Annotated in this window: 47 protein-coding genes (1 of these 47 running past the window's edge); 10 read left to right on the forward strand and 37 right to left on the reverse strand. The window is 49.8% G+C overall.

Annotation, left to right across the window (positions count from 1 at the left end):
- The 4 genes from HAV38_RS19395 to HAV38_RS19410 form a co-directional block, all read right to left on the reverse strand.
- Positions 1–600 (reverse strand): Rossmann-fold NAD(P)-binding domain-containing protein (locus HAV38_RS19395; protein ID WP_483413863.1); only part of this gene is annotated, 600 nt, incomplete at its 3' end.
- Between the two features lie 11 nt (positions 601–611).
- Positions 612–1,883 carry an XrtB/PEP-CTERM-associated polysaccharide biosynthesis outer membrane protein EpsL gene (epsL, locus tag HAV38_RS19400; RefSeq protein WP_245182466.1) on the reverse strand — a complete coding sequence of 424 codons (1,272 nt, stop codon included), beginning with the start codon at positions 1,881–1,883 and terminating at the stop codon, positions 612–614.
- A 227-nt stretch (positions 1,884–2,110) separates the two neighbouring features.
- Positions 2,111–2,662: an acyl-homoserine-lactone synthase gene (locus tag HAV38_RS19405; RefSeq protein ID WP_168057061.1), complete on the reverse strand. Its 552-nt coding sequence runs from the start codon at positions 2,660–2,662 to the stop codon at positions 2,111–2,113.
- A 499-nt stretch (positions 2,663–3,161) separates the two neighbouring features.
- A complete protein-coding gene (locus HAV38_RS19410) occupies positions 3,162–3,653 on the reverse strand; it encodes a DUF4902 domain-containing protein (protein WP_168057062.1) in 492 nt (163 codons plus the stop codon).
- Between the two features lie 234 nt (positions 3,654–3,887).
- Between HAV38_RS19410 and HAV38_RS19415 the strand changes: the two genes are divergently transcribed.
- Both HAV38_RS19415 and HAV38_RS19420 read left to right on the forward strand, forming a co-directional pair.
- Positions 3,888–4,598, forward strand: coding sequence for an autoinducer binding domain-containing protein (locus tag HAV38_RS19415; RefSeq protein ID WP_168057063.1), 711 nt, complete (start codon positions 3,888–3,890; stop codon positions 4,596–4,598).
- A gap of 478 nt (positions 4,599–5,076) precedes the next feature.
- The gene (locus HAV38_RS19420; protein WP_168057064.1) at positions 5,077–5,745 is read left to right on the forward strand and encodes a histidine phosphatase family protein; all 669 of its coding nucleotides are present in this window, start codon (positions 5,077–5,079) and stop codon (positions 5,743–5,745) included.
- A gap of 56 nt (positions 5,746–5,801) precedes the next feature.
- Here the strand turns inward: HAV38_RS19420 and guaA are convergent, their stop codons facing one another.
- Both guaA and guaB read right to left on the reverse strand, forming a co-directional pair.
- Positions 5,802–7,379: a glutamine-hydrolyzing GMP synthase gene (gene guaA / locus HAV38_RS19425; RefSeq protein WP_168057065.1), complete on the reverse strand. Its 1,578-nt coding sequence runs from the start codon at positions 7,377–7,379 to the stop codon at positions 5,802–5,804.
- Positions 7,380–7,657: 278 nt separating this feature from the next.
- Positions 7,658–9,118: an IMP dehydrogenase gene (gene guaB / locus HAV38_RS19430; RefSeq protein WP_168057066.1), complete on the reverse strand. Its 1,461-nt coding sequence runs from the start codon at positions 9,116–9,118 to the stop codon at positions 7,658–7,660.
- A 178-nt stretch (positions 9,119–9,296) separates the two neighbouring features.
- On the opposite strand from guaB, the gene HAV38_RS19435 reads away from it, so the two are divergent.
- On the forward strand, positions 9,297–9,827 hold the full coding sequence (locus HAV38_RS19435) for a DUF4124 domain-containing protein (protein ID WP_245182469.1): 531 nt from the start codon (positions 9,297–9,299) through the stop codon (positions 9,825–9,827).
- Between the two features lie 204 nt (positions 9,828–10,031).
- Here the strand turns inward: HAV38_RS19435 and HAV38_RS19440 are convergent, their stop codons facing one another.
- Both HAV38_RS19440 and HAV38_RS19445 read right to left on the reverse strand, forming a co-directional pair.
- Complete coding sequence (locus HAV38_RS19440) at positions 10,032–10,436, reverse strand: RnfH family protein (protein ID WP_311734918.1); 405 nt, start codon at positions 10,434–10,436, stop codon at positions 10,032–10,034.
- Positions 10,433–10,873 (reverse strand): type II toxin-antitoxin system RatA family toxin, encoded by a 441-nt coding sequence (locus HAV38_RS19445; protein WP_168057067.1) that lies wholly within the window; start codon positions 10,871–10,873, stop codon positions 10,433–10,435. Before HAV38_RS19445 ends, HAV38_RS19440 begins: the two co-directional genes overlap by 4 nt.
- A 65-nt stretch (positions 10,874–10,938) precedes the next feature.
- Here HAV38_RS19445 and smpB point away from each other — a divergent pair, with 65 nt between their 5' ends.
- Positions 10,939–11,388 (forward strand): SsrA-binding protein SmpB, encoded by a 450-nt coding sequence (smpB, locus tag HAV38_RS19450; RefSeq protein ID WP_168057068.1) that lies wholly within the window; start codon positions 10,939–10,941, stop codon positions 11,386–11,388.
- Positions 11,389–11,533: 145 nt separating this feature from the next.
- On the opposite strand, the gene HAV38_RS19455 is transcribed toward smpB, so the two are convergent.
- From HAV38_RS19455 to ppsA, 3 genes are all read right to left on the reverse strand, one after another.
- On the reverse strand, positions 11,534–12,460 hold the full coding sequence (locus HAV38_RS19455) for an SPFH domain-containing protein (protein WP_168057069.1): 927 nt from the start codon (positions 12,458–12,460) through the stop codon (positions 11,534–11,536).
- A gap of 15 nt (positions 12,461–12,475) precedes the next feature.
- On the reverse strand, positions 12,476–12,943 hold the full coding sequence (locus HAV38_RS19460; RefSeq protein WP_168057070.1) for an NfeD family protein: 468 nt from the start codon (positions 12,941–12,943) through the stop codon (positions 12,476–12,478).
- Positions 12,944–13,082: 139 nt separating this feature from the next.
- Positions 13,083–15,491, reverse strand: coding sequence for a phosphoenolpyruvate synthase (ppsA, locus tag HAV38_RS19465; RefSeq protein WP_168057105.1), 2,409 nt, complete (start codon positions 15,489–15,491; stop codon positions 13,083–13,085).
- A gap of 435 nt (positions 15,492–15,926) precedes the next feature.
- Between ppsA and ppsR the strand changes: the two genes are divergently transcribed.
- A complete protein-coding gene (gene ppsR, locus HAV38_RS19470; protein WP_245182470.1) occupies positions 15,927–16,781 on the forward strand; it encodes a posphoenolpyruvate synthetase regulatory kinase/phosphorylase PpsR in 855 nt (284 codons plus the stop codon).
- Positions 16,782–16,899: 118 nt separating this feature from the next.
- Here the strand turns inward: ppsR and HAV38_RS19475 are convergent, their stop codons facing one another.
- The 16 genes from HAV38_RS19475 to rpsB all read right to left on the reverse strand — a co-directional run bounded on the left by HAV38_RS19475 (position 16,900) and on the right by rpsB (position 33,816).
- Entirely contained in the window at positions 16,900–17,685 is a 786-nt protein-coding gene (locus tag HAV38_RS19475) for a TrmH family RNA methyltransferase (RefSeq protein ID WP_168057071.1), read from the reverse strand.
- 87 nt (positions 17,686–17,772) lie between these two features.
- Entirely contained in the window at positions 17,773–18,408 is a 636-nt protein-coding gene (rnhB, locus tag HAV38_RS19480; RefSeq protein WP_168057072.1) for a ribonuclease HII, read from the reverse strand.
- Between the two features lie 95 nt (positions 18,409–18,503).
- Entirely contained in the window at positions 18,504–19,676 is a 1,173-nt protein-coding gene (lpxB, locus tag HAV38_RS19485) for a lipid-A-disaccharide synthase (protein ID WP_168057107.1), read from the reverse strand.
- Between the two features lies 1 nt (position 19,677).
- Entirely contained in the window at positions 19,678–20,466 is a 789-nt protein-coding gene (gene lpxA, locus HAV38_RS19490) for an acyl-ACP--UDP-N-acetylglucosamine O-acyltransferase (protein WP_168057073.1), read from the reverse strand.
- A 5-nt stretch (positions 20,467–20,471) separates the two neighbouring features.
- Positions 20,472–20,969, reverse strand: a complete 498-nt coding sequence (gene fabZ / locus HAV38_RS19495; protein ID WP_168057074.1) for a 3-hydroxyacyl-ACP dehydratase FabZ — start codon at positions 20,967–20,969, stop codon at positions 20,472–20,474.
- On the reverse strand, positions 20,956–22,017 hold the full coding sequence (lpxD, locus tag HAV38_RS19500; RefSeq protein ID WP_168057075.1) for a UDP-3-O-(3-hydroxymyristoyl)glucosamine N-acyltransferase: 1,062 nt from the start codon (positions 22,015–22,017) through the stop codon (positions 20,956–20,958). Before lpxD ends, fabZ begins: the two co-directional genes overlap by 14 nt.
- 20 nt (positions 22,018–22,037) lie before the next feature.
- Positions 22,038–22,559, reverse strand: a complete 522-nt coding sequence (locus HAV38_RS19505) for an OmpH/Skp family outer membrane protein (RefSeq protein WP_168057076.1) — start codon at positions 22,557–22,559, stop codon at positions 22,038–22,040.
- Positions 22,560–22,857: 298 nt separating this feature from the next.
- Positions 22,858–25,245: an outer membrane protein assembly factor BamA gene (bamA, locus tag HAV38_RS19510; protein WP_168057077.1), complete on the reverse strand. Its 2,388-nt coding sequence runs from the start codon at positions 25,243–25,245 to the stop codon at positions 22,858–22,860.
- 112 nt (positions 25,246–25,357) lie between these two features.
- Positions 25,358–26,725, reverse strand: a complete 1,368-nt coding sequence (gene rseP / locus HAV38_RS19515) for an RIP metalloprotease RseP (protein WP_168057078.1) — start codon at positions 26,723–26,725, stop codon at positions 25,358–25,360.
- The gene (ispC, locus tag HAV38_RS19520; RefSeq protein WP_168057079.1) at positions 26,725–27,894 is read right to left on the reverse strand and encodes a 1-deoxy-D-xylulose-5-phosphate reductoisomerase; all 1,170 of its coding nucleotides are present in this window, start codon (positions 27,892–27,894) and stop codon (positions 26,725–26,727) included. Before ispC ends, rseP begins: the two co-directional genes overlap by 1 nt.
- A gap of 8 nt (positions 27,895–27,902) precedes the next feature.
- Positions 27,903–28,736 (reverse strand): phosphatidate cytidylyltransferase, encoded by an 834-nt coding sequence (locus HAV38_RS19525; protein ID WP_168057080.1) that lies wholly within the window; start codon positions 28,734–28,736, stop codon positions 27,903–27,905.
- Complete coding sequence (gene uppS / locus HAV38_RS19530; protein ID WP_168057081.1) at positions 28,736–29,500, reverse strand: polyprenyl diphosphate synthase; 765 nt, start codon at positions 29,498–29,500, stop codon at positions 28,736–28,738. Before uppS ends, HAV38_RS19525 begins: the two co-directional genes overlap by 1 nt.
- A gap of 458 nt (positions 29,501–29,958) precedes the next feature.
- Positions 29,959–30,519 carry a ribosome recycling factor gene (frr, locus tag HAV38_RS19535; RefSeq protein ID WP_168057082.1) on the reverse strand — a complete coding sequence of 187 codons (561 nt, stop codon included), beginning with the start codon at positions 30,517–30,519 and terminating at the stop codon, positions 29,959–29,961.
- Positions 30,520–30,776: 257 nt separating this feature from the next.
- A complete protein-coding gene (gene pyrH / locus HAV38_RS19540) occupies positions 30,777–31,493 on the reverse strand; it encodes a UMP kinase (protein ID WP_168057083.1) in 717 nt (238 codons plus the stop codon).
- 473 nt (positions 31,494–31,966) lie between these two features.
- On the reverse strand, positions 31,967–32,848 hold the full coding sequence (gene tsf, locus HAV38_RS19545; RefSeq protein WP_168057084.1) for a translation elongation factor Ts: 882 nt from the start codon (positions 32,846–32,848) through the stop codon (positions 31,967–31,969).
- A 215-nt stretch (positions 32,849–33,063) separates the two neighbouring features.
- Positions 33,064–33,816 (reverse strand): 30S ribosomal protein S2, encoded by a 753-nt coding sequence (rpsB, locus tag HAV38_RS19550; RefSeq protein WP_168057085.1) that lies wholly within the window; start codon positions 33,814–33,816, stop codon positions 33,064–33,066.
- Positions 33,817–34,158: 342 nt separating this feature from the next.
- On the opposite strand from rpsB, the gene map reads away from it, so the two are divergent.
- The 3 genes from map to HAV38_RS19565 all read left to right on the forward strand — a co-directional run bounded on the left by map (position 34,159) and on the right by HAV38_RS19565 (position 38,716).
- Positions 34,159–34,992 carry a type I methionyl aminopeptidase gene (gene map / locus HAV38_RS19555; protein ID WP_260326496.1) on the forward strand — a complete coding sequence of 278 codons (834 nt, stop codon included), beginning with the start codon at positions 34,159–34,161 and terminating at the stop codon, positions 34,990–34,992.
- Between the two features lie 352 nt (positions 34,993–35,344).
- Positions 35,345–37,897: a [protein-PII] uridylyltransferase gene (locus tag HAV38_RS19560; protein WP_168057087.1), complete on the forward strand. Its 2,553-nt coding sequence runs from the start codon at positions 35,345–35,347 to the stop codon at positions 37,895–37,897.
- Between the two features lie 72 nt (positions 37,898–37,969).
- Complete coding sequence (locus HAV38_RS19565; RefSeq protein WP_168057088.1) at positions 37,970–38,716, forward strand: pseudouridine synthase; 747 nt, start codon at positions 37,970–37,972, stop codon at positions 38,714–38,716.
- A 236-nt stretch (positions 38,717–38,952) separates the two neighbouring features.
- On the opposite strand, the gene HAV38_RS19570 is transcribed toward HAV38_RS19565, so the two are convergent.
- Positions 38,953–39,435 (reverse strand): cyanophycin metabolism-associated DUF1854 family protein, encoded by a 483-nt coding sequence (locus tag HAV38_RS19570; protein WP_245182472.1) that lies wholly within the window; start codon positions 39,433–39,435, stop codon positions 38,953–38,955.
- 61 nt (positions 39,436–39,496) lie between these two features.
- The gene (locus HAV38_RS19575; protein ID WP_375791699.1) at positions 39,497–41,806 is read right to left on the reverse strand and encodes a cyanophycin metabolism-associated ABC transporter; all 2,310 of its coding nucleotides are present in this window, start codon (positions 41,804–41,806) and stop codon (positions 39,497–39,499) included.
- A gap of 379 nt (positions 41,807–42,185) precedes the next feature.
- On the opposite strand from HAV38_RS19575, the gene HAV38_RS19580 reads away from it, so the two are divergent.
- Both HAV38_RS19580 and cphA read left to right on the forward strand, forming a co-directional pair.
- Complete coding sequence (locus HAV38_RS19580; protein ID WP_168057090.1) at positions 42,186–44,384, forward strand: cyanophycin synthetase; 2,199 nt, start codon at positions 42,186–42,188, stop codon at positions 44,382–44,384.
- Positions 44,385–44,686: 302 nt separating this feature from the next.
- On the forward strand, positions 44,687–47,257 hold the full coding sequence (gene cphA / locus HAV38_RS19585; protein ID WP_168057091.1) for a cyanophycin synthetase: 2,571 nt from the start codon (positions 44,687–44,689) through the stop codon (positions 47,255–47,257).
- Positions 47,258–47,489: 232 nt separating this feature from the next.
- On the opposite strand, the gene def is transcribed toward cphA, so the two are convergent.
- The 8 genes from def to HAV38_RS19625 all read right to left on the reverse strand — a co-directional run.
- Complete coding sequence (gene def / locus HAV38_RS19590; RefSeq protein WP_168057092.1) at positions 47,490–48,026, reverse strand: peptide deformylase; 537 nt, start codon at positions 48,024–48,026, stop codon at positions 47,490–47,492.
- A gap of 48 nt (positions 48,027–48,074) precedes the next feature.
- Positions 48,075–48,950 carry a UTP--glucose-1-phosphate uridylyltransferase GalU gene (gene galU, locus HAV38_RS19595; protein WP_168057093.1) on the reverse strand — a complete coding sequence of 292 codons (876 nt, stop codon included), beginning with the start codon at positions 48,948–48,950 and terminating at the stop codon, positions 48,075–48,077.
- Positions 48,951–49,304: 354 nt separating this feature from the next.
- On the reverse strand, positions 49,305–51,470 hold the full coding sequence (gene ligA, locus HAV38_RS19600; RefSeq protein ID WP_168057094.1) for an NAD-dependent DNA ligase LigA: 2,166 nt from the start codon (positions 51,468–51,470) through the stop codon (positions 49,305–49,307).
- A gap of 510 nt (positions 51,471–51,980) precedes the next feature.
- A complete protein-coding gene (locus HAV38_RS19605; protein WP_168057095.1) occupies positions 51,981–53,558 on the reverse strand; it encodes an FGGY-family carbohydrate kinase in 1,578 nt (525 codons plus the stop codon).
- An 8-nt stretch (positions 53,559–53,566) separates the two neighbouring features.
- Positions 53,567–54,637 carry an alcohol dehydrogenase catalytic domain-containing protein gene (locus HAV38_RS19610; RefSeq protein WP_184013478.1) on the reverse strand — a complete coding sequence of 357 codons (1,071 nt, stop codon included), beginning with the start codon at positions 54,635–54,637 and terminating at the stop codon, positions 53,567–53,569.
- Between the two features lie 222 nt (positions 54,638–54,859).
- Positions 54,860–55,867 (reverse strand): ABC transporter permease, encoded by a 1,008-nt coding sequence (locus HAV38_RS19615; RefSeq protein WP_209216823.1) that lies wholly within the window; start codon positions 55,865–55,867, stop codon positions 54,860–54,862.
- Positions 55,854–57,344: a sugar ABC transporter ATP-binding protein gene (locus HAV38_RS19620; protein ID WP_168057096.1), complete on the reverse strand. Its 1,491-nt coding sequence runs from the start codon at positions 57,342–57,344 to the stop codon at positions 55,854–55,856. Before HAV38_RS19620 ends, HAV38_RS19615 begins: the two co-directional genes overlap by 14 nt.
- A gap of 79 nt (positions 57,345–57,423) precedes the next feature.
- On the reverse strand, positions 57,424–57,671 hold the 3' end of the coding sequence (locus HAV38_RS19625; RefSeq protein WP_168057111.1) for an ABC transporter substrate-binding protein. Its footprint extends 637 nt past the window's final position; the window shows 248 of its 885 coding nt (coding positions 638–885); the start codon falls outside the window, past its right edge — the gene reads right to left on this strand; the stop codon is at positions 57,424–57,426.

Consider the following 57,671-nt stretch of genomic DNA (forward strand, 5'->3'; position numbering starts at 1 on the left):
CTTGATTTTTTGCGCCCGCACATAAGCACCGACGTCAGCGATCATGCCCAAATAGGGACGAGGATGTGCCTGAATGCTATCGACGTGGTCGTCGAAAAAACCACGCATATCAAGACTCGCGTTAGCACGGGAGGTCAGTCGCCGCAGGATGTTCTGTCCAGGGTCGTTGGACCCGACGATTACTGCCGTGCGCACTTCACGGTCTTTGCCAATGTTGAATGCCAGCCGATAAGCGGTCAGACGACTCAATAAAAGCACAAATGGCGCGAGCGCAAACCAGGTCCATATGACACGATCCGAAAGTTCATAGCGCAAACCAGTACTCTGACCAATTAACGTTAACAGGACGACGACAATGGCCCATCCAATAAAAATATCAGCTACAAAAGCCAGATTTTTTCCACGATGTAGCGTCCGGTAGAGATCGATCTGTTCGTAAATAAAGGAAGAAATAAAGAAGGCAATGATCATCAGTGCCAAATAATTACCAGTGAACATTTCATTTTGGATAACGATGATCAGATACAGCAAACCCAGAATGATGGCAGGGTCAAGCAAGTGCTTGAAAAACGAAACGAGGGGGATATCATTCTCGGTCATTTTGTCCTCGCTTAAAATGTGTAGCGCGTGTTGAGCATGACGCCGTTGCTAACGTACCCACCGGAAGAATGGGCGAGAACTTGGGTACTGCGACGGCCTGATAGTTGCCATTCCCATTTTGGGGTCGGGTTATACGTAAACGTCAACGCTATATCGCGTAGGACGTCATTGTCATCAACAGATCCGATCGTTCCATTTGCAGAGGATTGACTAAAGTCTCTACTTTGGTATGAATAACGACCGACCACACGGATCTTTTTTGAGTACTGCCAGATTGCCGTCAAACGCATTCCGCGATTCAAAGAGTAGACCGTCGATAGCTCATCCACGGCACCGATCTCACGCCAGGCTTCGACGCCAAATGCCAGACTTTCAGTCGACTGCCAATCTGCAGAAACCCGTGAATTGAAACCATCAAAATTACGTTTCGAAAACGCATCCTGCTTTCTGCTAACCCAACCACCTAAAAAGTGAAGACGTGTTTTGGCGGTGAGCAACCAATCAATTTTTGCCTTGATTTCATCCTGCTTATAACTGTTAAACACTGACACGTCACCATCTAGGTCAGGGTTTGGAAAATCGGCGCTCGTATGACGCAATTGAACGCCAAGGGTACTGCCGCTGGCAGCAAGATAATCGAGCCCTAAATCCGTTTGGTGCCGTACGTTATTACCTGACTGTTGGGATGCAAGGTCGTACCATAATTTGGTGTAGTCCAGACCGGCATGGACGCGCCAACCTGGATAGAATTCCCACGCCCCGTTTGCATACCCGCTCTCCTGTGTCCGTATGTTCGCAGCCAGTAAATGGAAGTCAATGAACGGTGTCTGACCTTGCGAATAGGTCAGGCCGGCGTTACCCTCAACGTGATCGCCCACATGCCAATTCCAGTTAGCGGAAAAATTTTTATCCAGATGATTGAGTTGGACGAATCTTTTGTATAAGACGTTCGTCACATTAAAATCTGCTGTTAATTTCTGCAGGCCAATACTTTTATCCACTGCAAATCCAAACTGCCCACGGCGTGTGACATCTGATAAATTGGTACCTGCACCCATCTCTAGTGCAGCCTCGGAACTCGGCAATCTCAATACATTATTGTCGTAACCTATGGCATATCCAACATAAGGTTTAACGGATTCGGGCGGCAGCATTCTGGCATCAATCGTCCCTGGATCGCTAATGTCGGCCCACGCAGTAATGCAGGAATACATCGGTAGCACTAAAATGACTTTCCAACGCAACGATTTGAATCTGACGCAGCGTTTCAAGCCTTTACTCATTAGCCAACTTTCTTTTTGTGTAAGCGCTACCAGGAAACGGAGATCTGGTATTCCGAAGGCATTTTTTGGGATCCGTGCAGAGCCAGCCTGTTTTAAAGATCGTCCCCCGTACAATGTGCGGGTCCGTCGCAGCCCCCGTCTGTTTCACTATAAGCAAAAGCGGTAGCCACTACACTGTAAGAAATCGCACAAGATCTCGCCGGGGGTGCAATAATTACCGGGTATGCTTACACCTCAATCCAGCACGCAAAAATTGGGTGGCCATCGATTATCATTGGTGGCCCGCCTCTATGAGCATGAAAACCGGCGCGCCGCAACAACCGCTCAATCCCAATAGGCGACACGGTAATGAGTCGTTTTGCTCCAAGTGCTGCTGCACAAATAATCGACTCTTGAAGCAACTGGACGGCAATGGGAGAAGAAAACTGCTTGAGCGCCGAAGTAGTCTGGTTATTGAAATCCATTGCGGCAAAGCGAGATAACTCCCATACATCGGATGTATTAGGTGGCGGCAAACCGTTCATAAGCTGCGGAAATATTTCGCCCAAAAGATAGGGTGCGGTAGTAGGCAGTAAGCGAGCGCAGCCGTTTACATTACCTAGTTCATCGCGCGCTACAACGTAGACGGTATCAGGACGATCAAACTGGTCGAGCTCCGCTCCATTTTTGCTCTCCAGTTTCCATTCAAGCGTCTCAACAAAAACTTTATGCCGGTAGCTTGACATTTTGGAAAGTAACTCAGTTGACAATAAAGTAGTAGCACCCGAAATAACGTTCATTTTTCCACCCCATAAAGCGTTATATGTTGCTATTTAGCAATATTGCAGCAATTCAATTATGGGGGTAACTGTCAAGGATTACAGTCTTACGAAGTGGAAATTTTATGCACTAGCGGGGCGTCTGAAATATCTGGTTTTCGTTGTTGATAGCGATATCAGATTTTAGGAGGGTAATACCGGCTTTGCGGCGACGGAAGGTTAAGCGACGATTCAATGCTTGTCCGGCGACGCAGAAAATGGATACCAGCGCTGAACAGAAGCTTAAGGTAAATGGACCGAATTCAATAAGCGGACGCAGTAAATCTGGTCCCCGTCAAAGGGAAACAGCCAAGCCAAGATGAAACGTGGTCGGCTTAAAAAATCGGTACCTACGCCTGATGCATTGCACCACGCTCGGCAAATTTAGCGAACTTTCGCAGGACACTGTCGCGACGTGGCGACGCCTACTCAGGGGCGACGATGTTGAGCGTTTTTCAGGCGGGTTGATGCGGTTTCTGCTTTACTGACCGTAATCACCGGTGATATGTTTTTGCACCGTCGATTGCCAATCGAAATTATCGATAAAATTCTCTAATAGCGTGGTTGTTTTAATTGGCCCCATATCCACCCTATCGCTATTGTGCATCATGACATTTGAGCGTGGCTCACTGATGCGATGGAGATGGATACTTTTAAAAACAACCGCCAATTGCCAATCCCAGCCCAGTGTTATACCGGGGGATGTGGCAGTAACCCATTCCGTGTATCCCGTAATAGTTGTAGTCACCGCCCCACCTAAAATTGGGCTCGGCATATCTTGGTCCAGACCTGAAATAAGATGGACCAGCGTAATATTCTGTAGCTCTTCAAATAATAACCGAATGTAGCCATCCGATGAAATTGTGAAAATTTTGCCAGCAGGCGATAAGTCCCATTGCGAGGAGGCCGAGAACAATCGAATCATTTGAAATAGTTGTTTTATATTTTCAGTGGAAACATTTGACAAATTCATGGTAAATCAGTTCCCTCTGCATAAAAATGACAAGATTCGCGGGTGTTATCTTCTCTATGTCACCTTTACAATTAAAAACGTATCCTAAAAAATTTTTTGTCATTTGTGCACTTTCAATACAAATGCCGTCAATTAAAAAATTTCTTTTAAGCACCTATATATTTCAGTGTATATTTAGTTCCTGTAAGAAATTTTCTTGCAATAAATTTTTATATATAAAAATAGTGAGGATATATGGTTAGCTGGCAAGAAGACCAAATTCAGGCTTTACTCACGGTAGAAAGCGATGCATCATTTTTTTCTGCACTTTCTGGTATCGCTATCAAATTGGGATTCGACTATTGCGCGTACGGTATGCGCATGCCTTTACCTCTTTCTCAGCCGAAGTTAATCATGTTGAACAATTACTCAGATGCCTGGAAAAAGCGCTATCTTGAGCAAAATTACCTTGCAACCGATCCAACCGTGGCACACGGTATGCGATCCACGTTGCCATTGACATGGACTGATGAAATTGACAGCAAATCCCTCCCTTTTTGGGAAGATGCCCGCGCGCACGGTCTAGGTGTGGGTTGGGCGCAATCCTGCCATGATAAAAGAGGCATTGGCGGAATGCTGAGCTTATCGCGCTCTGACGATCAGCTCTCAATAAAAGAGCTTGAACACATCACGTCACAGATATCGTGGCTGGTGCAAACGGCGCACGAGGGCTTGTCTCGCTTGGTGGTACCAAGGCTCATGCCCGAGGCAACAGCTAATCTAACTACCCGAGAGATAGAAGTGCTGCGTTGGACTGCCGATGGAAAGACTTCGAGCGAAGTTGGTCAAATCATGAATATTTCAGAGCGCACAGTAAATTTTCATGTGACCAATACGCTATTAAAACTTGGGGCAGCCAATAAGACCGGAGCCGCTATCAAGGCTGCAATTTTAGGTCTCTTGTAAATTAAAATGAACAAATGATGCCTTCCTGAACGCCTTATTTTAATTAATCTGGCATTTCCGGTCAGGCGTAGATTAGCCATTCGCATAGCCAAACTATCGGCATTAGACAGCCACTCTAACGTTACTTTATGGCCACCCGCGGCTGAGAACAAACAAACCGCATATGCACGAGTCTTGCGCGATTTTACGGGGAAACACAGCGCGGCATCGACGTCGCCTCATTCTTCGCCCCGCGTCGGCTATAAAGGTATCTGCAGGCGAACTCTCCCTGCTGGACTTTGACAACCCCAAAGGGGTGGTACTTACGCACTTGCGCCCTACTGACGCGCCGGCGGTTCGACGTGTACCTGATAATAATTGACTCGCGTAATATCAATAAAGTTATCAGTTACAATTAACACAATAAATGTAAAAAATATCTGCAAGCTCGGTATGATGATCTCAAACCCAATTTATTCGATTAGAGAGACATCATCCAATGGCAGAGTTCTTCATGGTAAGACACGGTCAGGCCTCCTTCGGCACCGACAACTACGACCGCCTGTCGGCGACCGGTGCGCAGCAATCACGCTGGCTGGGCGATTATTTTGCCGAGCGGAAAATCAATTTTGACCAGATATTCACAGGCAACATGCAGCGACACGCAGAGACCGCCGATGCTATCTGCGAAGGGCTGGGCCACAATCCGGACCGCATCATTCACCCCGGACTGAACGAGTATGATTTCCTTGGCTTGTTCGACGCCTTGGGTCCCGGGCAAGCAATTACTAAAGGGATGGCCTGGACCGACAAAGCGACTTTTTACCGGGAACTAAAACGGGTTCTGCGGTTATGGATAACCGGAGAACTGCCGAACGCACCTGAAACCTGGGCGGCTTTTCGCGCACGCGTTACCGAGGCCTATAGCGCTATCGCGCAAAGCGGCGCCTGCCGCGTGCTGGTGGTCAGTTCTGGCGGCCCCATTGGCATGCTCACCGCACACACACTGGAAGCACCGGACGCTATGGCGATTGAGCTAAATATGCAAATAAAAAACACCAGCGTCACGCACTTTTATTTCAACCAACAGTCAGTCAGGTTGGCAAGCTTCAATCAAGTAACACACCTGGATCGTCCCGACCGCTTAGGCGCAATTACTTTTGGCTAACCAGAAGCCGCAAGCACGCCCAAGCGGCCGGTTATAACCGTTTACCGAGGTGCAAATCACTCCCATTCAATTGTCGCTGGTGGCTTGCCCGAGATGTCGTACACAACACGATTGATGCCGCGCACTTCATTAATGATACGGTTAGATACCCGCCCCAACAGTTCGTACGGAAGATGGGCCCAATGCGCGGTCATAAAGTCTTGAGTTTGCACGGCGCGCAACGCGACAACGTATTCGTAGGTGCGTCCGTCACCCATTACGCCAACCGACTTGACCGGCAAAAATACGGCAAATGCCTGGCTGGTTTTGTCGTACCAGGACTCGCCGCTTTCGTCTTTAGTGTTACGTAGTTCGTCGATAAAAATGGCATCGGCGCGACGTAACAAATCTGCGAATTCTTTTTTTACTTCACCCAAAATACGAACGCCCAAACCTGGACCCGGGAACGGATGACGATATACCATAGCATGGGGCAACCCTAATGCAACGCCTAGTTTGCGCACTTCATCCTTGAAGAGTTCGCGCAACGGTTCCAGCAATTTCAGATTTAATGTTTCTGGCAGGCCCCCAACGTTATGGTGGCTTTTGATAGTGGCGCCCTTCTTGCCTTTGCCAGCGCTTTCGATAACGTCTGGGTAGATCGTTCCTTGCGCCAGCCATTTGGCATTTTTTAATTTGCCTGACTCCACCTGAAAAACTTCCACGAATTCACGGCCAATGATTTTACGTTTTGCTTCCGGATCGGTCACGCCCGCCAGATGACCCATGAACTGGTCTGTCGCGTCCACCCGAATGACTTTGACGCCGAGATTTTCAGCAAACATTTCCATGACCATGTTGCCTTCGTCGAGGCGCAATAAGCCATGATCGACAAATACGCACGTCAACTGATCGCCAATGGCGCGATGGATTAGCGCTGCGGCAACGCTGCTGTCCACGCCGCCGGACAAGCCGAGAATAACCTCATCGCTGCCCACTTGCTTGCGGATAGACGCGACTGCTTCTGCGATGTAATCGGGCATGTTCCAGTCCGGTGTACAACCACAAATATCGACCACGAAACGCTTAAGGATAGCCTCGCCCTGGTCGGTATGCGTAACTTCGGGATGAAATTGGACGCCATAAAATCGGCGCTCTTCATCCGCCATACCAGCAATAGGACAATTGGTAGTCGATGCCATCAGCTTAAAACCTGGCGGCATCTGGTCGACTTTATCACCGTGACTCATCCACACCTTCAACATCCCGTGCCCGTCTGAAGTGACAAAATCACTGATGTCGCTTAACAGCGCAGTGTGACCGCGTGCGCGGACTTCGGCATAACCGAATTCACGCACTTTACCCATTTCGACTTTCCCGCCGAGTTGTTCGGCCATGGCTTGCATGCCGTAACAAATACCGAATACCGGCACACCCAATGCAAACACTGCTTGCGGCACCCGTGGCGTATCGCCTTCGGTCACGCTGTTCTGACCACCCGACAGAATCACACCTGCGGCGCCGTAATTGCGAATGAATTCATCTGAGACGTCGTATGGGTACACCTCGGAAAACACACCGGCGTCACGCACACGACGTGCAATCAGTTGGGTGACTTGGGAACCGAAATCGAGAATGAGTATTTTTGAGTGCATGGTGTGCGCCTGTGTAGCTTAAAAATTGTTTATAAATCCGAATCTTGAAATACTACGTCTGTATGGGCAATCACTAGCAAACGCTTTATTGCAATCCAAAGGAAGCGACTGCGGCTTACGGGTCAGTGACCAAATAACAAATCACGCGTCACTCGCTATGAATAGGGAATCAAAAAATCAGGCCGTTAAACCATAAGCGCCACGTGAGGTAAAACCACACGTGGCGCCAAGATCACAGCAAATTCACAGCAGGTTCAAGACCTTATCCGTTACGCCGATCACTCAGTCCGATAGTTCGGCGCTTCCTTGGTGATCTGCACATCATGGACGTGCGACTCGCGCATACCGGCTGACGTGATTTGCACGAATTCGGCTTTGCTTTGCAAATCCTCAATCGTTGCGCAACCACAGTAACCCATCGATGAACGCACGCCGCCGATCATCTGATACAGGATCGTCAGGACGCTGCCTTTGTAAGGAACACGTCCCTCAATGCCTTCAGGGACAAATTTGTCAGCCTTGCTGGCTGAGTCCTGAAAGTAGCGATCAGCAGAACCGTCCGACATCGCGCCCAGACTTCCCATGCCGCGATACGACTTGTAACTGCGGCCCTGAAATAAAATCACTTCGCCCGGTGCTTCTTCAGTACCGGCAAACATGCTACCCATCATGACGGTTGATGCGCCGGCTGCAAGTGCTTTGGCAATATCGCCAGAGAAACGGACGCCACCATCTGCAATCACTGGCACGCCCGAACCCTTGAGGGCTGCGGCAACGTTAGCAATAGCCGAAATCTGTGGCACGCCAACGCCAGCGACAATCCGCGTAGTGCAAATCGAACCCGGACCGATACCTACTTTGACGCCGTCTGCACCGTGCTCGACCAATGCAAGCGCGGCAGCCGCGGTGGCGATGTTGCCGCCAATCACGTCAACACTTGGGAAATTTTGCTTGACCCATCGGACGCGATCCAGAACACCTTTGGAGTGACCGTGTGCTGTATCGACAACGATCACGTCTACGCCAGCCTTAACCAGCATAGCAATCCGCTCTTCGTTATCGACGCCGACGCCGACAGCGGCACCGACGCGTAACTTACCGTGCTCGTCTTTGGATGCCAGCGGATGTGTAGTGGATTTTTGAATGTCTTTGACAGTAATCAGTCCGCGCAATTCGAATGCGTCATTGACAACCATCACGCGCTCTAGCCGATGTTTGTTCATCAGACGCTTGGCTTCGCTCAGATCGGCGCCGTCCTTGACATACACCAGTCGATCCCGGGGGGTCATCTTGGCACGCACTTCGGCGTCTAATTCTTCTTCGAAGCGTAAGTCGCGGTTGGTAATGACACCCACCAGACTTTTACCTTCGACTACCGGGAAGCCACTGATACCATGTTGCTCCGACAACGCAATGACGTCCCGAATCAGCATGGTCGGAGGGATAGTGATCGGGTCACGAACCACGCCGGATTCAAAGCGCTTGACCTTGGCGACTTCACGCGCCTGCTCTAGCGCCGTCAGATTTTTATGAATAATACCAATGCCGCCTTCTTGGGCCATGGCGATCGCAAGACGCGCCTCGGTCACCGTGTCCATTGCGGCGGACAGCAAAGGAATGTTCAACACGATATTACGCGTCAAACGTGTCTTAAGAGTTGTATCTTTTGGAAGTACGTCCGAATAAGCCGGAACCAACAGCACATCATCGAATGTGAGTGCATTTTGAACAAGACGCATAGCTTTTCCTATAGGCGCAAAACCGAATTATACAGAAATCTTGTCAACTCGTCGCTCGTCGCCCGTTTTAAATCATTATTTACGCCAAAACGGCACCGGCCAATTGACACAATGGTTAAAGCATGGCGAAATCACCTATCAACTTTTTCGACGACCCACGCATGCGCCCAAGGATAAAATGACCCCGATTTGCATTAAACCACCTTTTTTGAAGCCTGTTTTTATTGCCATCGTCACTCTCAGTATGTTGTGCATTGGTAGCGCCGCAATGGCACAATATATTTGGCTCGATGAAAAAGGTATCAAACAGTATTCTGACATGCCGCCGCCACTTTCAGTGCCAGTCAAACGCATTCTTAAAATGCCAGGAAATTTTTCTGTTCCCGCGACCGCTGCTAACGGCGACCCAAAGGACGATAAAGATGCGCAAAACGTCGCCAAAGCGCCTCCCACATTAATCGAGCAAAATGCGGCATTTAACAAGCGTAAGAACGAACAAGCCGAAAAAGACAAAAAAGCCACTGATGCCGCAAAATCGGCGACAAACAAAACCAAAGCCTGCGATAGCGCTCGCGCTTATCAGCGCACGCTGAATTCAGGACAGCGCATCGCACAAATCGACAAAAATGGGCAACGCGCTTTTTTTGACGATAACCAACGTCAGCAGGCATCGCGCGAGAATCAGCAGGTATTGGATGAATGCAAATAACGTTGAGCGCATAGCTGCGTAGACATAGCTGTCAAAACACCTTGGCCCTAATAGAAGTCCGCTTGCATCAAGTCGGCTGCCGACTATTGGTACGGTGCGACGCAAGAGTCCGACATCTTTGCGCTTTGTACTACGCGTCGCGGTGCTGATATCGCCCCTGCTATTGATGCGAAGCGTGGCGACAATAGCGCCATAGCCACGCAGTCAACGACTTTTTTTATCCGTGGCTGCGCTACCATCTTCCCCTGCAACTTTGCTGGCGCGCTTGCGTCGTGATTCCTTTGGATCGGCGATCAATCCACGATAAATTTCGATGCGGTCCCTATCGCGGACTAAGGTGTCAAGCGCTTTCAATTTACCGAAGATGCCCACGCGGCAGTGATTCAGGTCGATTTCATGCCATTCATCAAGGATGCCACTGCGTATAATTGCGTCGTGCAGTAACGTACCTTGCGGTACCGTCAGTGACCGAATCGGCTGACTGGTTGGCGTGCCATAGCATACCTGAACGTGAATGACCGCAGTCGTGTCGGGTAACGTATTTGCCGTTCCATCCTTGCTGTCAGCATTGTTCTGCGCGCTCATCGGATCTTCGATTTTAACGATCACGGGCCGTTGCCATAGACGACGTCGGCCCGCTTACAGAACGAGTCGACAAAACTATTGGCGATCATGCTGAACACCGGACCGATTAATTTGTCTAAAATTTTGTTAGAGAACTCGTAATGCAGATCGAATTCGATCTTGCACGCATCTGCTCTTAACGATTTAAACGTCCAGGTTCCATCCAGATGTTTAAAAGGTCCCTCGACTAGTCGCATCTGCATTTCCACCGGCGCAGTATTGATATTTTCGGTAGTAAACGACTGCTTGATGCCGTGGTAGTGTATGTTAAGGGTCGCGATCAGCTTATTGTTTACGCGTTCGCGCACGTCAACACCGCCGCACCATGGCAGGAATAGCGGGTAGTCTTCTACACGCTCGACTAGTGCGAACATTTGTTCTGCGCTATATCCCAATAATACCGTTTTATGTACGACTGCCATTAGCATCAACCATTTGATAGAATCACAACTTGAAATTTTAACCGACCAGCACCATTTTCAACTACATGAGTATTATTGACAACAAAAAAGCTTTCCATGATTATTTCATTGAAGAGCGTTTCGAAGCCGGCATGGTACTCCATGGCTGGGAAGTAAAAGCAATCCGTGCCGGGCGCGCTCAGCTAAAAGAAGCTTACGTGATTATTCGCGACGGCGAGATCTATCTATTCGGGGCACACATCAGCGCCTTACTTAGTGCCTCGACCCACGTGCACCCTGAAGCGGTACGTACACGTAAGTTACTTTTGCATGCCGAAGAAATCAAAAGACTGATTATCAAGGTAGAACGCTCTGGTTTCACGATGATACCGTTGAACTTGCATTATAAAGGAGGCCGTATCAAATGCGAAATTGGAATCGGCAAAGGTAAAAAACAGCACGATAAACGCGACACGGAAAGACAACGCGACGGCGAGCGAGAAGTGCAAAACGCTATGAAACAACATCGTCGTTAGACTTTACGTGAGAAATATCATCAAAGCATCCTCCTGTTAAAGCTAAAAAATTAACAAAATTAATTTAATAATTCATGGATGAAATAAAAACAGCGCCAGTAAAAATATTTGCTGGCGCTGTTTTATTTTGCTGATCGGTACAAGTTCAGGCCTTTTTAATTGCCCCCTGCGTTTTGACTACCTGCATCGCGGTCGCAATCAAACCGCTCATATCTCCCAGATTCGATGGAATGATCAGGGTGTTATTAGTTTTTGCCAACTGGCTAAATGCGGCGACGTATTGTTCGGCCACTTTCAAATTTGCCGCATCAGTACCACCAGGCTCCTGCAACGCTGCAGCCGTTTTTCGGATAGCCTCTGCACTCGCTTGCGCTATCGAAAGAATTGCTGCGGCCTGACCTTCCGCACGATTAATTGACGCCTGCTTTTCACCTTCAGACTTGGCGATGGATGCCTCCCGCTCGCCTGTTGCAATATTGATTTGCTCTTGCTTGCGTCCCTCTGAGGCAGCAATCAAGGCGCGCTTTTCGCGCTCTGCGGTAATTTGTGCCTGCATCGCGTGCAAAATTTCTTTAGGTGGCGTCAAATCCTTGATCTCGTAACGCAACACTTTTACGCCCCAATTTGCCGCCGATTCATCAATAGCATTAACGATCGTAGTATTAATGTGATCGCGCTCTTCAAAGGTTTTATCCAGTTCCATCTTGCCGATGACCGAACGCAAAGTTGTTTGTGCCAATTGGGTAATCGCGGCAAGATAGTTGGACGAACCATAAGACGCGCGCATCGGATCAGTAATCTGAAAATACAGCACGCCGTCGACTTGCAGTTGCGTGTTATCGCGGGTAATACACACCTGCGGCGGGACGTCGAGGGGAATTTCTTTCAGAATATGCTTGTATGCAACGCGATCTATAAACGGCAATACGATGCTAAGCCCCGGACCCAGCGTTGCATGGTATTTCCCCAGTCGCTCGACGACCCAAGCGTGCTGCTGCGGTACTACTTTGACCGTTTTCATTACAAAAACAATCGCGATAAAAAATATGACTAAGGTTACGCCTTCGAACATAGTGATTCCTTTTGGTTATCTACTTGAATGACTTGCCACAATTAAGCGACTACCACGTATTTCCTGAATGAAGAATTGCCCTGAATGCGCTACTTCTCCCGGCGCTAACTCAACATCCCACAAAGCACCACGGTATTTAACCCGTGCTGTATACAATTCGACATTGTCGGCGGCCCCGCCAGCGTTTTCTTCGGTCCAGCGATCCACATTGATCGGCTGGCCGATATCCAGATTAACGTTGCGATCTTTGGCTGAGTCGACCTTTTGGCGCTTACCAAACTGGCTGCGACGGACCACGATTGTACCCGCTACCGAGACGATGGCAGCGATCACAAATTGCCACTCCAAGCCCGCACCGAACCAGGCCGCAAGCGCACCTGCAGCCATACCGATGGCGATCATCAATAAATAAAAAGTGCCGGTAAATAATTCAGCCAGCACCAGGACGCCACCTGACAATAACCATGCTATCCAAGGCAACATACATTTCTCTCCCGCAATATTTATTTCAATAGTCTAACGCACCAATGAAAAATGCGAGCATTTAGCTCGCATCTTTAGAGGAATTACTTAATTAAGGCGGCAAAATCAAAGACCGCCTCAACGCAAAGCATTGGCGATATTATTGCGCTGCAGCTAGGGTCTTCCATGTGTCGATGACGGTGTCGGGATTGAGCGAAATTGACTCAATACCTTGTTTCATCAACCACTCAGCAAAATCCGGATGGTCGGAAGGACCTTGACCGCAAATGCCGACGTATTTGCCTTTGGCCAGACAAGTAGAAATTACCTTGCTTAACAAAGCCTTGATCGCAGGATCACGCTCGTCGAAATCGGCGGCAAGCAACTCCATGCCAGAATCACGATCCAGACCCAAAGTTAGTTGCGTCAAATCGTTGGAACCGATCGAGAATCCGTCGAAATGCTCAAGGAACTCTTCGGCCAAAATGGCATTTGAAGGGACTTCGCACATCATAATGACGCGCAAGCCGTTTTCACCACGTACGAGACCGTTTTTGCCGAGCAAGCCGATAACTTTTTCCGCCTGTCCGACTGTCCGTACAAACGGCACCATGATCTCAACGTTCGTCAGGCCCATGTCTTCGCGCACACGCTTCATTGCCTGGCATTCCATCTCAAAGGCTTCAGCAAAGTCTTTGGACAAATACCGTGCAGCACCACGGAAACCAAGCATCGGATTCTCTTCGTCCGGCTCATAGCGCGATCCGCCGATCAATTTCTTGTACTCGTTTGACTTAAAGTCAGACAAACGAACAATGACGGTCTTAGGCCAGAATGCGGCAGCAATCGTTGCAATACCTTCGGCCAATTTATCGACATAAAAAGCTTTGGGCGATGCGTGACCGCGCGCTACGGACTCAACGGCTTTTTTCAAATCGGCGTCGATATTTGGATATTCCAGAATCGCCCGTGGATGAACACCAATATTGTTATTAATGATGAATTCCAGACGCGCCAGGCCCACGCCGCCATTTGGAATTGACTGGAAGTCAAAAGCCAATTGCGGGTTACCTACGTTCATCATGATTTTCAACGGAAGTTTAGGCAGTTCGCCCCGTGCGACTTCGGTCACTTCTGTTTCCAGCAGACCGTCGTAAATCTTGCCTTCGTCGCCTTCTGCGCAAGATACCGTTACAAACGTACCGTCGATCAGAACATCGGTCGCATCACCGCAACCCACCACGGCCGGCACACCTAGTTCACGCGCGATAATCGCTGCGTGGCAGGTACGACCGCCACGATTGGTGACAATCGCCGCTGCGCGCTTCATGACCGGCTCCCAGTTAGGGTCGGTCATGTCGGCGACCAGAACGTCACCCGGTTGCACGCGCTCCATGTCTGCTGCGTCATGGATCACGCGCACTGGACCTGCACCAATTTTTTGCCCAATAGCACGACCGGTGGTCAGCACGTTGCTGCTGCCTTTGAGTCTGAAACGCTGTTGCGCGTCGGTTGGCTTTTCTTGTGACTTGACGGTTTCAGGACGCGCTTGCAAAATGTAAATTTTGCCATCACGACCATCTTTGCCCCACTCGATGTCCATTGGACGCTCGTAGTGCTTCTCAATAATCGTCGCGTACCTGGCTAGTTCTACGATTTCAGCATCGTTGAGTGAGTAGCGATTGCGCATTTCGATGGGGACGTCGACAGTACGGACCGAACGGCCCGCTTTGGCTTCGCCGGTGAATTCCATCTTGATCAGCTTCGAACCGATGTTGCGACGGATGATCGGCAATTTGCCCTGTTCCAGCATAGGCTTGTGGACGTAAAATTCGTCCGGATTAACCGCACCCTGCACCACTGTTTCGCCAAGGCCATAGCTGGACGTAATGAATACGACGTCCTTAAAGCCAGATTCGGTATCCAGTGTGAACATAACGCCAGCGGCACCAAGGTCCGAGCGCACCATGCGTTGCACGCCAGCCGACAAAGCGACTTCTGCGTGAGTGAAACCTTTATGAACCCGGTAAGAAATCGCGCGATCGTTATATAAGGACGCGAACACGTGTTTCATTGCCTCCAATATATTTTCAATCCCGACAACGTTGAGAAAGGTTTCTTGCTGGCCTGCAAACGATGCATCCGGCAAATCTTCAGCGGTGGCAGACGAACGTACAGCAAAAGACATTTCGCTGGACGAATCGGCAACCAGACGCTTATAAGACGCCTGTATATCCTGTTCGAGACGGGGCTGAAACGGTGTCGCGACGATCCATTCGCGAATCTCCGCACCAGCCAACCCCAAAGCCCGCACATCTTCAACATCCAGCGTTTCAAGACGATCAGCAATGCGTTGCGCTAGCGACAAACCGCCATTTGCGCTATAGGACAGAAAATCACGAAACGCCTGTGCGGTTGTAGCAAAACCGCCAGGAACCCTGACACCAGCCGAAGCCAGTTGGCTAATCATTTCACCCAACGATGAATTTTTTCCACCGACGGAATCAACATCCGTCATACGCAGATTCTCAAAGGGAACGACGTAATCGACTCCTTGGGTAGCACCCATCTGTATTGCACTTGACATAACAACCTCTAGTTTGATGATAAGAAATCTTCATGGTGCATTGCACAACACTGGTTTTTTGTTATTCTTAGACAGGTTGAACGTTAAATTTATGTGTTGGTCGCCATTTTATGTCAATTCGCAACTAAAGGGAGAACAACACTCGTAACAGAGTGTGCCAATTTAGTGCATTTGCTCCCATCTGGCTAGTAATGACAGGCGCTTTTATTATGTACTCTGTAAGGTACCTGATTCACAAATTTACTGGGAGGAAGTGATCGGTGTTCAGGGGGCTCAAAACTTCACGGTTCTCACTAGGGGGGCCCACTCGCTTCAGATCGTAAACTGGTTCTTATAGCTGACATTAGTTTTTTCGTGTTCTATCATGTAATGTTCTACTATTAGCGATCCTTAAATGCATTTAAACCCTTCAAAATTATGACCGACGCCCCAACGCTTCCGACGCTTCCAATGGCCGCGGCACATCGCACAGTATTTTTTGTTTCTGACGGCACCGGCATTACCGCAGAAACTTTTGGACATTCTGTCCTGACCCAGTTTGAACTACGTTTTAAGCAAATTCGGCTACCATTTATAGATACGCTGGAGAAAGCATACGATGCCACGCGCAGGGTAAATGAAGCATATGCAATAGATGGAAAATTACCAATTGTTTTTTCGACATTAGTTAAGGCTGATCTTTCTAAGGTCATCCAAGAGGCTAAAGGCCTGCACATGGATTTGATTCAGACTTTTGTGGAACCATTGGAAAAAGAGTTGGGGATAAAGTCGACGCATACGGTCGGACGCAGTCATAACACGGCGAATTCGGAAGAATATAAAAATCGAATTGAAGCCATTAATTATTCACTGGCCCATGATGATGGTCAGTCTAACAAGAATCTGGCGGATGCCGACGTTATTTTAGTGGGTGTATCGCGCTCGGGTAAAACCCCGACTAGCTTGTATCTGGCGATGCAATATGGCATTAAGGCGGCCAACTATCCGTTAATTCCCGAAGACTTCGTCCGTGAAAAATTGCCGTCCGGTTTGCTGGCCTACAAACACAAGATATTTGGTTTAACCATTTTGCCCGAGCGGCTTTCTGAAATTCGCAACGAACGGTTGCCAGGTAGTAAGTATGCGGCGCTGTCCAATTGCCGCTATGAAATCAACGAAGCAGAGGCGATGATGCGGCGTGAAGGTATACGATGGATGTCGTCCACGACTAAATCTATTGAGGAAATTGCTGCTACCATCTTGCAGGAAATAAAAACAGATAACGACGAATAAGTTACAGCTGAGGATAAGCGGAATCCGGTGCAGATTAATGAATTGATCATTCGTATTTTTCAAATACGAATGTTAAACGGCCCAAACCTTATCGCTCCAGCAAGCGCGACCAGCCCCGCTACGACTGGGTTTGGCGCATCTGCTCAAAGAAACAGACGGCTGCGGCTGCGGCCACGTTTAATGACTCCATCGCGCCTGCATGGGGTATCACGACTTGTTGGGTAGCCCGCGCCAATAAGTCTTCGGCAACGCCCTGCCCTTCATGTCCGAACAACCACGCCAGCGGCACCTTAAGGTCTGCCTGATATATGCTTTGCCGGGCGTAAGAACTGGTAGCAAGAACCGGTATCTGGGCATTGCCAACCAGCGCTAATAAATCCACATTCTCAAAGATTTGCAGTAAGAAATGCGCGCCCATCCCTGCTCGCAATACTTTGGGCGACCAGGCGTAGACAGTGCCGGACGAGCAATAAATTTGTTTGATGCCTGCTGCCGCTGCGCTCCGCAAAATGGAACCAAGATTGCCCGGATCCTGCAAATTATCGAGCAGTACCGCAGATTGTATCAGGGCACCTGGCGGCCCAAATTGCGGCGTATTAATCACAAATATCAGGCCTATCCCATGCTCTACCTGACTAAGCGTACTGAAATGCGCGTCGGAAAAAGCCACACACTCGACGCCTCCGGCCTCACAGCGGGCCACCAGCACAGCGACTTCGGCGTGCGATAACGCACTCTCGCTAACAATGCATAGCGTAGGAAAACCATGATGTTGCAGATAGGCCTCAGTCAAATGGACACCATCTAGCAGAGACTTGCCCGACTTCCTCCGGGTTTGGGAGCGGGTTGCCAGCAATTTTAGTTCTTTATAGAGCGCATTAGCAGGAGAAGTAATCAGTTTCATCGGGGCAAAGGGTAATGGTTGATCGCTTGGAAGCGCTGAGCACTAGGGGCGCTACGTCGGACACACTATCGCGCAGAATCAAAGGAACTAGCGCAGGACTACCGCTGGCGCAAGCGCCAATAATGCGCGTACGGGCGCATAGGACTTACGATGCACCGGCGATACGCCATGCAAACGCAATCGTTCCATGTGCAAAAGCGTCGGATAACCCTTGTGCTGATCAAAAGCGTATACCGGATACTGCTGATGCAAAACCACCAACGCGGCGTCGCGCGCGGTTTTGGCAAGTATTGATGCGGCTGAAATCGCCTGCACCTTATCGTCACCTTTGATGATCGCTTCCGCCCGTACAGCCATGATCGGACAGCGATTGCCATCAATCAGCGCGAGAGTCGGCAGCATCGCTAAACCGTCGACCGCACGCCGCATCGCTAACATGCTGGCCTGCAAAATATTCAGAGTGTCGATCTCGTCTTCCGAGCATTCGGCAATCGACCATGCCAACGCGCACTCTTTAATTTGCGTCGCCAATAACTCGCGCCGCTCAGCGGTAAGCTTCTTTGAGTCGCGCAAGCCAACAATTGGCCGCGCCGGGTCCAGTATGACTGCTGCGGCAAAAACCGGTCCGGCCAAAGGTCCGCGCCCGGCTTCATCGACCCCGCAAACGATCTCATCGGGATAAATATAGTCAAATACCAGCAAATCATCTTGGGTGGGTTTCAATGGGCGCCTAAAGCAGAAGTAAATATTGAATTTCAGGGTACCCTATGCGATATGCAATAAAGGGACGATACAGCAAGACTATTCAACGCATCAGATCAACGCCGCTGGTCGATGATTTTCAAGACCGCTTGCGCACTTTCATTAGCAGTGTCGCGCAACAACGCAAGATGCATGGCTGTAAAGCGGACACGCAATTTTTCTTGCAACGGCACGTCTTGCAACTGCTTCCATAGTTCATCAGCCATACGCTGGGGTGTCGCGGCATGCTGCAATAACTCAGGCACCAGAAACTCACGCGCCAGTATGTTAGGCAGACCGATCCAGGGCTGATAGCTCATGTGGCGTAAAATCTCCCATGTCGCACGCATCATTTTATATGCGATCACCATTGGTTTTTTGTATAGTGCCACTTCCAGCGATGCGGTCCCGGACGCTACCAAAACCGCGTCGGCGGCGGCTATCGCCACATGCGACTGGCCATCTAGCAACTGAATTTCAACGCCTTGCAAACCAGCTTCTTCTACCAGCGCAACAAATAGCGCCCGTTGCTTGGGGCCTGCCATCGGTGCGATAAAGCGCATTGTGTTGTCGCGCTTGGCCAACAATCTGGCAGCACCGACAAAACTCGCCGTGTTGTATCGAAGCTCCGATAATCGACTACCCGGCAAGATCGCGACCACCGTCGCGTTGTCCGGTAGTCCCAGTGTGGCACGCGCCGACAACACGTCAGGTACCATCGGAATCAACTGCGCCAGCGGGTGTCCGACGTACGTCGCCGGTATACCGGCTTTGCGATAAATTTCTTCTTCGAACGGAAATATTACCAGCATGTGCGAACCGGAGCGCGCGATCTTTTTGATGCGACCGCCACGCCATGCCCAGATTGAAGGGCCTATAAAATGAACAGTTGGAATGCCCGCGTGATTGAGTTGGGTTTCGAGACCAAAGTTAAAATCAGGCGCATCGACCCCGATAAAAATATTCGGCTTTTCGATCAGCAGGCGGTCTCTCAGCGCAATCTGAATTGCCTTGATTTCACGATAATGCGCGAGGACTTCAAACAGGCCATTGACCGACAGCTTATCCATTGGCCAGTGACTAACGAACCCATATTCAGCCATCATCGGGCCGCCAATACCATATAGCGTGGCATCCGGCAATTGCGGTCGCAAGCCGGATAGCATACGACTTGCCAGCAAGTCGCCAGAGGCCTCGCCGGCCACCATCGCGATTGAGATAGGGGATGCGCCAGGGGATTTGCCAGGCATGTTAGCGAATAATGCCACGTTGAGATGTGCTAATAAATTCGCGTAGCATGCGAATGTATTCTGCGGAGTCAGGAGACTTTAATTCTTCCGCGGCCAGCGCTGCCGTGGCGTCCCCCAAAGACAAGCCCGACCGATATATCAGTCGATAAGCACGCTTTATCGACATGACCTGATCATCGCTAAATCCGCGGCGACGCAACCCTTCGCTATTAATCCCGGCAGGTACTGCCCGGTTTCCGGCAGCCGTCACAAACGGTGGAACATCCTGACTCACGGCAGCGGTAAAGGCAGTCATTGCGTGCGGTCCGATACGGCAAAATTGATGTATCGTCGTAAATCCACCAAGCAAAACACAGTCCCCAACATGCACGTGTCCGGCAAGCGTGGCATTGTTCGCAATCACCGTTTGGCTACCTATCTGGCAATCGTGCGCAACATGGACGTAAGCCATAATCCAGTTATTATCGCCCAATCGCGTCACGCCCACGTCCTGGGATGTCCCTAGATTTAGGGTTACGAATTCGCGAATGGTATTACCATTTCCAATTTCTAACCGGGTTGGTTCACCAGCGTATTTTTTATCCTGAGGCGCAGCACCGATTGAGCCAAATTGAAAAAATGTATTATCACGACCAATACTGGTATGCCCGTCAATCACGACGTGCGGACCGACTTTGGTTCCCGCGCCGATAGTGACGTTGGGCCCGATGATAGAGTACGGACCGACTTCAACCGAACTATCAAGCTCGGCGCTCGAATCAATGACAGCCGTGGGATGAATTCTGCTCATTGAAATCACGCACTTAGGACAGCGGGGGCGGCCGTATGTTCGGGCGTCACAGCATGTCGCATTGTGCACATGAACTCTGCCTCGACCGCCAACTCACCTTCTACAGTGGCTTTGGCTTTGTATTTCCAGATACCGCGTACGACTCGTAAAATCTCGACTTCCAGTTTAATTTGGTCACCCGGCTCGATTGGTCGACGAAAACGCGCCTTATCAATTCCCAGAAAATACACCACGGTGTTTTCGTCCGGCTTGCGGCCTTCACTTAAGAACGACAGCAGTGCAGCAGTTTGCGCGAGCGCCTCAATCGTCAACACGCCGGGCATAACCGGCTTGTTCGGAAAATGACCGTTAAAGAACTCTTCGTTGATGGTCACATTCTTGAGTGCAACGATCGACTTGCCGCTCTCCCAGCTCAGCACCCTATCAACTAACAGTAACGGATACCGATGCGGCAAGTATTCTTTGATTTGACAAATGTTTAAACCGTTATTAGGACTGTTCATGAGTTTTTTCTGTAAGCTGTTTGATTGTTTTTTCCAAGGCACGGATTTTTTCACGGGTAGTACTTAAATTTCGCACCAGCGCTGCTGATTTTTCCCAGTCTCCATGCTTGGCAATGGGATAAAACCCCGTGTATTGGCCTGGCTCTAAAATAGAACGTAAAGCGAGCGTGCCAGCCGAAACATGAACGTGATCGACAATAGTAATATGACCATGAATCATGGCCGCCCCGCCGATCGAGCAATATTTGCCAATTTTTGCGCTACCGGCAATTCCAGCGCATGCCGCAATCGCCGTATGCGCACCAATATGGCAGTTATGGGCGATTTGGATTTGATTATCCAACTTGACACCCTCCTCAATCACTGTATCCGTCATTGCGCCACGATCAATTGTCGTGTTGGCGCCGATTTCAACGTCATCCCCAATCAGCACGCGTCCGATTTGGGGAATTTTTATCCATTTTCCGCCATCGTTTGCGAAGCCAAAGCCGTCAGCGCCTATCACCGCACCAGAATGAACGATAGCGCGCCGCCCTATTTCGCATTCTGCGTAAATTGTGACATTTGCATGCAGATGTGTCATTGCGCCAATCTTAACGGCTCGGCCGATGACACTGCCACTACCGATATACACGCCGTCGCCAATTATTGCTCCGGCCTCAATTACCGCATTGGCACCGACAAAAGCTGTCATCGCGACCTGCGCGGAACAATCAACAACTGCCGACGGATGAACTCCGGCAGGTACTACCGGCGCGTTCAGTGCGGCAAAAAATTGTGCGGTTCGTGCAAAATAAACGTAGGGATTGGACGCAATAATGCGCGCACCGCGATAACTTGCGCCGACAATTACGTCATCTTCAGCAGACAAAATAATAGCCGCTGCCTGACTTTGGGTCGCCTGGATTCGAAACTTGGGATTAGAAAGAAAGGTAACCTCTGTCACCGTAGCGTCGTTCAACGGCGCGATGCCGAATATCTCAATATCCGCATCGCCAATTAACTGCCCGCCCAAGCTATCGACCAGTTGTTTCAGCCGAATGCTCATCGTGGCCTCATTTGCATTGTTTACTTGTTGAGTGCTTTCAGCACTTTGTCGGTAATGTCGATCCGCTTATTTGCATATACTGCATCTTGAAAGACAATATCATAATTCTCGGCATCGGCAATTTGCTTGATGACCTTGTTAGTACGCTCCAGCACAATCGCTAGCTCTTCGTTACGGCGCTGGTTTAAATCTTCACGAAACTCACGCTGCTTGCGCTGGAAATCCTTGTCAAGATCGGCCAATTCACGTTGGCGCTTCAAACGCTCGGACTCCGGAATCACTGCGGAGTCCTTGTCGAGTTTGTCGGCTATCCCCTTAAGGCGCGCGGCCAAATCTTGCAGGTCTTTGTCGCGTTTCGAAAATTCCGCCTGAATTTTAGCGTCAGCAGCCTTAGCCGGTGCCGCTTCACGGAAAATACGCTCGTTGCTGACAAAGGCGATTTTGGAGCCTTCCTGCGCATGCACGGCGGTAACCGAACTCAAGCAAAGCGCCAGAACTGCAGCCACTCTAAGCGATGCGAATGATGGTGTAAGAGACTTCAAAGCCGTTCTCCGCTATTCAAATTAAACATTATGGCATTCCTGTAGATCTATGCCACGGTACAGTTTATCAGGACCGTTTGGGGGCTATCCCGGCTGAGGCATCTGGCGCTAAAAACGCATTACAAATACAACACCGCATGGCCCTCGAAACCCGATAGTGACTAAAATTACTCAGGGAGGTTTCGGTGCGCTACTTAACCCTTCCCCGGATCGCCCGGCTACTGCTACTTACACCGCGGAGCGGACACCGGCCTTAATCAATCTCACAATCTTCTCGTTACAGATCGCAAGCGGGTTATTAAAATCCAGTACCCAACTGGAACTGGAAATGCTGCACTTTATCGGCAACGCTTACACCGTTAACGGTTGCGGTTTTCGCATTCAGCGGCATACCCCAGCTCAACTTCAAAGGTCCAATCGGAGATACCCAACTAAGACCGATACCAGTCGAGTAACGCAAATCATTAAACGACATGGGCGTCTTATCGGCAAATACCTGCCCCCCATCCAGGAAAGTAAACCAGCGTAACGTGCGGTCATTGCCTGAACCGGGGAACGGAAATTGCAATTCCAAATTACCAAATACGCGCTTTGATCCGCCTAGCGAGTCGCCGTACTGATCGACCTTGGAACCCAGAGTCGAAGATTCATACCCACGAACAGTACCAATACCGCCAGCATAATAGTTTTTGAATACCGGATATTTTTGACCAAATAGTCCTGCGCCGTAATCCAGTTCACCATTCATTGCCAATGTTACAGCGTTACCAAACAGTGGCTGGAAATACTGATGCTGATAAGTCGCTCTGTAATAACGCAAAGTACCAACGGCCGATAATTCAAGATTCGCACGCTGGTATCGACCTGTAGTTGGCACAAGTGCGCTGTCGCGGCTATCGCGCTGCCACGCTACTGTGAGCGGGAAACTAGTCGTTGCTGCTGAACTGGCACCGGTGAGGTATCCGGTTGAAGGGTTAAATTTGCCGCTACCAAAATCAGCAACATATTGCTGATAAAGAATCGGGCTTAAACTATCCGCATACACTTTGGTGTTTTCAACACCGATGCCAAAGAAGATTGTATCCAGCTCAGAAAACGGAACACCGAATTTGATATCGGTCCCGATGGACCGGACTTTATAGTCGCCCTGGGTGTATACAGAAGGGCTCACCGTACGTAAATACAAATCATAAGTGCGACTGACGCCGTCATCGGTAAAGTACGGATTAGTCTGCGAGACGGCGATGGTACGATTGGTGTGGCTGGTATTTACTTCCAGACCAATTGTATTACCACTACCAAACGCGTTTTGCTGTTGAATCGAGCCAGTCAGGCTGACTTTGTCCGCTTGCGAGAAACCTGCGCCGACCATGATGTTACCAGTTGGCTTTTCGGTCACAGTCATATTAATGTCAACCTGATCGGTTGTGCCGGGAACTTCAGGCGTATCAATATTAACGTCCTTGAAATATCCGAGGCGGTCGACACGGTCACGTGACAGTTTGATATTTGAACCGTCGTACCATGAATCTTCAAACTGGCGGAACTCCCGACGCACCACCTCATCACGTGTTTTGGTGTTGCCCACCACGTTGATATGTCGTACATAGACGCGCTTACCAGGATCGACGGTGATCGTGAATGCGACTTCTTTTTTGCTGCGATCAAGAATTGGATTAGCATTGACGTTAGCAAATGCATAACCAAAATTACCTAAACGCTCAGAGATTTTTTTCGTGGTATCTGTTAACTTCTGACCTGAGAATACCTCGCCCTTTTTGAGCTGTATCAACGATTTCAACTCTTCTTCACGGCCGAACATCTCGCCGTCAAGCTTGACATCAGAGACTGTAAATTTATCGCCTTCGTTGATATTCAACGTAACGTAAATATCTTTTTTGTCCGGCGTAATTGAAACCTGACTTGAATCGATCTGCATCTCAAGATAGCCACGGTTCAAATAGTATGAGCGTAACGATTCAGTATCGGTAGCCAATTTTTCTTTGGAATATTGATCTGCCTTGGTGTACCAGGTAAACCAGCCGGGAGAGCGCAGATTAATCTGGTCTCGCAGTGTTTTATCGGAAAACACTTTGTTACCGACAAAATTAATTTGTTTGATGCGAGATATGTCGCCCTCATCCACCGCAAAATTGATATTTACCCGATTACGCTCGACCGGTGTGACCGTCGTCGTGACTTTCATCCCATATAGGCCGCGGGATAAGTATTGACGCTTTAACTCCTGCTCGGCGCGGTCTACTAGCGCCTTATCGTAAATCCGTGACTCACCGACGCCAATACCCTTTAGGGCCTTGGTCAGCTGGTCTTTATCGAATTCTTTGGTTCCAGAAAATGCAACGCCAGCGATAGCCGGCCGCTCTTCGACCAGGATCACCAACACGTTGCCATCCGCCTCGACTCTGACATCTTTAAAGAATCCAGTCGCGTAAAGGGCCTTGATTGAAGCGGTAGCCTTAGCATCGTCAAACGTCTCACCAACGTGCACGGGCAGATAGTTAAATACGGTACCCGCTTCGGTCCGTTGAATACCTTCGACCCGAATATCCTTGATCACAAAAGGTTGCACTGCCATCGCCTGTCCTGAGCAAAAGGCAAAGGCCGCAAGAGCGATCAAACGACGGGGAAGAATCGACAAAGGGAAGTGCTGGGAATGTAATTTCATTAGCGATCGTTTGTTATCAATGTTCTTACCGACTATGTATGTCGGGCGAGAAGAAAAAACTTGGGGTACGCCTCGCCACCCGGATGGCGGCAAAACGCAACACTAGGCACCACTAAAATATGAGCCGGACAATGTCGTTAAACATGGCGACCGCCATTAACGTCATCAAAATACCTATGCCTGCGCGTTGGGCAATTTCTCCAAATCGTTCAGGAATAGGACGTCCAGTTAAAACTTCCACCGAATAATACAGCAAAAGGCCCCCATCTAAAACCGGGATGGGAAGCAAATTCATAACGCCTAAACTGATACTGATAAACGCAATAAAACTTAGATAGCTAATTGCCCCGACCCGAGCAGTTTGCCCCGCGTAATCGGCAATGGTAATCGGACCGGTGATGTTTTTCCAGGAAACCTGTCCAATGAGCATCTTGCCCAGCATTTTCAACGTTAAAACGCTGCTATCCCAGGTTTTCTGCGCGCCCTTGGCAAGCGCCGCTAAAGGTGTACTACTCGCGACGATCATTTCCGGTGTCAAGGGCACTTCGACCTTAATCAGCCCGAAACTAACGCCCTTACTTTCTTGCGATTGCGGGGTCACCTCAAGATGAAATGCCTGTCCTGCACGTATGCCGTCGATGGACATTTTTTTATCGGGAGAAGCCCTGACTTTTTCAACAAGTGCCAGTCCATCGTCAACGGCAGTGCCATTGATACGGGTAATTAAGTCGCCTTGTTGCAAACCAGCCCTCATTGCAGGACCATCAGGCATCACCTTGCCTAATACTGCCTTAGGCCGTGCCAAATCAATACCTAGCTTTGCTAAAAAATCACCTTCCAGGTCCTTGGGGGTAATACTGTCGAGCGGTAACGAGACGGTATCTAATATATTGCCGCCAGAAGGTCCTGGATCAGGGTGCTGGACATCCAGTTTGACGCTGCCTTTTTCCAGTGCCGCTTGCATCAACTCCCAGCGCAGGTCCGACCAGATTTGGATCGGCTTGCCATTTACCGCGGTTACTAATTCACCACCGCGCAGACCTGCCTTATAGGCGACCGACTGTTCGGCTACTATCCGCAATTTAGGTGTTGGTTCGGGAATACCGTGAATGTACAGTCCGGCGAATAATACAATCGCAAGTAGGAAATTTGCCAGAGGGCCAGCGGCAACGATCGCCATGCGACGCCAAACCGATTGATGCGTGAACTCACGCTTGAGATCAGCGGGGGACATTGTGGCAATATCTTGTTCGCGCGCATCCAGCATCTTTACGTAACCGCCTAATGGCAAGAGCGAGACGGCCCATTCAGTCTGATCTGGACCGAAACGACGGGAAAATATCACTTTTCCCATGCCAACAGAAAAACGTAAAACTTTGACCCCGCACAAACGGGCGACCGAATAATGGCCGAGCTCGTGAATAATCACCAGCGAACCCAGCGCAACCAGAAATGCTACTATTGTTTGAAGAAATGCCATCAGGAAATAAAAGTGCGAACTGTAAGACGAGCTAAGCGATCCTGCTCGAGCAGTGAATCAATGTCAGTAACCGAGCATATTGGCAACGTGTCCATCGTACGAGAAATTAATTGATCTATCATGCGAAATCCGATTTTTCCATCAAGAAACGCTTCGACAGCGACTTCGTTCGCTGCGTTCAATATTATCGCTGCAGACCCACCCGACAACAGTGCATCATACGCGAGTTTTAAACAGGGAAAGCGTTTCAGGTCCGGCTTACTAAACTGTAACTGACCGATTATAGTCAGATCGAGCGCGGCAACACCAGAGGAAATTCGCTCAGGATAGGCTAAAGCATTGGCGATTGGCGTACGCATGTCGGGATTTCCCAATTGCGCCAGAACAGATCCATCTACGTACGACACCATTGAGTGAATCACACTTTGAGGGTGGATGACTACCTCAATCTGACTTGCGGGAATTCCAAATAGCCAGTGTGCCTCAATGACCTCCAACCCTTTGTTCATCATGGTGGCAGAATCTACTGAAATTTTGCGCCCCATTACCCACTTGGGGTGTGCAACCGCTTCCGCAGGCGTGACCGACTCCAACGTATCCACAGTGCGAGTCAAAAAAGGCCCGCCCGAGGCCGTCAACAAAATTTTGACGATTCCCTTCGCCGCCGGATTACGTTGATATCCCTGCGGCAAACACTGAAAGATTGCATTATGCTCGCTATCGATAGGTAGAAGAGTAGCGCCGCTGGCAGTTACGGCATCGATGAACAACTGCCCTGACATGACGAGGGCTTCCTTGTTCGCCAACAGAATTTTTTTACCGGCGTGGGCTGCCGCCAACGATGGGGCTAATCCCGCGGCACCCACGATGGCTGCCATCACAGTATCGCAACCTGGCGCGCTGGCGACGTCGCACAGGGCCTGCTCACCGTAAATGACCTGCGTTTTCAACCTTTTTTCACGCAACAGGCGCGTCAATTGTTCGGCAGAGGCAGCACTTCCTACTACAGCAATTTGCGGACGAAATTGTTCACACTGTTCTGCCAGTTGGGTGATCCGAGTGTGTGCGGTCAACGCGTAGACGCTATAGCGCTCAGGGTGGCGCGCCAAAACATCAAGCGTGGAGACACCGATAGAGCCGGTTGAACCAAGAATCGTAATATTTTGCATGAGTAACCTTAAAACCAGTAACTCAACAGCGCTACCATTGGAAGCACCGGGATGAGCGCATCGATACGATCCAATACGCCGCCATGCCCTGGCAACAGTTGACTGCTATCTTTGATACCGGCACGACGTTTTAATTGTGACTCAAACAGGTCGCCAACGACACTCGCCATTACCAACACTGTCATCACGCCTGACAGCCCAGCCCAGCCCCAGGTTGCAAATAACTGTACCGGAAAAGTATCGGCTAGCGGTCTCGCAACAGGGGTCACACAAATCAAGCTGGCAATAACCAACACTAGTAACCAGCCTCCAAGAGCGCCTTCCCAAGACTTACCCGGCGATATGGAAGGCGCCAGTTTATGCTTGCCAAAAGCTTTACCACAAAAATAAGCGCCAATATCCGCAATCCAGACGATGGCCATGATTGAAAGCAAGTAAATAGGAGAATGCAGGAACAGACCAAGAATAGCAAGGAAACAACCGAAAATCGAGATAGCGTAGGTGAAGCCGACGATGTGATTGCCCACGCTATTGCGTGGCGGCAATCCCAACCCAAGGGAAGGGGTAAATCGCAAGAGCCATAACGCTACGCACAGTGCAAATAGCGAACCCATATTTCCGCCATTTCCCTTGATCAGCACCAAAACCAGTAAAACTATCGCCGCAGCGGCACAGGCTAGCGCCCGATTACCGATAGCACCGAACATCCGCGCACATTCCCAGATGGCGGCACCGAAAAAAAGCACGGCGACAATAGCAAATGCCGGGAAATAATTGAGATAAAGGATGGGCAATAATACTGCAAGCAGTAACAACGCAGTAATCACGCGCGTTTTAAGCATCAGGACGCCTTTTGTTTTTTTACTATTTGGTCACTCGTGCGCCCAAATCGTCGTTCGCGCAACTGAAAGGACGCAATTGCCTTATCCAGCTCTCCATCGTCGAAATCGGGCCAATAGGTTTCAGTAAAATAGAATTCGCTATAGGCCAATTGCCATAGCAAAAAATTGGAAATGCGCTGTTCGCCGCCGGTCCGGATAAATAAGTCTGGTTCCGGGGCATAGGCCATCGCCAGATGTTGCGCGAGCTCGTCTTCGGTGAAGTTTGCACTCGTGGTCGCGTCGCCCTCTGCAAGCATTTTTTTAACCGCTTGCATTACGTCCCAACGGCCACCGTAATTGGCGCAGATGGTTAAGGTTAAATTAGAATTGTTTGCAGTTTTACGCTCGGCGTTAACGATCATATCTTGCAGCTTTGCGTCAAAACGACTGAGATCGCCAACTACCTTAAGACGAATCCCATTGTTATGCATTTTCCCAACTTCGCGTTCCAGCGCAGTAACGAAAAGGCGCATCAATAACGATACTTCTTCTTCCGGACGGCGCCAGTTTTCAGAACTGAATGCAAACAAGGTTAGGTAACCAATACCACGGTCGGCACAGGCCTCAACAATTTTACGTACGACATCAACGCCTTTTGCATGTCCCGCAAAGCGCGGTAAGAAACGGCGTGTAGCCCAGCGACCATTGCCGTCCATAATAATGGCGATGTGCTTGGGCATTGCCGCACTTGACGGCACCGATAGCGTCGAACTTGAATGGGTCATTAAAATTGGAATAAAGAATATTAGTTAAAACCTGACGCATGCTTTGAGATTGAGATTGAAATCTCAGAATGCATTCAGGATATTACTACGCAGAATTGATTGGGACACATGTGCTGATCGAAATTTCTGTAAATGCGATACAAACGCAATATAAGCGCAATAATTTATCACGTCTGCATGGAAATTTTGGGTATTTTGTCCCGCTGATGGCTGTCATGAGAAATGAACAAGCTTATAACCTGCTCACATCCTTCCTAAGCTCAGATGATCGGTGCAGGAAGGTACTTTGAACGCTTGCGTTCGAAAACCGGATGGCCTCAAAACCATTCCGGCCTTGGAAGCCGTTTTTTACCTATCTCGCTCTTGCCCAAGTAGACTACTTCCGTCATTTACAAATCAGCATACGTGTTCGCGGCGCATTGATAAACGCTTAAAAGACCAGTATAACAAGCGCCGCTCTATACCGTCAGAACTTCCTTCTCTTTATCCACAACCTGCCTGTCGATATCAGAGACTGCCTTATCGGTGAGCTTTTGAATCTCATCTTGCGCACGTCGCTCATCGTCATCCGAGCATTCCTTGTCTTTAACAAGTTTTTTTAGTCCTTCGTTGGCATCGCGGCGAATATTGCGAATAGCAATCTTTGCGTCTTCAGCTTCGCTCTTGACCAGTTTAACCATTTCTTTACGGCGCTCTTCCGTCAACGCTGGAGTCGGGACACGTATGATGTCGCCTTGCGTAGAAGGATTCAGACCCAGATCAGCTTCACGGATCGCTTTTTCGACGACTGCGATCATTTTCTTCTCAAATGGCTGCACGCCAATAGTGCGCGCATCGATCAAGGTTACGCTGGCCACCTGAGTCAACGCGGTTGGGCTTCCATAATACTCAACTTGAACGTGATCCAATATGCCAGTATGGGCACGACCGGTACGTACTTTAGCAAGGTCTGCACGCAGGGTCTCAAGGGACTTCTGCATTCTCAGATCGGTATTTTTTTTGACGTCAGCAATGCTCATGCTGCTCTCCTATTTGTAAGCCGAAGCTTTATCTTGGAAAAACTTATTAGAAACTGCTACGATCCCACCGCACCTTGCGTGATCTGCTCACGATCTCACTGCGCACACGTCAGGTGATGATCGTAAACGGCTTCGGGCGTTGAGTCACATAAATGAATCCACAAAACGACCGCACAAAATTTATTGCACGGGCTACTTCGCAAATTTACCTTCCATTACTACGGAAGGGAGACCCGGCAACCGTCTTAAATCATGTTTTAGACGTGCACCAACGTGCCCTCATCTTCACCCATTACCGCACGCAATAACGCGCCTGGCTTATTAATAGAGAATACTTTAATAGGTAATTTTTGATCCCGGCACAAAGCGAACGCGGTTGCATCCATCACCTGTAGGTGTTTGGTAATAACTTCGTCAAAGGTGATCGTAGTATAACGGGTGGCGGTTGGGTCTTTCTGTGGATCGGCGCTATAAACCCCATCCACTTTGGTTGCTTTTAGTACAATTTCAGCGCCAATTTCAGAACCCCGTAGCGCTGCTGCGGTATCCGTAGTAAAAAATGGGTTACCAGTACCCGCGGCGAAAATAACAACTTTACCTTCTTCAAGGTATTGCAACGCCTTTGGTCTTACATAAGGCTCTACAACCTGCTCAATACTGATCGCTGACATCACACGTGCAGTCAATCCTGCCTGACGCATGGCATCGGCCAGAGCCAGCGAGTTCATCACCGTTGCCAACATCCCCATATAATCCGCGGTCGCCCGATCCATTCCTTCCGCGCCCGGTGCTACACCGCGAAAAATGTTTCCGCCACCAATGACAATAGCAAGCTCTACGTCGAGTCTGGCGATTTCCGCAACATCAGCGACCATACGATCGATCGTCGCACGATTGATGCCATAGGCATCATTGCCCATCAGGGCCTCACCGGAGAGCTTAAGGAGAACACGCTTGTATGCTGGTTTGGTCATAGTCTGAGTCCTTCGTTCATCCGATTAACAATTAATTACTACGTATTTTTATTATTCACGAGCCAACAAAACCATTCGCCAAATCATCAATGAGACAACTGACATAACAGCTCGGTATATTTAAAGAGTCATAAAGCTACTACTTGCACATATTCAACAATTACCCGATTTTATTGGCTTATTCCTGATATTACTGCACGTACTTGATTTGATGCGCGCGGCGCTCAAAATTCTCACGATCGCAAGACCCCTGCGATTACCCTGCCACCAAGCACTAACTTACGCCCACTTTTACGCCCACTTGTTGCAGATCGTAAGCGGGTTCAGAAATCAGGTGATACTCAATCTGGACGCCTCCCAGGCACACGATCGCCGGGTAGCGGACGGAAGCAAATCTTTACTTAGTGCATGCTATAGGCAAAAGATTCCCGGGAACCAAAAAAACGGGCCTCGCGGCCCGCTTTTCGTAATACTTAAGCTTGTCCGGCAGCAGCAACTGTCGCTGCAACCTCTGCAGCAAAGTCATCCACTTTTTTCTCAATGCCTTCACCAACCACGTACATGGCGAAAGACTTAACACTGGAATTAGCTTCCTTCAGCATTTGCTCAACGGTTTGCTTATCGTTTTTGACAAATGACTGATTTAATAAGGATACTTCCTTCAAAAACTTCTGAACCGAACCTTCGATCATTTTCGCAGCGATTTCAGCAGGCTTGCCTGATTCTGCCGCTTTCAATGTTGCCACCGAACGCTCTTTTTCAATTAGTTCTGCCGGAACCTGATCCGATGACAAAGACACTGGCTTCATTGCTGCGATGTGCATCGCAACGTCTTTACCGACTTGCTCAACTGCGCCGTCATATTCAACCATCACCCCAATACTGGTGCCGTGGATGTAAGAAGCCAGTTTAGCGGTAGTCTCGAAACGCTTAAAACGACGAATCGACATGTTTTCACCAATACGACCAATCAATTCGGTACGGCATGATTCGATCGTACCGCCATTCAAAGGTAGCGCAGCCAATGCAGCAAGATCAACTGGATTGTTTTCTGCGGCCAACTTGGCGCAAGCATTGACCAGAGCAATGAATTCGTCATTTTTTGTTACGAAATCCGTCTCGCAGTTAACTTCCACTAACGCACCAACGCCGCCAGAGATGTAAGCTGCAACGACGCCTTCTGCCGTAACACGGGATGCCGCTTTAGAAGCTTTACCACCTAATTTAACGCGTAGGATCTCTTCCGCTTTGACCATATCGCCATCGGCTTCAGTCAGCGCCTTTTTGCATTCCATCATTGGCGCATCAGTTTTAGCGCGCAATTCACCAACTAGTGCTGCAGTAATAACTGCCATGTCATTCTCCTGGATCAATTGGTGCAGGTAAAATTCGTTCGCGTCACTTCACGTTCGCTTTGGAGCCGCGAATACTCTCGTGGCGCTCGCCATCCAAGTGCTATTGCAAACCATCCGTCACCTGCACATCAGTCAAAAATATTCGGTTTATACAAAAAAAGGGGCCATCGCTGCCCCCTTTTTTTGGTTGAAGTGCTTTACCTCAGTCTCAGGATTTACGCCTGATCGTTAACTTCAACGAAGTCATCACCAGCATTGCCCTTGATTAGCTCAACGATTTCATTAACGGCGCTAGCGCGACCTTCAATGATTGCATCTGCGACGCCACGTGCGTACAAAGCGATTGCTTTAGACGAATCGTCGTTACCAGGAATAATGTAAGTCACGCCTTCTGGCGAGTGATTTGTATCAACAACGCCGATAACCGGAATGCCCAATTTTGCGGCTTCAGTAATCGCACCTTTGTGGTAACCAACGTCGATAACAAAGATCGCGTCAGGAATGCCGCCCATATCCTTGATACCACCGATAGCTTTTTGCAACTTGATCATTTCACGCTGAAACATCAAACCTTCTTTTTTGCTCAAATTTTCTACTGAGCCGTCAGCAATCGACGCTTCCATTTCTTTAAGACGCTTGATCGAAGTCTTGATAGTCTTGAAGTTAGTCAGCATACCGCCCAACCAACGTTGATCTACAAATGGTGAACCCGAACGTGCTGCTTCCGCGGCGATAATTTCGCGTGCCTGACGTTTAGTACCGACAAACAGGATGTTGCCACGATTGGATGACAATTGACGAATATACTTCATCGCCTCTTGGTACATACCTAGGGTTTTTTCCAGATTGACAATGTGGATTTTATTGCGGTGACCGAAGATGTACGGTGCCATCTTAGGGTTCCAGAAACGAGTTTGGTGACCAAAGTGAACACCGGCTTCCAGCATTTCGAGCATTGTTACTGACATAATTTTCTCCAGGGTTGGGTCTGGAATCTGCTCAGTCACCCGACTTGTTAGACAAGCAAGGCACCCTTTTCGAGCGGATTCGCGATTTAAAACAACGAGTTACAGCTATAAACAGTATTTCTTCCGGACCAGGATGTAACAATGCTATTCAATTGTCTATCCCAGCCAGCCCAAGATTCTACCTCAAAACGTATGCATCCTTCAAGTGCCGCATTACCTGAATTACAGCGGAGCTTAGCTAGCTCGTCTATAATTGATCCTTGATTAGGCTTGCTGTCGAACCTCGCCAACACCCTTACGAGGATTCGGCCGATATTTTCCTCGGATTCCTTCTGCACTATTTTGCAATTTTTTACCAAAAGTTATCTACCTATGTCCTCTATTTCGATTAAAACCGCCGAAGATATTGCTGGCATGCGCATCGCTGGCAAACTTGCCTCGGAAGTTCTTGATTACATCACGCCTTTTGTGAAGGTCGGCGTCACTACTGGTGAGCTTGATCGTCTATGTCATGAGTACATGTCAAACGTGCAAGGCACCATTCCCGCTCCCCTTAATTATTGTCCCCCTGGTTACACCCCCTATCCAAAAGCCATCTGTACATCGGTAAATGATGTAATCTGCCACGGCATTCCTGGCGACAAGGTACTCAAAAACGGCGATGTCGTGAACCTTGATATCACCGTCATCAAGGATGGTTATCATGGCGACACTAGCCGGATGTTTTATGCGGGTGAACCCTCGATCATGGCGAAACGACTTGGCGACATCACTTATGAATGTATGTGGCTGGGGATTGCCAAGATTAAACCCGGCGCTCACCTTGGCGATATTGGATACGTGATCCAGCAACACGCGGAAAAAGCTGGGTACAGCGTCGTGCGTGAATTTTGCGGTCACGGCATCGGAAAAGTCTTCCACGAAGAACCGCAGGTATTACATTATGGTCGCCCTGGGACACTTGAAAAATTAGAGGCCGGTATGATATTTACGGTCGAGCCGATGATTAATGCCGGACGCCGCGATATACGCGAAATGGGCGATGGCTGGACCATTCGCACGAAAGATCGTAGCCTGTCGGCTCAATGGGAACACACAGTACTGGTAACAGAAACCGGTTACGAAATTCTGACCAAGTCAGATGGAACGCCACCGCCGCCTGCTTTCATTGCCTGAACCTGCGCGCTATCGCTGTTACTGAAGGCCTCGCAACATCACTAGAATTCTACGGAACCAAAACCCGCATCGTGAAGACAAGACCCCAGTGCTGCGGCCGGACTGGGCTGTAGAATATAGGACTGGGAGCTCGGCGGACTGCAATTTGCGATATTCCCGAGCGCAAGCGGCTCCGATGATAGTCAACTTTTAACTCTGGGAAAGTGCGGAGTTCCGTGTGAAAATAAAAACAATCCCAAAACCCACGTTCACAACCCCGACCTTTCCTTATTAAACAGTTTGTCCTTTAGCGCGCGTTATTTTTATTCAGACGTTTGCCCAACCACACTTCTTTCGCTAAGACAGCGTAGCCATGTCGACACTTGCCAAAACTTTAAAGAATCAATTAAGAACCGAGCGACAAACCATCATCGATGCTTTTTTGGAAAACGGTAAGCCAGAACCACTATTGAAGCAGTTGCGGCAAAGTGTTGATACCGCGCTAACCCTTGCATGGAAGTTATTGCAGCTACCAGCCTGCGCCGCCTTGGTGGCCGTGGGCGGCTACGGGCGCGGTGAATTATTTCCCCACTCAGATGTCGATTTGCTGATTTTGCTGGAAGGTCCTCCTGATGCGGAGCTCATCTGTACATTAGAGCAACTTGTTCAGTTATTCTGGGACATTGGGCTGGAAATCGGTCACAGCATCCGCTCGGTGGATGAATGCATGACTGAAGCTGCTGCGGATATCACCGTCAAGACCAGTTTACTTGAGGCGCGATTAATCACTGGTAACAAGGCCCTATTTAGCGAGTTGCAAGTCCGCTATAACGCGGCGATGGACCCGCGCACCTTCTTTCAGGCAAAAAAACTGGAAATGCGCCAGCGTCACGTGAAATTTGAAGATACGGCCTTTAGTCTGGAGCCAAACTGCAAAGAAAGTCCTGGTGGCCTGCGTGATCTGCAAGTGATTTTATGGGTAACTAAAGCCGCCGGCCTGGGCGACTCATGGAGTAAACTTGCTAAAATGTCACTAATTACCGCCACCGAAGCCCGACAATTAAAGCAAAAAGAGCGCGCCTTTAAAGACATCCGCATACGCTTGCACATCTACACCAATCGACGTGAGGATCGGCTGGTATTTGACGTCCAGACCCCAATCGCTGAAACGTTGGGCTTCAAGACCACAGAAACCCGCCGCGCCAGCGAGTATCTGATGCAAAGGTATTACTGGGCCGCAAAATCAGTGACCCAGCTCAATCTGGTGCTGCTACAAAATATTGAAGCGTATCTATTTCCGCAACCGATCGTGCCGCGCCCGATCAATGAACGATTCAACCAATTCAACGGCTTGATTGACATCGTCGCCGACGATCAATTTGAGACCATACCGTCCACCATGCTTGAGTTATTTGCGCTGATCGCTAGCGATACGCAACTCAAAGACATGACCGTGCGTACGCGTCGCGCTTTATGGCATGCGCGCATCAAGATTGACCCCGCCTTCCGCCGCAATCCATACAATCGCGCACTGTTCATGCAGATTATTCAGGCACCGCAAGGCATTACCCATGCGTTGCGCGGCATGACCGAAACGGGTGTACTGGGACGGTACCTTCCAAATTTTCGTCGTATTGTCGGCCAGATGCAGCATGACCTGTTTCACGTTTATACGGTTGACCAGCATATTTTGATGGTAGTCCGCAATGTGCGACGATTCACGATGAGTGAGCACGCCCACGAGTATCCGTTCTGTAGTCAGTTGATGGCCAATTTTCCACGTCCATGGATACTATATGTCGCTGCGCTATTTCACGATATCGCCAAAGGTCGTGGCGGGGATCATTCGCAATTGGGTATGGTCGATGCGCGGATATTTTGCCAACAGCATGGTATGTCCACCGACGACACGGAGCTTGTCGTATTTTTAGTACAGCAGCACCTGACGATGTCGCATGTTGCGCAAAAGCAGGATATGTCCGATCCTGATGTCATATTACAATTTGTTAACACGGTCAGAGACGAGCGCCACCTGACAGCACTTTACTTGTTGACGGTCGCAGACATTCGTGGCACCAGTCCCAAGGTATGGAATGCCTGGAAGGGCAAGCTGTTAGAAGACTTATATCGCATTACCTTGCGCGTGCTAGGCGGCGAGACGCCCTCAACCGACCGCGAGCTGAAAAACACGCAAGAAGACGCGTTGAAGACCTTGCGTCTGTATGGCTTGCCTAACGATGCGCATGAGGCGTTATGGAAGCAGCTCGACGTTGCTTATTTTTTGCGCCACGATGCCGCAGATATCGCCTGGCAAACGCGTTCTTTCTACACGCTTGTGGATAGCCCTAAACCGATCGTAAAAGCCAGACTGGCACCTATTGGAGAAGGCTTGCAGGTTGCTGTCTACACGCCGGATGAAGCCGATTTATTTGCGCGTATATGCAGCTATTTTGACAGCAAGAATTTCAGTATTCTGGACGCCAAAATTCACACGACCAAACATGGTTATGCGCTCGATACGTTTTTATTAAGTGCGCCATTGTTCGCCAAACATTACCGCGACATCATCAACCTTATCGAACATGAACTGACGGAACAACTGGAGACGCGTGGGCCATTGGCCTCGCCGATGCGCGGTCGCCTGTCGCGACTATCGCGTACTTTTCCGGTTACACCAACGGTGGATTTGAAACCAGACGAACGTGGTCAATTTTATCTTCTAAACATTACCGCCAACGACCGTACCGGTTTGCTGTACTTAATCGCCAACGTGTTAGCCAAATACAAGATTAACTTGCATACAGCCAAGATCATGACCTTGGGTGAACGGGTGGAAGACGTTTTTTTAGTCGATGGAAATGCACTAAATCATAGTCGGACCCAATTACAACTCGAAACCGATTTGCTCGATGCTCTGCAAATATAGGGAAATATAGACAAAAAACCCGGCAGCGATTAACTTTCCTTATTTATTTAATCTTATTTGATTTGTACTTTTATGACCGAACCATTACGCCTTTCCAAACGCATGTCTGAACTTGGGCTTTGCTCACGCCGAGAAGCCGACGAGTGGATCTCCCGCGGCTGGGTCCGGGTAGACGGCATCATTATCTCCGAGCTTGGCAGTAAAGTACTGCCGCATCAACACGTGACCGTAGACCGTCAGGCCAGCGCTGAACAGGCTAAACGCGTCACCATTCTGATCAATAAACCGATGGGCTATGTCAGCGGCCAGGCCGAAGACGGTTATAAGCCAGCGGTGGTATTGGTGAATGGCGCAAGCCGCTGGAAAGAAGACAAGTCGGTACAAGAATTTCACGGGAGTCAGTTACGCCATCTGGTTCCTGCCGGTCGCCTGGATATTGACTCCGTTGGATTGCTTGTGTTGACGCAAGATGGTCGCATTGCCAAAGAATTGATCGGTGAAGATTCGTCCATCGACAAAGAATACCTCGTCCGCGTTCAATATCATCACGGCGCAAAATTACCTGACAGCGAGTTGCGACGCCTGAATTTTGGGTTGTCGCTGGACGGCAAACCACTTAAACGCGCCATTGTTAAATGGCAGAATGAAGATCAACTCAGCTTTACGTTACGCGAAGGTAAAAAAAGACAGATTCGCCGCATGTGCGAAGCAGTTGGCTTGAAAGTGACGGGATTGAAACGCATCCGCATTGGCAAAATTACGCTAGGGGATTTACCTACCGGCGAATGGCGCTATCTGAATATTGACGAGAACTTTTGATAAAGGCGCCGCATCATTTAGATGATAATGTGCCCGATTATAATTAATATTAAACTCAAATTTACTCAAATCAAAACAATTTTATTTGGTCCAGAGGGGCGGCCTGATGCCCCTCTGGAGACCTGATCAGCAATCAGCATGACATCAAGCCGTGATGACATCAAGCCGCATAGCGAAAGCGGCGATATTGCATCAGGGCTTCAATCCTTAAAAAGGCACTTTCTGTTTCCAGTAATTTACAGAAATCGATCCAGAATCTTCCGGCTCGCCTTGTCCAAATTATGTAAATCGCGAATCACAAAATGCACACCATGATTATCGGCAATCAACAGCGCTGCTCCGGCTAATCGACGAATATCCTCCTCGCCTTTTAGCGTAAAGGAAGCCTCACCGCGATTAGTGGCGACTGTCCAGATACTGGGTGTTGAATAACTGGAGACGCGCGTAATCTGGTTGATTTCGGGTATAAACTCGCGACGTGCCAGTTCTTGTTCCACCAGCATACGCGTATCATCCGCCAAATCACTCAGATGATCTATCCACACTAATTCTTGCCCGTTTGCGGCGACAATCGACAATCCCTCGTCAGCCGCACTAATTGGAAAAGCCCGCACTGGCAAAACCCCTTGATACTCCTCTCCATCGGGGGATGTGAATATAAGTCGACCGAACGCATTGAGACGCAGGCGGAAGTCGTGTTGTGGCATTGTGGTGGTCATCCTTATGTTGGTCCTTGTGCGAGTCTATGTGCGAGTCTTGGTCGGATCCTTGTCACGGTCTTCAGGCAATCGTCTCAGCAATTTTGCGCGTATTCCAGTTCTGTAATTCTGGCTCTTCATCGACGTTGCGCAATTGCGCCTGGTACAACTGGTAATACACACCTTCGCTCGCCATCAGTTCATCATGATTACCTACCTCCACGATCTCACCACGATCCATTACCACGAGGCGATCAGCCTTGCGCAGTGTCGATAAGCGATGGGCGATGGCAATCGTGGTGCGGCCCTGGACCAGATTATCTAGCGCTTTCTGAATTTCCTTTTCTGTGCTGGTGTCGACTGAAGAAGTTGCCTCGTCCATAATCAGAATCCGTGGATCAATCAACAACGCGCGTGCAATCGAAATGCGCTGACGCTCTCCGCCAGACAGTGCTTGTCCACGCTCCCCGACTAATGAATCGTACCCTTGCGGCAGGCGTAAAATGAATTCATGCGCATGCGCGGCACGGGCCGCTGCCACCACCTCCTTGCGCGTCGCCTCGGGCTTACCGTAAGCAATATTATCGGCGATGGTACCAAAAAACAGAAACGGCTCTTGCAATACGAGGCCGATATTGCGGCGATACTCGGCGATCGGCAATGCACGAATGTCAACGCCATCGATCTTGATCGCGCCTTCCGAAACGTCGTAAAAGCGGCAGATTAAATTGACTAGTGTACTTTTGCCCGATCCGCTATGCCCAACCAGACCGATCATTTCGCCCGGTTTGATCGTCAAATTGACGCCCCGCATCACTGACCGGTTGCCGTAGCGGAAGCCGATATCGCGCAGTTCGATGGTACCTTGCACGTTCTCAATATGCACTGGATTCGCAGGCTCCGGCACGCTGGATACATGATCGAGGATTTCAAAAATCCGCTTGGCGCCCGCTGCCGCTTTTTGGGTAACTGACACAATCCGGCTCATCGAATCAAGGCGGGTGTAAAAACGTCCGATATAAGCCAGAAAGGCAACCAGAACACCAACGGTAATCTGATTTTGTGAAACCTGCCAGATACCGAAAGCCCACACCACCAGCAAACCGATTTCTGTCAGAAAGGTCACCGTGGGTGTAAATAACGACCAGATTTTATTGACCTTGTCGTTGACCAGCAAGTTATGCCGATTTGCCTCTTTAAACCGGGCCGCCTCGCGCTTTTCTTGCGCGAACGCTTTCACCACCCGAATGCCGGGAATCGTATCGGCCAGCACGTTGGTGACTTCCGACCAGATTCGGTCGATTTTTTCAAATCCATGACGCAGACGGTCCCGCACCAGATGGATCATCCATGCAATAAACGGCAACGGCAGTAATGTTACTAACGCTAACCATGGATTAATTGATATCAAAATAGCGGCGGTCATCAGCATCATCAATACATCGATGGCAAAATCGAGCAGATGCAGTGACAAAAACACGCAAATACGATCAGACTCGGACCCGATACGCGCCATCAAATCACCTGTGCGCTTTCCTCCGAAATATTCTTGCGACAAACGCAGCAGATGTTCATAAGTCGACGTCCGCAAATCGGCGCCGATACGCTCACTGACAATCGCCAGAATGTAGGTGCGCGCCCAGCCCAGAGTCCAGGCGATTAACGCAGATCCAAGTAAACCCGCCATATACAACTTAACCAGTCCAACGTTAATAGGCTTGCCATTTTGATATGGAATAAGAATGTTATCCATCAAGGGCAACGTCAGATACGGGGGAATAAGCGTCGCCGCAGTAGATGTGAGCGTTAACAAAAAACCCAGAATCAAAGACCATTTATAGGGTTTGGCAAAGCGCGCAAGCCGAAATAAAGCCCAACGCGACGAGGCTGCCCCCTTTTGCTCGGGACAGATACCGCAGGTATCTTCACCGGGCGGCAGCGTTGCCTGGCATTGCGGGCAAACCACCTCGTCCAGAGGATGCACCGGCCGGCCTGACAAATGCGACTGCAATTGCTGTTCAAAGTGGGTGATCAAACGCAGCGCCATGACGTTCAGACCCAGGGTATAGCGCCAGCAAGCCAGGCGCTGATGCTGGTCCAACAGCTCCAGGCTACCGATGCCGGCATGATCAAAATGACGTAACGACAATCCTTGTGCAAAAATCCATTGCTGCCACTCTGCATCCGCAGTCATTCGGGATAACACACGACGATCGGTCACAACTATCAAACCCCGCGTAAAATGCAGGGACGAATCAATATCCACCTCTAGCCATGCTGCAATTTTTTCTTCCGGCGCGATTTGCTGCATCACCTCTGCGCTCCATTGACCGGGCATAGATTGGGTACTGTTCTTTGATTTAAAAATCGGATTAAGGTGTTCGCTTGTCATCTAAACGGGGTGGTGCATCCCTTAGGGATGAAAATGGAATGAGTGGAGTGTTGCTTATTCAGTTTTCATAAGCAACAATAACGTCACATCAATTATGATGTTGATGCAATGTATATAAGATAGAGTAACGTATATAAGATAAAGTAACGATTCTGGTTGCAATCCGACTTCTGACGCCGCTAGCAAGATAACGTGCAACAGTAAATTTGAATAACTATTATGCTGCCGTATTTTAAGGGTTTTCCTGCGCTGATTGCGACCAATAGGTATTATTTATTTTTTTGTTCTGTGTAAACCATTTAACACTTAAAACGTTAAAACGTTAAAACCAATTTGGTATTCTCGGCAGCGTGCAATCCCAAGACTCACCTAATTATTCATGAAAAACATAGAATTTCTCCGAATTACGTCCTTGCGCGGACCAAATATATGGACGTATCGACCAGCTCTAGAGGCATGGATCGATATCGGAGAACTGGAAGATTGCCCTTCTAACGTCATTCCCGGCTTTAATAAACGCTTAACCGACTGGTTACCCTCCCTGATCGAGCATCGCTGCAGTTATGGCGAGCGTGGCGGTTTTGTGCAGCGTCTCAAAGATGGCACCTGGCCCGGCCACATTCTGGAACATGTCACTTTAGAGCTGCAAAACCTGGCCGGACTGCCGGGCGGTTTTGGCAAAGCGCGTGAAACCTCCAAGCGCGGCGTCTACAAAGTCGTCGTTCGGGCACGTCACGAGCAAGTCACCCGCGCAGCCCTGTACGCAGCGCGCGATCTGGTCATGGCGGCGATAGAAGATCGTCCGTTTGACGTTCCCGCGCAAATCGCCACTTTACGCGCAATGGTAGACTCGCTTTGCCTGGGTCCAAGCACCGCCTGTATCGTTGAAGCCGCCGATGAGCGTCGCATTCCGTCGTTGCGCCTGTCTTCTGGCAATCTGGTTCAATTAGGCCACGGCGCACGCCAACGGCGCATCTGGACCGCTGAAACCGATCAAACCAGCGCTATCGCCGAGAGCATTTCGCGCGAAAAAGATCTGACCAAAAGCTTGCTGGAATCCTGCGGCGTGCCGATCCCCGAAGGACGGCTGGTTGATAGCCCCGAAGACGCATGGCTGGCCGCCGAGGACATCGGCTTGCCCGTCGTCGTCAAACCGACTGATGCCAACCATGGCCGCGGCGTATTCATCGACTTGAACACCCGCGCTGAAGTAGAAACTGCCTATGCCGTCGCGCTGGAAGAAGGCAGCAGCGTCCTCGTGGAGCGTTTTGTGCGCGGTAACGAACATCGTCTATTGATTGTCGGCGGCAAGCTGGCCGCCGCCACACGCGGTGAACCGCTATCGGTTACCGGCGATGGCAAATCAAACATCCGTCAACTAATCGATATCCAGTTAAACAGCGATCCGCGACGCGGTGAGTTGGAAGAACATCCGTTGAGTCCGATCTTTCTCGATCAGGAACCGACCATCAGAATGGAATTAGAACGTCAGGGCTATTCCGCTGAAGCGATCCCGCCAGCCGATAAACAGGTTCTTATTCAACGCACCGGTAACGTCTCCATCGATGTAACTGCAAAGGTACATCCTAGCGTTATCGCGGCAGCTTCACTGGCAGCACGGATCATCGGACTTGATATCGCCGGGGTCGATCTGGTCGCTGAAGATATCTCCCAGCCATTAGATAAGCAACGCGGCGCGATTGTCGAAGTCAACGCCGGGCCCGGTCTGCTAATGCATTTGAAGCCAGCGCAAGGAGAACCGCAGCCGGTCGGAAAAGCGATTATTGATCACCTGTTCTCAGGTGCCGAGAATGGCCGCATTCCCATTGTAGGCGTTGCGGGTACCCATGGCAAAACCGTGGTGTCGCATCTGATTGCCCGTCTGCTGAGTTTAAATGGTCAACATACCGGTCTGGCATGTAGCGATGGCCTTTATTTAAATAACCAGCAAATTGAAAAAAATAGCTGTGCAAACTGGACCGGCGCGCATCGGATTCTTCTGAATCGCGCAGTAGAGGCAGCGGTCTTTGAAAACGGCGCGACCACAATATTATCCGAAGGTTTGGCTTATGATCGTTGTCAGGTGGGCGTGGTCACCAATATCGCTGCCAATGACACCCTGCCCGACTACTACATTGATGATGCCGAACAGATGGCAAAGGTGTTACGTACGCAGGTTGATATTGTACTGCCCACCGGCGTCGCTGTCCTCAATGCCGCAGATAAGCTGGTCGCGGCTATGGCCGATTTGTGCGATGGCGAGGTTATCTTCTTCGGTATAGAACAAACCCTGCCGATTATTGCCGACCATTTGAAACAGGGCAAACGGGCGGTATTTGTGCGTCACGGTCATATCATCATGGCGACCGGACAAGCTGAAATCATGTTGGCCCGTATCGCGACGATTCCGCTGACGGCAGATGGTCAACCAACGTTCCAGACCGAAAATGTACTGGCCGCGGTTGCCGCAACCTGGGCGCTGGGGATTGCAGTGGATTTAATACGTGCATGCATCGAAACCTTTAATATGGAACAAGTAGTTCCACTGACAAAAATACGGACAACGCAGTCAGCTTAATCGGATGACCGGTTCTCGATGCATCCATTAATATAGGGCAGCAAAATGGGGCCGCAGTTAGCTATACTGCATGGCACCCTAATGGACTGTGATTGACAATAAAAATGGGCTTACGCAAAATCGTTTCAATAAGTCGTGCCGTACACCCTAGGCCAGGGCGGCACGGATAGCACTACCCCGCTTGGGCGGTTTACGTAAGTTCTAAAAATGCCTCATGTCTGGATCGTCGGTTTCCGCTGGCAGTTCACACGTAGTACCGATTAAACTTGGTTGAACAAACCAGAAATTCAGGAAATTTGTTGATGGACGTATCCCGTATCCGAATTCTTCGTGGCCCTAATCTATGGAGCCGCCACACCGCAGTTGAAGCCATTGTGTCCTGCACGGAACCGGAGCGGTCGATTGACGGAATCATCGATTTCGAGACCCGTTTACGCGCGCGCTTCCCGCACATAGGATTCCTTGAATCGACTGGCAGCGATGATGCTATTTCGATGGCGCATGCGTTAGAAAGTGCCGCGCTGGCACTGCAATCGGAAGCTGGTTGCCCGGTCACTTTTAGTCGTACCGTGCAGGCGCTTGAAGCCGGCGTCTACCAAGTCATCGTAGAATACAGTGAAGAGGCAGTAGGCAAGTTGGCTTTTGAACTGGCTCAGGCGTTATGTACAGCTGCTGCCAATAATCAGCCATTTGATCTGGCCGATGCCTTGAAACGCTTGCGGGAACTCAATGAAGACGTTCGTCTGGGACCCAGCACCGGCTCAATTGTCGAGGCTGCGATCGCACGCGGCGTGCCATTCCGCCGTCTGACGGATGGCAGCATGGTGCAATTTGGCTGGGGGAGTCGTCAGCGTCGGATTCAGGCAGCAGAAACCAGCGCTACCAGCGCCATCGCCGAATCGATTGCGCAAGACAAAGAACTGACTAAAATGTTACTCAGCGCCGCTGGCGTCCCTGTGCCGCAAGGTAGCGTGGTATCCAACGCAGCAGATGCGTGGAGCGCCGCTCAGGAAATCGCAAGTCCAGTCGTGGTTAAACCACGCGACGGCAATCAGGGGAAAGGTGTCGCCGTCAACATCACCACGCGTGAGCAGATTTTCGCTGCCTTCAATGTTGCAGCAGAAATCTGCTCGGATGTGATCGTTGAACGCTATCTGCCCGGTCATGACTTTCGTTTATTGGTGGTCGGCAAAGAAATGGTCGCCGCCGCCAGACGAGACCCACCGCTGGTAATAGGTAACGGCATCAACACCATCCGTGAACTGGTCGATAAGGTAAATAGCGACCCTTTACGAGGTGACGGTCATGCCACGCCATTGACCAAGATCCGCTTTGACGCGATTGCTTTGGCAACGCTTGCCAAACAAAATTACGACGCCGACGCGATTCCCCCTACCGGCGTACGGGTCGTGCTGCGTAATAATGCCAATTTGAGTACCGGCGGCACCGCTACTGATGTTACCAATGATGTCCATCCGCAGATGGCTGCGCGCGCTGTGGCCGCGGCGCAGATGGTCGGGCTGGATATTTGTGGCGTTGACGTCGTTTGTAATAGTGTCCACAAACCGCTGGAAGAACAAGAAGGCGGTATCGTCGAAGTCAACGCCGCGCCAGGTTTGCGCATGCATATTACGCCGTCCTATGGCAAAGGCCGGGCCGTAGGCAAAGCGATCGTTGCGACCATGTTCGGTCCTGGCGACGATGGTCGCATTCCATTGATCGCGGTCGCTGGCACCAATGGCAAAACCACTACTGTTCGCCTGACGGCCCATATTCTGAGTTGCAATGGTCTGCGTGTCGGCATGACCAATTCCGATGGGGTCTATATTGAGAAACAACGCATTGATACCGGGGATTGCAGTGGCCCGCGTAGCGCCCGTAATGTATTGATGCATCCGGACGTCGATGCAGCGGTTTTTGAGACTGCACGCGGCGGTGTCTTGCGTGAAGGTCTGGGTTTTGATCGCTGTAACGTTGCGATTATCACCAACATTGGGATGGGCGATCACCTGGGACTAAGCTTCATCAGTACGGTCGAAGATCTGGCGGTCGTCAAGCGCGTCATTGTAGAAAACGTCGCCTCTGACGGCGTCGCGGTATTAAATGCTGGCGACCCTATGGTCACCAGCATGGCTAAAGTATGCCCCGGCTCTGTGACGTTTTTTGCTTACGATAGCAGCAATACAGTGATGTGCACACACCGCGCACAAGGTCATTGTGTCGTGTATGTAGAGGGGACAGATATCGTCTGTGCCCGCGGCACGCAGGAGGTACGTTTGCCACTGGCAGACATTCCATTGACCCGTAACGGCACCATTCGGTTTCAGATCGAAAACGTCATGGCAGCGACAGCAGCGGCCTGGGCCTTGAAACTGGATTGGGAAATTATCCGTACCGGACTGCGTACCTTTATCAATGATGCCGCGAACGTGCCGGGCAGATTCAATGTATTCGACTATCGCGGTGCCACCGTTATCGCTGACTACGGCCACAATCCTGATGCGATCCTCGCGCTGGTGCAGGCGGTTGAGAACATGCCTGCAAAGCGTCGCTCCGTCGTCATTAGCGGTGCCGGTGACCGGCGCGATGAAGATATTCGTCAGCAAACGCAATTATTGGGTGACGCCTTCGATGAGGTGATTCTGTATCAGGACCAATGTCAGCGTGGACGGGCTGACGGGGAAGTATTGGCATTACTACGCGAAGGCTTGCAAAATGCACGCCGCACCAGTGCCACGCAAGAGATCAATGGCGAGTTCATCGCTATCGACGCGGCATTGGCGTCATTAAGCGAAGGTGATTTATGCCTTATATTAGTTGATCAGGTTGAGGAAGCGCTGGAACATATTGCCAAGCGAATTGCAGGGCATTGATAGCCTATAACATCTACAAAAAAGGGATAACCCTTATCAGGGCTATCCCTTTTTTTATTTCCTGAAAATTTCTGAAGCACATTCATGCATATGACGAACCGCCCCTAACGCTGACTAAAGGTTGACTGGCGCTTGACGAAGGCTTGATTAAGACTAGATCGCCGTTTTATCCGCAACGCATTACCGCCCCTATCAAAGCTTAGTTATAACTTGGTTAAAGCGTACCTTACGCTTAATCGTCGTCATCGGGATCCAATTCGGGAAAGAGCACCGAAGTATAGCCAAAACGCGTGAAATCCTTGATCCGCATCGGATACAAAATACCATCGAGATGATCGCATTCATGCTGCACTACCCGTGCATGGAAATCATCGACGGTGCGATCAATTGTCGCGCCGTATTGATCGACACCCGTATAACGCAATTGCTGCCAACGCGACACCACACCACGCAAGCCGGGGACGGACAGGCACCCTTCCCAGCCTTCTTCGGTAGCGTCGGAAAGCGGCATCAGTACAGGATTAATCAAGACGGTCTCCGGCACCGGCTCGGCCTGCGGATAACGCGCACTATTTCTAAAGCCAAAAATAACCACACGTAAATTTACGCCAATTTGTGGCGCCGCCAATCCTGCGCCATTCGCCGCATGCATCGTATCGAACATATCCTTAACCAACGTCGCCAGTTCAGGGGTATCAAAGTCCGTCACTGGCTCCGCCTTCAATAGCAAACGCGGATCCCCCATTTTTAAAATTTCACGAACGCTCATAGGATCAATACTTAAATGAGTTATTAAAGGATTTTAAAGATATACCATTTATTGAAATTGCTTTAAATATTCAGCGAAATCGGGTCCGGTTTCCGGATGCTTCAGCCCCATGGCCAGCGTGGCCTTCAAATAGCCAAGTTTGGAACCGCAATCGTAACGCTGACCCGCATATCGATAGGCCAGGACTTTTTCTTTTTCCATCAACGCTGCAATACCGTCAGTCAGCTGAATTTCGCCTCCAGCGCCTTTGCCGGTCGCTTCCAGGCAATCGAAAATGCCTTGCGTTAATACATAGCGTCCGACCACGGCCAACGTTGAAGGCGCATCGTCTGGAGATGGCTTTTCAATGATACTTTTAACACGCTCCAGATTTGGCTTGAAAGGGTCAATGCTGACAATCCCATATTGCCTGGTATCGGCCCGGGGCACATCCTGAACCGCCAGCAGGCTACTTCCTTCTAGCTCGAAAACGTCGGTCATTTGCGCAAGTACTGGTCGTTCACCCGCGTCAACATCCATAAAGTCATCCGCCAGCAAGACCGCGAACGGCTCATCGCCAATGACGGGACGGGCGCATAATACTGCGTGACCAAGTCCCAACGGAGCCGATTGACGTATGAAAATACAATTTACATGTTTGGGAATCACATTGCGGACCAGTTCAAGCAACCGCATTTTACCGGCGGCTTCCAGTTCGCTTTCAAGTTCGTACACGGTATCGAAATGGTCTTCAATAGCACGCTTGTTGCGGCCTGTGATAAACACCATATCAGTAATTCCGGCAGCGACCGCTTCTTCGACTGCATATTGAATGAGCGGTTTGTCGACGATAGGAAGCATTTCTTTCGGTTGTGCTTTAGTCGCTGGCAAAAAACGACTACCGAGCCCAGCTACTGGAAATACTGCTTTTCTAATTTTTTTCATGGTTGCTTTCAAAAAGTGCGGAGTCTGTTTTCGTTTAGATTGCACGCACTTCGTTCTTGCCTGGCAATACTGGGCAGGATATCAGCACGCGCCGTCAGGAATATTGTCTTTATAGTAATTCTTTTATTAGGAGATTGGACTGATTTCTAATCCACTAGTTCGCCTATAAAGTTCTCGGGGATTCGATGACGATCCGGAGATTGTTTAGAATTACATCTATATTGCCAATACCCGCCTTTAAACGCTTAAAATCGGGCAACGCCGGTTAGTTTATAGTTTATATGTGACGAGCAAATGAAGAGAGGGAACTATTTATTGCCTTTTTTGCATGCAATCATTATCGCCGAATGTCGATTATGGCGCATTGTTTATTAAGGCGAGCCATTCAGTCTCGTTCAAAATTATCAGGTTAAGCTCGCGCGCTTTTTTTTCTTTCGATCCCGCACTAGCGCCAACAATCACCAAATCTGTTTTTTTAGAAACTGAGCCAGCGACATTAGCACCCAAAGCTTCAGCCTGTGCCTTGGCCTCGTTGCGACTCATGGTCTCCAGATTTCCGGTAAAAACTACTGTTTTACCAGAAACCGCCGACTGCGCCGATGGTCGTTCAAAATCGATAACCGTGACTAGTGGTTTGGCGCCCCCCTGACCTTCTGTCAGGGCTTTCAATACCTCACGGTTATGGGGTTCTGCGATAAAACCAAGGATGTCGGTGACCATGCTGGTACCGAGACCATTGATCGAAATTAAATCAGCGTAAGCTTCCGAGTCTGGATTTTGTGCAGCGCTCATGCACTGCCGCCATGCAGTCAGCGACAAATAATGTTTCGCCAGCAAGCGCGCCGTTGCTTGCCCTACTTGATGAATACCTAATGCGTAAATGAAGCGATCCAAAGAAATTATTCTTGCGCGTCGAATGGCGGCAAACAATTTACTAGCAGATGTCTCACCCCAGCCATCCCACTCGCGCAAAGGTCCGGTCATTTCATCGATACCGTCCCTGTCTTCCAGCGTGAAGATATCGACCGGTGTGTGTACCAGTTTTTTTTCATAAAAAAGCGCAATGTTTTTCTCGCCAAAACCTTCGATATCAAACGCGTCGCGTGAGGCAAAGTGCTTCAGCCGCTCAATCACCTGGGAGGGACACACCAAGCCACCCGTACAAAAACTGCCCACCGATCCCGCTTCTCTCACCACCAGGCTATCGCACACCGGGCAATGTTTCGGAAAAATATATTCGACGCTGTCATCTGGACGGGCCTCTTTGATAACGCCAAGAATTTGAGGAATCACGTCACCCGCGCGCTGGATAATCACCGTGTCACCAACGCGTGCGTCTTTCCGCACTATCTCGTCCTCATTGTGTAAAGTGGCGCGCTGTACAAGCACACCGCCCACGCTGATGGGGACCAAATGCGCGACGGGCGTGATTTTTCCAGACCGGCCAACTTGACATTCAATGGCTTTGATCACGGTCTGCGCTTGCTCCGGCGCAAATTTCCACGCGGTTGCCCATCGTGGTGATCGGCTGACAAAACCTAATCTGTTTTGCCAATCGAGTCGATTTACCTTGAGCACAACGCCGTCAATTGAGAATCCCAAAGAAGAGCGCTTGCGTTCGATATCGGCATAATAGGTGGCTAATTCGGCAAAGGACGTTTCGGACACTGCCACCAATCGACTTGGTTCATTTAATGCAAAACCCCAGGCTTTAAATTTATCGCGTGCCTCCCATTGGGTCGTGGCAAATGGCGCTGAAATTTCACCCCAAGTGTAGGCGTAAAAGCGCAGTGGTCGTCCCGCGGCGACGCTGGTGTCTAGTTGGCGCATGCTACCAGCTGCCGCGTTGCGTGGGTTAGCAAAAATTTTGCCGCCAATATGCGCCTGTTCCGCGTTAAGTTGCAAGAACCCCTGATCCGTCATGTACACTTCACCGCGCACCTCCAGGACTGCGGGCCAGCCGTCGCCCGGTAACGCGTGCGGAATGTCGCCGATGGTTTTTACGTTGGCCGTAATGTCTTCGCCCACCCCGCCACTGCCGCGCGTCGCGCCCGAAATCAAATGCCCGTTCTCATACCGTAATGAACAGGATAAGCCATCAATCTTCGGCTCGCAATCGATTTCCATGACGACATTCGCGTCCTTTAATTCGCGCAAAAAATTGCGGACGCCATCTAACCAGTCTTTGATATCGTCTTCAATGAATGCGTTGTCGAGCGACAGCATTGGTACGCGGTGTATGATTTTCTTAAACCCCTTGGCTGGCTCCGCCCCTACTTTTTCTGAAGGACTATCAGCACGTATCAATTCGGGAAATAGCGCCTCGATAGCGTTATTTCGACGACGTAAGGCGTCATACTCTGCGTCAGACACTTCCGGCGCGTCCTCTGTATGGTAAAGGTTGTCATGATAGGCCAGCAACTCGGCTAACTCTGCCAACTCCGCTGCGGCTTCCTGCTCGTCTAGTAGTTGCGGCGACCTATCAAAGAGTGAAGTACGATTTCGTGCCATTTTAGTCATTGTTTACATCCCTAGGCGCTTTAGCCGCTGTGTTTATCGCTGCTTTTTATTCGCTACGGTGGTGTGATATTTGTTTGCTGCGCTAATTACTTGATTCATTACCGCTAACAAGTATACAGAATAGGCGCTCACAACATGAAGCTTTTGCGATTTAAGGCGAAATAGGAGGTAACGATATGTTGATGCAGGATGGCAATCAAAGCCGAAGGGAAGATTAGCGCCCGGCAGACTGGGAGTACCACCGACCACACAAGACAAACTGCCGTATGGAGGAAGTTGAGCGGACGTAAGGACCACATTGAGGCAAGGCATAGCGCGACTAGCTTTGCCGGTATTAATTTTCTTTTGCGCTCAATGCCCTTGTGACACTGAGCGCTGTTGCCGAAAGGAACTCCCTGTTCCAATTGATGCGAACCTCGGTAACTGCGTCAGCTATCTGAACAGGACCACAAGCTTTATATTGTTTTATCGACCAGTTTCAAGACAACCTAAATATAGATCAGACTGTCTTTATACGCTCTCCGCGTTTTGCGAAACAAGAGCATTTTGGCTATAGCCACCTTGAAGCCGATGCATAATCGGTTTCAAGGCAGGATAAACATCACAATAGATTGAAAATGCATGGTCATACCGAACCCTTGCTACTGAATCGGGGGTCGTGCGCGGGACTAGCGTTACCCAACCTTTTTTAGCGGCATTATCGTCCACAAGTCCAATACCGACTGCCGCGAGCAATGCTGCACCCAATGCTGCCTCCACGTTTTCTTCGATGGTGTACACCTGATAGCCCGTGACGTCGGCGATCATCTGCATCCATAAGTCGGAGTGCGCAGCCCCACCTACTACGATCAGTTTGGCGTCCAGCGATTGTGCACCTTTGGCCCCCGCCTCAATATTGTGCCTTAACGCAAAACTGACGCCCTCAAGCACGGCCCGATACAGATGCGCCCGGGTATGAAACAGACTGAGTCCGATAAACGCACCGCTGGCCTTGGCATCCCAGACCGGACTGCGTTCGCCCATCAGATAGGGCAAGAAGATGATCCCATCAGCCCCCGGTGCAATATTTTTTATCTCTTCCTCCAGAATCTGATGTGCATCACCGCCCTCAAGTTGTGCAGCAGCCGCGATCTCGGCTTGACAAAATCCCTCCCGAAACCAGCTTACCGACGCTCCGGCAGCAATCGCGCCGCCAAATATATACAGGTCCTCGCGACTATTGTAAACATGCGGCATACTAATCAAACCGTGATGCGCGTCGACTTGCTGATTAATGTAGCCCCAACACATACTAGTGCCGATCATTGCAACGTGATTGCCTGCACTTGTTACCCCTGCCGCAAACGTGGCGACCGCAGCATCCACGCCCCCGGCGACGATAGCCGTCCCCGCGGCTAAGCCGAGGTGTGCAGCCTGCTCCGGCAACAATCGCCCTACCACATCGCTGGAGTTCACTAATCGCCCGGGCATCATTTGCGCCGGGATACCGAGGCAATCCAGCATTTCTTCCGACCAGCAACGCTGTCGCACGTCGTAGATGCCGCCGATATTGCCCGCCGAACTGTGATCCACCGCAATTTCGCCGCATAACAGGTAATTGATATACGCATTCGGTGGAAGAAAAAGATGCGTCCGTTTCCAGATGTCCGGGCGATTTTTTTTAATCCACAGCATTTTGGTAAAACCGTAGTAGCTGTCGACGGAATTTCCCGTGATGGTATACAGTCGCTCCAAATCAACGGTTTCGTTAATCCAGCGCACTTCGTCGTTAGCGCGGCGATCCATCCAGATCAGGCAAGGATGCAGCGGCTTCATCTGGCGATCAACAGGAATTCCTGCGCCGCCATACAGACTGCTGACACATATCGCCTTGATTCGCCCGGCGGGCAGACCACTTTTTCTCACAATTTGCTGTATGCATTCGGTAACAGCATCACACCAGACCGACGGCCATTGCTCTGCCCACAATGGCCTTGGCGTATCCAGCTCATAGCTACTGGCATGCTGGGCCACAATACTACCAGCGTGATCGACCAGCAATGCTTTGGTACTTTGCGTGCCTATATCGACACCAATGACGTAGTCCATACCTTGCCTCAGATAGCCGATGGTTTCAATAAAACTTTGATTGAATCGAACGAGTTAGCGAGTGCAAAGGCTTTTTCCCAGTCGTCCAGCGGAAATTCATGCGTGACAATACCTGTCGATGTTAGTAAACCACGCTCGAACAGATTAATGGCAACCGGATAACAGTACGGCCCCAAATGAGCACCACGGACGTCCAGCTCTTTACGATCGCCTATAATGGACCAGTCGGCACTAGTCTCTTTGCCAAAAACGCTAAATTCGACAAAGCGACCCAGCTTGCGAATTAACTGTAAACCTTGTGTTACTCCTGCCGGAACGCCCGTTGTCTCAATATACACGTCACAGCCATATCCATCGGTGAGCAAGTCAATAATCGCTTTTGCATCCTCGTCTATCGGGTTAATAACCACGTCGGCACCCATTTGACGTGCTGCTTTTCGGCGCTCCGGGACCAAATCGATGACCACTAGTTTCTTTGGCGTTTTTAGACGCGCTACTTGCACCATCATCAGCCCCAATGGACCCGCACCGGCTATGACGACCACGTCATCCAACTGAATCTCAGCGCGATTGACGGTATGAATTGCACAGGCCATCGGCTCAATAATAGCAGCGTCATTTAACGACAGCGATGCAGGGATCTGATGCACGATAGCCGTCGGAGGAATTCGCATGTAGTCTGCCATACCGCCATCGGCCACTTCACGCTGAAATCCAAATATGTGGTGCACTTCGCACATCCAGTATTTGCCCGATTTGCAGTAGCGGCATTTTTCGCAGGGCACAATTTGCTCGGCAATGATGCGGTCTCCCAGTTTTACGCCAAAATGCTCCTTGGCGCCGTCACCCGCCTCCACAACGTAGCCGAAAAATTCATGCCCGGGGACAACCGGTGGTTTAACCCACGCGGGTATGCCTTCGCCGCCCCAAAACATGGCAGCGCCGGAATGACACTTGCAATCGCTGGCGCAAATGCCACAGGCAGCAATCTTGATGACCAGTTCGTGACGTCCTGCAACGGGGCGTTTTATTTTTTCCAATCGATAGTCATTAGCCCCGTGGCAGACAACTGCTTGCATATCCGCTTTTCTGACTTTTTCGAGAGCATTTTTTTTATTCGTTTCAGCTTGCGTGTTAACCCGCATTTTGGCCTGCGATTCGATTTGCAATTTCGCTTGTTTCATATAATCCTAAATAATTCCTAGGGGCGAAATAATCTGCAAGATCAGCAGTAATTAAATCGCTCGGGCGTACTACGCAGATATTGTGTTCGTAAAACGAGTGACCAACTGGTCACTCGCTCAAGTACCTTTGCCAGAACTGCGGCTGATATAAATGGCGAGCAAAATAATGACGCCTTTAATGATGTTTTGAAGGTATGGCGATATGCCCATCATGTTTAGTCCGTTGTTCAAAACGCCGAGCATCAGGGCGCCAATCAACGTACCAATTATTGATCCGCGACCACCGGTGATTGCTGTTCCGCCCATGACTACCGCTGCTATCGCGTCCAGTTCGAACGACACGCCAGCATTAGGTTGACCGCTCATTAAGCGAGAGGTCAGCACCAATCCGGCAATCGCTGCGGTAAAGCCACTGATTCCGTAGACTAATAATTTATAACGAGGAACGCGGATACCACTAAGTCTGGTTGCCTCTTCGTTACCACCGATGGCATAGATGTAGCGACCGACCGGCGTATGGTTAAGTACGACATAGGCTAAACCGAACACAACCAGCATCATTAAAATCGGGGTCTGGATACCAAAAAAATTGCCACGACCGAAAAACTCAAACCATTGCGGCAGGCCCCCAACTGGATAACCGCCTGTATAAATCAGCGCCAGTCCGCGCGCAATGCCCATCGTCGCCAACGTGACGATAATGGGCGGCATCTTGGCATACGCAATAAAGAAACCATTGGCAAAACCAAAGGCAACGCCAGCCGCCAGGCCAATGAGAATAGCCAACGCAGGCGGCACACCAGCAGCCATCATTCCCGCGGTCAGCGTGCCCGTTAGCGCCATGACCGCACCGACGGACAGATCAATGCCACCGCTAAGAATCACGCAGGTCATACCTACCGCAATGATGGCGTTGACGGACACTTGGCGCGCGATGTTGATCAGGTTCGCAGCAGACAGAAAGTCATCGGTCGTTACGGTGACCACCAAGCAGACTAAAACCAGTCCGATAAAGGGAAAAAAAGCAGGAGATTTTTTCGATATTCTGAGTAAGTCTTTCAGTGTATTGAAATGCCTTACCGCTTTTCCCGTGTAATCCATACAGAGGATTTCAGGCTGTCGCATGACGCATTACCTCGTTTGAATTGATGGACTCGGCTAACAGTGTCTGCACAATCGCACCTTGTTTGAAAACCGCAACCCGGTCACACATTCCCACGACTTCGGGTAGCTCTGAAGATATCATGATGATTGAGTAACCTTGCCGTGTTAGCTCGCGCATCAGAATATAGATTTCTGCCTTTGCACCGATATCAATGCCACGTGTGGGTTCGTCGAAAATTAGGATTTTGCAGTAATGGTTAAGCCAACGCGCTATCACCACTTTTTGCTGATTGCCGCCGCTGAGGGTTGAAACCAGCGCATCGGGACCAGACGCTTTGATACCGACCTTGTTAACGACGATCTCGCTGGTACCAAGCTCGGCTTTTTTATCGATCAAAAAACCGTTATGCAAATATTTTCCAAGGTTATTGATAGAAATATTTTCCTTAATGCTAAATTCAATAATCAGTCCTTCCGTTTTTCTGCTCTCCGGTAATAAACCGATGCCGCATTTCAGGGCATCGGCCGGGTCTTGCAGAGAAACCGCAGCACCATCTATCCAGATTTCCTTATGCCACACGGCGTCGGCTCCGATAACCGCACGCGCCAACTCGGTGCGACCGGATCCGACCAAACCGGCAAAGCCTAAAATCTCGCCTTCGTAAAGAACAAAACTATTGATGGGACCGTCTTTCTTAATCTGCACTTCAATCGCTTCCAGCGCTACTCTGCTGGATTGCCGAGATGCAGGTTTAGGCGGAAAATTGCTTTCTAACTTGCGCCCTACCATCATCTCCACCAGTTCATCCAGATCCGTGCCAGCAATGTCTGAGCAACCAACATGTTTGCCGTCGCGCAAAACCGTGATACGGTCGCACACTTCAAAGATTTCTTCCATGTGGTGGGAAATAAAAATCATCGCTACCCCAGCTTGTTTAAGATCGCGCATGATTTTGAAAAGATGCTGTGCTTCAATTGGCGTGAGGGTAGCGGTCGGCTCGTCCAGAATCAGTATTTGTGCGTTAAGTGCTAACGCTTTGCCGATTTCTACAAACTGCTGATGGGCGACGCTGAGTTGGCAGATGTCGACTGACATATCAATATCGATGCCTAGCCTGTCAAATATTTTCTGCGCTTTTTCTCGCATGGCAGCTTTTAGAAGCCAACCAAAACAGTTAGTCAACTCACGCCCGAGAAAAATATTTTCAACCGCATTTAAATGCGGTATCAGGCTAAATTCTTGAAAAATAATACCAATCCCTGCATCAATCGCATTGTTGTAATTAGCGAACTGCTGCGGTTTGCCGCTGACGAATATCTGTCCTTCGTCAGGTTGATAAATCCCGCTAAGAATTTTCATCAAAGTTGATTTACCCGCGCCGTTCTCTCCTAGTAAAGCATGAATTTCACCCTTATCGACCGATAAGTTGATACCGGATAACGCCTTTACCCCGGGGAATATTTTTGAAATATTCTCCAATTTCAAAATCGTGTTCATTGTTGCCTTGTGCATTCAATCTTGGGACGCACTTACCCATCGGGACATGACGAGTTAGTGCAAAAAGGGCTAAAAAAGGTTACCAGTGAAACGTTGCGGCAGCTTTTTTATCCACCAACGTAACATCTACCGGGACCGTGGCTGGCACGTGTGCGCCCCATTTTTTCGCCATAGCAATGGCGAGTGCTATGCGAATCTGATCGCGCGGATATTGTGCGGCAGTAGCGATAAACTTAGAGTTGTACTTCTTGATCGCTTCGATAGCCTCGGGGGTCCCATCAACACTAACCAACTTTATATCCTTGCCGCTCGCCTCAATGGCCGACA

The organism is Glaciimonas immobilis (assembly GCF_011947285.1).
Classification (GTDB): Bacteria; Pseudomonadota; Gammaproteobacteria; order Burkholderiales; family Burkholderiaceae_D; genus Glaciimonas; species Glaciimonas immobilis.

What these genes read in the sequence shown, in the direction of transcription:
- guaB (WP_168057066.1), bottom strand. Translation starts at nt 9,118, where the DNA reads ATGCGTCTTGTTCAAAATGCACTCACATTCGATGATGTGCTGTTGGTT.
- cphA (WP_168057091.1), top strand. Translation starts at nt 44,687, where the DNA reads ATGGACGTATCCCGTATCCGAATTCTTCGTGGCCCTAATCTATGGAGC.
- HAV38_RS19620 (WP_168057096.1), bottom strand. Translation starts at nt 57,344, where the DNA reads ATGAACACGATTTTGAAATTGGAGAATATTTCAAAAATATTCCCCGGG.
- HAV38_RS19605 (WP_168057095.1), bottom strand. Translation starts at nt 53,558, where the DNA reads ATGGACTACGTCATTGGTGTCGATATAGGCACGCAAAGTACCAAAGCA.
- HAV38_RS19565 (WP_168057088.1), top strand. Translation starts at nt 37,970, where the DNA reads ATGACCGAACCATTACGCCTTTCCAAACGCATGTCTGAACTTGGGCTT.
- HAV38_RS19525 (WP_168057080.1), bottom strand. Translation starts at nt 28,736, where the DNA reads ATGCTTAAAACGCGCGTGATTACTGCGTTGTTACTGCTTGCAGTATTA.
- HAV38_RS19575 (WP_375791699.1), bottom strand. Translation starts at nt 41,806, where the DNA reads ATGACAAGCGAACACCTTAATCCGATTTTTAAATCAAAGAACAGTACC.
- rseP (WP_168057078.1), bottom strand. Translation starts at nt 26,725, where the DNA reads ATGGCATTTCTTCAAACAATAGTAGCATTTCTGGTTGCGCTGGGTTCG.
- HAV38_RS19455 (WP_168057069.1), bottom strand. Translation starts at nt 12,460, where the DNA reads ATGTTCGAAGGCGTAACCTTAGTCATATTTTTTATCGCGATTGTTTTT.
- epsL (WP_245182466.1), bottom strand. Translation starts at nt 1,883, where the DNA reads ATGAGTAAAGGCTTGAAACGCTGCGTCAGATTCAAATCGTTGCGTTGG.
- rpsB (WP_168057085.1), bottom strand. Translation starts at nt 33,816, where the DNA reads ATGTCAGTAACAATGCTCGAAATGCTGGAAGCCGGTGTTCACTTTGGT.
- ligA (WP_168057094.1), bottom strand. Translation starts at nt 51,470, where the DNA reads ATGACTAAAATGGCACGAAATCGTACTTCACTCTTTGATAGGTCGCCG.
- HAV38_RS19410 (WP_168057062.1), bottom strand. Translation starts at nt 3,653, where the DNA reads ATGAATTTGTCAAATGTTTCCACTGAAAATATAAAACAACTATTTCAA.
- galU (WP_168057093.1), bottom strand. Translation starts at nt 48,950, where the DNA reads ATGAAAAAAATTAGAAAAGCAGTATTTCCAGTAGCTGGGCTCGGTAGT.
- frr (WP_168057082.1), bottom strand. Translation starts at nt 30,519, where the DNA reads ATGAGCATTGCTGACGTCAAAAAAAATACCGATCTGAGAATGCAGAAG.
- HAV38_RS19435 (WP_245182469.1), top strand. Translation starts at nt 9,297, where the DNA reads ATGACCCCGATTTGCATTAAACCACCTTTTTTGAAGCCTGTTTTTATT.
- lpxD (WP_168057075.1), bottom strand. Translation starts at nt 22,017, where the DNA reads ATGAGCATTCGGCTGAAACAACTGGTCGATAGCTTGGGCGGGCAGTTA.
- bamA (WP_168057077.1), bottom strand. Translation starts at nt 25,245, where the DNA reads ATGAAATTACATTCCCAGCACTTCCCTTTGTCGATTCTTCCCCGTCGT.
- tsf (WP_168057084.1), bottom strand. Translation starts at nt 32,848, where the DNA reads ATGGCAGTTATTACTGCAGCACTAGTTGGTGAATTGCGCGCTAAAACT.
- ppsA (WP_168057105.1), bottom strand. Translation starts at nt 15,491, where the DNA reads ATGGGTGCTACCCAAGGAGTCGATTACGTCGTTCCCTTTGAGAATCTG.
- HAV38_RS19560 (WP_168057087.1), top strand. Translation starts at nt 35,345, where the DNA reads ATGTCGACACTTGCCAAAACTTTAAAGAATCAATTAAGAACCGAGCGA.
- HAV38_RS19475 (WP_168057071.1), bottom strand. Translation starts at nt 17,685, where the DNA reads ATGAAACTGATTACTTCTCCTGCTAATGCGCTCTATAAAGAACTAAAA.
- lpxA (WP_168057073.1), bottom strand. Translation starts at nt 20,466, where the DNA reads ATGAGCAGAATTCATCCCACGGCTGTCATTGATTCGAGCGCCGAGCTT.
- HAV38_RS19610 (WP_184013478.1), bottom strand. Translation starts at nt 54,637, where the DNA reads ATGCAAGCAGTTGTCTGCCACGGGGCTAATGACTATCGATTGGAAAAA.
- smpB (WP_168057068.1), top strand. Translation starts at nt 10,939, where the DNA reads ATGAGTATTATTGACAACAAAAAAGCTTTCCATGATTATTTCATTGAA.
- ppsR (WP_245182470.1), top strand. Translation starts at nt 15,927, where the DNA reads ATGACCGACGCCCCAACGCTTCCGACGCTTCCAATGGCCGCGGCACAT.
- HAV38_RS19420 (WP_168057064.1), top strand. Translation starts at nt 5,077, where the DNA reads ATGGCAGAGTTCTTCATGGTAAGACACGGTCAGGCCTCCTTCGGCACC.
- HAV38_RS19445 (WP_168057067.1), bottom strand. Translation starts at nt 10,873, where the DNA reads ATGGCAGTCGTACATAAAACGGTATTATTGGGATATAGCGCAGAACAA.
- HAV38_RS19615 (WP_209216823.1), bottom strand. Translation starts at nt 55,867, where the DNA reads ATGCGACAGCCTGAAATCCTCTGTATGGATTACACGGGAAAAGCGGTA.
- def (WP_168057092.1), bottom strand. Translation starts at nt 48,026, where the DNA reads ATGAGCGTTCGTGAAATTTTAAAAATGGGGGATCCGCGTTTGCTATTG.
- fabZ (WP_168057074.1), bottom strand. Translation starts at nt 20,969, where the DNA reads ATGAACAGTCCTAATAACGGTTTAAACATTTGTCAAATCAAAGAATAC.
- HAV38_RS19580 (WP_168057090.1), top strand. Translation starts at nt 42,186, where the DNA reads ATGAAAAACATAGAATTTCTCCGAATTACGTCCTTGCGCGGACCAAAT.
- ispC (WP_168057079.1), bottom strand. Translation starts at nt 27,894, where the DNA reads ATGCAAAATATTACGATTCTTGGTTCAACCGGCTCTATCGGTGTCTCC.
- guaA (WP_168057065.1), bottom strand. Translation starts at nt 7,379, where the DNA reads ATGCACTCAAAAATACTCATTCTCGATTTCGGTTCCCAAGTCACCCAA.
- HAV38_RS19460 (WP_168057070.1), bottom strand. Translation starts at nt 12,943, where the DNA reads ATGTTGCCTTGGATAGCATGGTTATTGTCAGGTGGCGTCCTGGTGCTG.
- HAV38_RS19415 (WP_168057063.1), top strand. Translation starts at nt 3,888, where the DNA reads ATGGTTAGCTGGCAAGAAGACCAAATTCAGGCTTTACTCACGGTAGAA.
- pyrH (WP_168057083.1), bottom strand. Translation starts at nt 31,493, where the DNA reads ATGACCAAACCAGCATACAAGCGTGTTCTCCTTAAGCTCTCCGGTGAG.
- HAV38_RS19570 (WP_245182472.1), bottom strand. Translation starts at nt 39,435, where the DNA reads ATGACCACCACAATGCCACAACACGACTTCCGCCTGCGTCTCAATGCG.
- uppS (WP_168057081.1), bottom strand. Translation starts at nt 29,500, where the DNA reads ATGACCCATTCAAGTTCGACGCTATCGGTGCCGTCAAGTGCGGCAATG.
- lpxB (WP_168057107.1), bottom strand. Translation starts at nt 19,676, where the DNA reads ATGCCTGGCAAATCCCCTGGCGCATCCCCTATCTCAATCGCGATGGTG.
- HAV38_RS19405 (WP_168057061.1), bottom strand. Translation starts at nt 2,662, where the DNA reads ATGAACGTTATTTCGGGTGCTACTACTTTATTGTCAACTGAGTTACTT.